The sequence below is a fragment of the Hyphomicrobiales bacterium genome (genome assembly GCA_039973685.1).
Classification (GTDB): Bacteria; Pseudomonadota; Alphaproteobacteria; order Rhizobiales; family JACESI01; genus JACESI01.
Genome location: JBDWKL010000005.1, coordinates 1 through 57671, shown reverse-complemented (window position 1 = coordinate 57671; position 57671 = coordinate 1). Strand labels below are relative to the sequence as shown.

Annotated in this window: 55 protein-coding genes, 2 rRNA genes and 1 riboswitch (1 of these 58 running past the window's edge); of the genes, 20 read left to right on the top strand and 37 right to left on the bottom strand. The window is 48.4% G+C overall.

Features of this window, described 5'->3' with window-relative positions:
* Positions 1-247 carry the 5' portion of a hypothetical protein gene (locus tag ABJO30_00935; protein MEP3231371.1) on the bottom strand. Its footprint begins 137 nt before the window's first position, so 247 of the gene's 384 nt are visible here — the first part of the coding sequence; its start codon is at positions 245-247; its stop codon lies beyond the left edge, outside the window.
* A 35-nt stretch (positions 248-282) separates the two neighbouring features.
* Here ABJO30_00935 and ABJO30_00930 point away from each other — a divergent pair, with 35 nt between their 5' ends.
* The gene (locus ABJO30_00930; protein MEP3231370.1) at positions 283-1383 is read left to right on the top strand and encodes an RluA family pseudouridine synthase; all 1101 of its coding nucleotides are present in this window, start codon (positions 283-285) and stop codon (positions 1381-1383) included.
* Positions 1384-1385: 2 nt separating this feature from the next.
* Here ABJO30_00930 and ABJO30_00925 read toward each other — a convergent pair whose 3' ends face one another.
* Positions 1386-2303 carry a DMT family transporter gene (locus ABJO30_00925; protein MEP3231369.1) on the bottom strand — a complete coding sequence of 306 codons (918 nt, stop codon included), beginning with the start codon at positions 2301-2303 and terminating at the stop codon, positions 1386-1388.
* 238 nt (positions 2304-2541) lie between these two features.
* On the opposite strand from ABJO30_00925, the gene ABJO30_00920 reads away from it, so the two are divergent.
* Positions 2542-3834 (top strand): adenylosuccinate synthase, encoded by a 1293-nt coding sequence (locus tag ABJO30_00920; GenBank protein MEP3231368.1) that lies wholly within the window; start codon positions 2542-2544, stop codon positions 3832-3834.
* Positions 3835-3877: 43 nt separating this feature from the next.
* Positions 3878-5857, top strand: coding sequence for a hypothetical protein (locus tag ABJO30_00915; protein MEP3231367.1), 1980 nt, complete (start codon positions 3878-3880; stop codon positions 5855-5857).
* A gap of 74 nt (positions 5858-5931) precedes the next feature.
* On the opposite strand, the gene rpoH is transcribed toward ABJO30_00915, so the two are convergent.
* The 15 genes from rpoH to ABJO30_00840 all read right to left on the bottom strand — a co-directional run bounded on the left by rpoH (position 5932) and on the right by ABJO30_00840 (position 23374).
* Positions 5932-6879, bottom strand: a complete 948-nt coding sequence (rpoH, locus tag ABJO30_00910; protein MEP3231366.1) for an RNA polymerase sigma factor RpoH — start codon at positions 6877-6879, stop codon at positions 5932-5934.
* Between the two features lie 180 nt (positions 6880-7059).
* Positions 7060-8646: a phosphoglycerate dehydrogenase gene (serA, locus tag ABJO30_00905; GenBank protein ID MEP3231365.1), complete on the bottom strand. Its 1587-nt coding sequence runs from the start codon at positions 8644-8646 to the stop codon at positions 7060-7062.
* An 85-nt stretch (positions 8647-8731) separates the two neighbouring features.
* Positions 8732-9895 (bottom strand): phosphoserine transaminase, encoded by a 1164-nt coding sequence (locus tag ABJO30_00900; GenBank protein MEP3231364.1) that lies wholly within the window; start codon positions 9893-9895, stop codon positions 8732-8734.
* A gap of 182 nt (positions 9896-10077) precedes the next feature.
* Complete coding sequence (locus tag ABJO30_00895; protein MEP3231363.1) at positions 10078-10941, bottom strand: outer membrane beta-barrel protein; 864 nt, start codon at positions 10939-10941, stop codon at positions 10078-10080.
* A 522-nt stretch (positions 10942-11463) separates the two neighbouring features.
* Positions 11464-12810 (bottom strand): phosphoglucosamine mutase, encoded by a 1347-nt coding sequence (gene glmM / locus ABJO30_00890; GenBank protein ID MEP3231362.1) that lies wholly within the window; start codon positions 12808-12810, stop codon positions 11464-11466.
* 196 nt (positions 12811-13006) lie between these two features.
* Positions 13007-14926, bottom strand: coding sequence for an ATP-dependent zinc metalloprotease FtsH (gene ftsH / locus ABJO30_00885; GenBank protein ID MEP3231361.1), 1920 nt, complete (start codon positions 14924-14926; stop codon positions 13007-13009).
* A 134-nt stretch (positions 14927-15060) separates the two neighbouring features.
* Complete coding sequence (tilS, locus tag ABJO30_00880; protein MEP3231360.1) at positions 15061-16356, bottom strand: tRNA lysidine(34) synthetase TilS; 1296 nt, start codon at positions 16354-16356, stop codon at positions 15061-15063.
* Positions 16357-16408: 52 nt separating this feature from the next.
* On the bottom strand, positions 16409-17533 hold the full coding sequence (gene ybgF, locus ABJO30_00875) for a tol-pal system protein YbgF (GenBank protein ID MEP3231359.1): 1125 nt from the start codon (positions 17531-17533) through the stop codon (positions 16409-16411).
* 219 nt (positions 17534-17752) lie between these two features.
* Positions 17753-18265, bottom strand: coding sequence for a peptidoglycan-associated lipoprotein Pal (gene pal / locus ABJO30_00870; protein ID MEP3231358.1), 513 nt, complete (start codon positions 18263-18265; stop codon positions 17753-17755).
* Between the two features lie 356 nt (positions 18266-18621).
* Positions 18622-19935, bottom strand: coding sequence for a Tol-Pal system beta propeller repeat protein TolB (gene tolB / locus ABJO30_00865; GenBank protein ID MEP3231357.1), 1314 nt, complete (start codon positions 19933-19935; stop codon positions 18622-18624).
* Positions 19936-20067: 132 nt separating this feature from the next.
* Entirely contained in the window at positions 20068-21153 is a 1086-nt protein-coding gene (locus ABJO30_00860) for a hypothetical protein (GenBank protein MEP3231356.1), read from the bottom strand.
* Between the two features lie 9 nt (positions 21154-21162).
* The gene (gene tolR / locus ABJO30_00855) at positions 21163-21624 is read right to left on the bottom strand and encodes a protein TolR (GenBank protein ID MEP3231355.1); all 462 of its coding nucleotides are present in this window, start codon (positions 21622-21624) and stop codon (positions 21163-21165) included.
* Positions 21625-21627: 3 nt separating this feature from the next.
* Positions 21628-22326 carry a protein TolQ gene (gene tolQ, locus ABJO30_00850; GenBank protein MEP3231354.1) on the bottom strand — a complete coding sequence of 233 codons (699 nt, stop codon included), beginning with the start codon at positions 22324-22326 and terminating at the stop codon, positions 21628-21630.
* Positions 22327-22619: 293 nt separating this feature from the next.
* Positions 22620-23063 (bottom strand): tol-pal system-associated acyl-CoA thioesterase, encoded by a 444-nt coding sequence (gene ybgC, locus ABJO30_00845; GenBank protein ID MEP3231353.1) that lies wholly within the window; start codon positions 23061-23063, stop codon positions 22620-22622.
* 14 nt (positions 23064-23077) lie between these two features.
* A complete protein-coding gene (locus ABJO30_00840) occupies positions 23078-23374 on the bottom strand; it encodes a hypothetical protein (protein MEP3231352.1) in 297 nt (98 codons plus the stop codon).
* A 335-nt stretch (positions 23375-23709) separates the two neighbouring features.
* Positions 23710-23824: riboswitch (TPP riboswitch) on the top strand.
* A gap of 68 nt (positions 23825-23892) precedes the next feature.
* Between ABJO30_00840 and thiO the strand changes: the two genes are divergently transcribed.
* The 5 genes from thiO (at position 23893) to ABJO30_00815 (ending at position 27126) form a co-directional block, all read left to right on the top strand.
* Positions 23893-24924 carry a glycine oxidase ThiO gene (thiO, locus tag ABJO30_00835; GenBank protein ID MEP3231351.1) on the top strand — a complete coding sequence of 344 codons (1032 nt, stop codon included), beginning with the start codon at positions 23893-23895 and terminating at the stop codon, positions 24922-24924.
* The gene (gene thiS / locus ABJO30_00830) at positions 24893-25090 is read left to right on the top strand and encodes a sulfur carrier protein ThiS (protein MEP3231350.1); all 198 of its coding nucleotides are present in this window, start codon (positions 24893-24895) and stop codon (positions 25088-25090) included. Before thiO ends, thiS begins: the two co-directional genes overlap by 32 nt.
* 5 nt (positions 25091-25095) lie before the next feature.
* Positions 25096-25878, top strand: a complete 783-nt coding sequence (locus ABJO30_00825; GenBank protein ID MEP3231349.1) for a thiazole synthase — start codon at positions 25096-25098, stop codon at positions 25876-25878.
* On the top strand, positions 25875-26498 hold the full coding sequence (locus ABJO30_00820; GenBank protein ID MEP3231348.1) for a thiamine phosphate synthase: 624 nt from the start codon (positions 25875-25877) through the stop codon (positions 26496-26498). Before ABJO30_00825 ends, ABJO30_00820 begins: the two co-directional genes overlap by 4 nt.
* A 91-nt stretch (positions 26499-26589) precedes the next feature.
* Entirely contained in the window at positions 26590-27126 is a 537-nt protein-coding gene (locus tag ABJO30_00815) for a TetR family transcriptional regulator (protein ID MEP3231347.1), read from the top strand.
* Between the two features lie 35 nt (positions 27127-27161).
* Here ABJO30_00815 and ABJO30_00810 read toward each other — a convergent pair whose 3' ends face one another.
* Positions 27162-27632, bottom strand: a complete 471-nt coding sequence (locus ABJO30_00810) for an Lrp/AsnC family transcriptional regulator (protein ID MEP3231346.1) — start codon at positions 27630-27632, stop codon at positions 27162-27164.
* A gap of 184 nt (positions 27633-27816) precedes the next feature.
* Here ABJO30_00810 and ABJO30_00805 point away from each other — a divergent pair, with 184 nt between their 5' ends.
* The 3 genes from ABJO30_00805 (at position 27817) to ABJO30_00795 (ending at position 30710) form a co-directional block, all read left to right on the top strand.
* Positions 27817-28251, top strand: a complete 435-nt coding sequence (locus tag ABJO30_00805; protein MEP3231345.1) for a universal stress protein — start codon at positions 27817-27819, stop codon at positions 28249-28251.
* Between the two features lie 10 nt (positions 28252-28261).
* Positions 28262-29815 carry an alanine/glycine:cation symporter family protein gene (locus tag ABJO30_00800; protein MEP3231344.1) on the top strand — a complete coding sequence of 518 codons (1554 nt, stop codon included), beginning with the start codon at positions 28262-28264 and terminating at the stop codon, positions 29813-29815.
* Between the two features lie 295 nt (positions 29816-30110).
* The gene (locus ABJO30_00795) at positions 30111-30710 is read left to right on the top strand and encodes a biotin transporter BioY (protein MEP3231343.1); all 600 of its coding nucleotides are present in this window, start codon (positions 30111-30113) and stop codon (positions 30708-30710) included.
* 82 nt (positions 30711-30792) lie between these two features.
* On the opposite strand, the gene bioB is transcribed toward ABJO30_00795, so the two are convergent.
* The 7 genes from bioB to ABJO30_00760 all read right to left on the bottom strand — a co-directional run bounded on the left by bioB (position 30793) and on the right by ABJO30_00760 (position 35880).
* On the bottom strand, positions 30793-31770 hold the full coding sequence (gene bioB, locus ABJO30_00790; GenBank protein ID MEP3231342.1) for a biotin synthase BioB: 978 nt from the start codon (positions 31768-31770) through the stop codon (positions 30793-30795).
* A gap of 98 nt (positions 31771-31868) precedes the next feature.
* Entirely contained in the window at positions 31869-32921 is a 1053-nt protein-coding gene (gene ruvB / locus ABJO30_00785; GenBank protein MEP3231341.1) for a Holliday junction branch migration DNA helicase RuvB, read from the bottom strand.
* A 1-nt stretch (position 32922) separates the two neighbouring features.
* Complete coding sequence (locus ABJO30_00780; GenBank protein MEP3231340.1) at positions 32923-33459, bottom strand: hypothetical protein; 537 nt, start codon at positions 33457-33459, stop codon at positions 32923-32925.
* A 21-nt stretch (positions 33460-33480) separates the two neighbouring features.
* On the bottom strand, positions 33481-34011 hold the full coding sequence (locus ABJO30_00775) for a hypothetical protein (GenBank protein ID MEP3231339.1): 531 nt from the start codon (positions 34009-34011) through the stop codon (positions 33481-33483).
* A 119-nt stretch (positions 34012-34130) separates the two neighbouring features.
* Positions 34131-34748, bottom strand: coding sequence for a Holliday junction branch migration protein RuvA (ruvA, locus tag ABJO30_00770; GenBank protein MEP3231338.1), 618 nt, complete (start codon positions 34746-34748; stop codon positions 34131-34133).
* On the bottom strand, positions 34745-35260 hold the full coding sequence (gene ruvC, locus ABJO30_00765; GenBank protein MEP3231337.1) for a crossover junction endodeoxyribonuclease RuvC: 516 nt from the start codon (positions 35258-35260) through the stop codon (positions 34745-34747). Before ruvC ends, ruvA begins: the two co-directional genes overlap by 4 nt.
* 26 nt (positions 35261-35286) lie before the next feature.
* Positions 35287-35880 carry a LysE family translocator gene (locus ABJO30_00760; protein MEP3231336.1) on the bottom strand — a complete coding sequence of 198 codons (594 nt, stop codon included), beginning with the start codon at positions 35878-35880 and terminating at the stop codon, positions 35287-35289.
* Positions 35881-35973: 93 nt separating this feature from the next.
* Here ABJO30_00760 and ABJO30_00755 point away from each other — a divergent pair, with 93 nt between their 5' ends.
* Positions 35974-36426: an Lrp/AsnC family transcriptional regulator gene (locus ABJO30_00755; GenBank protein ID MEP3231335.1), complete on the top strand. Its 453-nt coding sequence runs from the start codon at positions 35974-35976 to the stop codon at positions 36424-36426.
* Here the strand turns inward: ABJO30_00755 and ABJO30_00750 are convergent.
* The 5 genes from ABJO30_00750 to ABJO30_00730 all read right to left on the bottom strand — a co-directional run bounded on the left by ABJO30_00750 (position 36423) and on the right by ABJO30_00730 (position 42973).
* On the bottom strand, positions 36423-37169 hold the full coding sequence (locus tag ABJO30_00750) for a YebC/PmpR family DNA-binding transcriptional regulator (GenBank protein MEP3231334.1): 747 nt from the start codon (positions 37167-37169) through the stop codon (positions 36423-36425). The two genes, ABJO30_00755 and ABJO30_00750, sit on opposite strands and share 4 nt — an antisense overlap.
* 67 nt (positions 37170-37236) lie before the next feature.
* Positions 37237-38439 (bottom strand): aminotransferase class I/II-fold pyridoxal phosphate-dependent enzyme, encoded by a 1203-nt coding sequence (locus ABJO30_00745; protein ID MEP3231333.1) that lies wholly within the window; start codon positions 38437-38439, stop codon positions 37237-37239.
* Positions 38432-39739, bottom strand: a complete 1308-nt coding sequence (gene hisD, locus ABJO30_00740) for a histidinol dehydrogenase (protein ID MEP3231332.1) — start codon at positions 39737-39739, stop codon at positions 38432-38434. The genes ABJO30_00745 and hisD overlap by 8 nt, the downstream gene beginning before the upstream one ends.
* Positions 39740-39762: 23 nt before the next feature.
* A complete protein-coding gene (locus tag ABJO30_00735) occupies positions 39763-42432 on the bottom strand; it encodes a DUF2339 domain-containing protein (protein MEP3231331.1) in 2670 nt (889 codons plus the stop codon).
* A gap of 112 nt (positions 42433-42544) precedes the next feature.
* Complete coding sequence (locus ABJO30_00730; protein MEP3231330.1) at positions 42545-42973, bottom strand: RidA family protein; 429 nt, start codon at positions 42971-42973, stop codon at positions 42545-42547.
* Between the two features lie 146 nt (positions 42974-43119).
* Between ABJO30_00730 and speB the strand changes: the two genes are divergently transcribed.
* From speB to ABJO30_00715, 3 genes are all read left to right on the top strand, one after another.
* Positions 43120-44094, top strand: a complete 975-nt coding sequence (speB, locus tag ABJO30_00725) for an agmatinase (GenBank protein MEP3231329.1) — start codon at positions 43120-43122, stop codon at positions 44092-44094.
* On the top strand, positions 44061-44705 hold the full coding sequence (locus tag ABJO30_00720) for a DUF938 domain-containing protein (protein MEP3231328.1): 645 nt from the start codon (positions 44061-44063) through the stop codon (positions 44703-44705). The genes speB and ABJO30_00720 overlap by 34 nt, the downstream gene beginning before the upstream one ends.
* Positions 44706-44895: 190 nt before the next feature.
* Positions 44896-45147, top strand: a complete 252-nt coding sequence (locus ABJO30_00715) for a hypothetical protein (GenBank protein MEP3231327.1) — start codon at positions 44896-44898, stop codon at positions 45145-45147.
* A gap of 22 nt (positions 45148-45169) precedes the next feature.
* Here ABJO30_00715 and ABJO30_00710 read toward each other — a convergent pair whose 3' ends face one another.
* From ABJO30_00710 to nthA, 4 genes are read right to left on the bottom strand one after another with little or no spacing between them, the layout of a single operon-like run.
* A complete protein-coding gene (locus ABJO30_00710) occupies positions 45170-46483 on the bottom strand; it encodes a malonyl-CoA decarboxylase (protein ID MEP3231326.1) in 1314 nt (437 codons plus the stop codon).
* Between the two features lie 17 nt (positions 46484-46500).
* Positions 46501-46866 (bottom strand): nitrile hydratase accessory protein, encoded by a 366-nt coding sequence (locus ABJO30_00705; GenBank protein ID MEP3231325.1) that lies wholly within the window; start codon positions 46864-46866, stop codon positions 46501-46503.
* Positions 46853-47512, bottom strand: a complete 660-nt coding sequence (gene nthB / locus ABJO30_00700) for a nitrile hydratase subunit beta (GenBank protein ID MEP3231324.1) — start codon at positions 47510-47512, stop codon at positions 46853-46855. Before nthB ends, ABJO30_00705 begins: the two co-directional genes overlap by 14 nt.
* Positions 47509-48132 carry a nitrile hydratase subunit alpha gene (gene nthA / locus ABJO30_00695; GenBank protein ID MEP3231323.1) on the bottom strand — a complete coding sequence of 208 codons (624 nt, stop codon included), beginning with the start codon at positions 48130-48132 and terminating at the stop codon, positions 47509-47511. The genes nthB and nthA overlap by 4 nt, the downstream gene beginning before the upstream one ends.
* Before the next feature lie 195 nt (positions 48133-48327).
* Here nthA and ggt point away from each other — a divergent pair, with 195 nt between their 5' ends.
* The 5 genes from ggt (at position 48328) to ABJO30_00670 (ending at position 55341) form a co-directional block, all read left to right on the top strand.
* Positions 48328-50106 (top strand): gamma-glutamyltransferase, encoded by a 1779-nt coding sequence (gene ggt / locus ABJO30_00690; protein MEP3231322.1) that lies wholly within the window; start codon positions 48328-48330, stop codon positions 50104-50106.
* Positions 50107-50125: 19 nt separating this feature from the next.
* On the top strand, positions 50126-50617 hold the full coding sequence (locus tag ABJO30_00685) for an MOSC domain-containing protein (GenBank protein MEP3231321.1): 492 nt from the start codon (positions 50126-50128) through the stop codon (positions 50615-50617).
* A 53-nt stretch (positions 50618-50670) separates the two neighbouring features.
* On the top strand, positions 50671-52836 hold the full coding sequence (locus tag ABJO30_00680) for a methyl-accepting chemotaxis protein (protein ID MEP3231320.1): 2166 nt from the start codon (positions 50671-50673) through the stop codon (positions 52834-52836).
* Positions 52837-53162: 326 nt separating this feature from the next.
* The gene (locus ABJO30_00675) at positions 53163-54803 is read left to right on the top strand and encodes an AMP-binding protein (protein ID MEP3231319.1); all 1641 of its coding nucleotides are present in this window, start codon (positions 53163-53165) and stop codon (positions 54801-54803) included.
* A 142-nt stretch (positions 54804-54945) separates the two neighbouring features.
* Positions 54946-55341 carry a hypothetical protein gene (locus ABJO30_00670; GenBank protein MEP3231318.1) on the top strand — a complete coding sequence of 132 codons (396 nt, stop codon included), beginning with the start codon at positions 54946-54948 and terminating at the stop codon, positions 55339-55341.
* Positions 55342-55346: 5 nt separating this feature from the next.
* Here ABJO30_00670 and bchE read toward each other — a convergent pair whose 3' ends face one another.
* The 3 genes from bchE to ABJO30_00655 all read right to left on the bottom strand — a co-directional run.
* Complete coding sequence (gene bchE / locus ABJO30_00665; GenBank protein ID MEP3231317.1) at positions 55347-56870, bottom strand: magnesium-protoporphyrin IX monomethyl ester anaerobic oxidative cyclase; 1524 nt, start codon at positions 56868-56870, stop codon at positions 55347-55349.
* A gap of 143 nt (positions 56871-57013) precedes the next feature.
* Positions 57014-57128, bottom strand: a 5S ribosomal RNA gene (gene rrf, locus ABJO30_00660).
* Between the two features lie 91 nt (positions 57129-57219).
* A 23S ribosomal RNA gene (locus ABJO30_00655) occupies positions 57220-57671 on the bottom strand; the annotation flags it as partial.

Here is a 57671-nt window from a genome sequence, read left to right as displayed (position 1 = left end):
CATCAGGCAGCGGATAACGTGCACGGCGCACGTCAGCATCGGTCACAACCGCCGGCACTTGATAGACGGAGGCTTCTTGCTCAGCACTTTGGTTGATCTTATAGATGATCGCAGCAACAACAGCGCCAAGCCCCAAAACCATTACAAGCGTTGAGCGCAACATTAAGCGTTTCAGCTTTACTTGCACATTTTGAATGGCAGGATCGAGTTCTTCTTCTTGTTTTTCGTCATTGAATGGGTCAGACACGGTATACCTGTTTACTTACACTGAAAGAAACGCCAATGGCTGAAGAGCCAACACCGGAAGCAATGCCTCCAAGTTCCGACGAACTCATATCCGAATTTTCAACAAAGCGCACCCCTTTGGATGTGAAATCTCTGGAAAGCGGAGATCAGTTCTCTTTTGCTGTGGAAGATGAGGATGCTGGCACGCGTTTGGATGCCTTTTTAGCGATGGTCATTGAAGGTGTTTCGCGCAATCGCTTGAAGGACTTGGTGAAGAGCGGACAAACAACCATTGACGGCAAACAACAGGCAAAACCAAACACCCGCCTAAAAGCCGGTGAAATTGTTGGCCTGATTATGCCGCCCGCTGAAGACCCAACGCCACTGGGTGAAGATATTCCACTCACCATTGTCTATGAAGATGATGATTTAATCGTGGTGGATAAGCCCGCCAATATGGTCGTTCATCCTGCTGCTGGCAATTGGACTGGCACTTTGGTCAATGCGCTCATCTATCATTGTGGTGATACGCTATCAGGCATTGGCGGGATCAAACGGCCCGGCATTGTTCATCGTCTCGACAAAGAAACATCCGGGCTTTTGGTCGTTGCTAAAAATGACCAAACCCACCAAGGCCTTACCGCTCAATTTGCCGACCACGGCAGAACTGGCCCACTACGCCGTGCGTATAAAGCGATTGTGTGGAACGAACCAGCACGCGCCAAAGGAACGATCCACACGGAAATCGCGCGCTCCGTCAACAATCGCTTGAAGATGGCTGTGGTTGCAGCTGGTGGACGTGAGGCCATTACGCACTACGATATTTTAGAAGCCTTTGGGCGTGAAGCAAACCATGGAACCGCCATGGCGAGCCTTGTCGCCTGCCATCTAGAAACAGGCCGCACCCATCAAATCCGCGTCCACATGACCCATATCTCCTGCCCGCTTATTGGCGATCCAGTTTACGGCACTGGGTATCAAACAAAGTCAGACCGCTTACCAGATACGATTGGCGGCAAAATCAAGACACTAAAACGCCAAGCGCTGCACGCATTTTTATTGCAGTTTGAACACCCAATCACGGGCGAAACCATGCGCTTTGAAAGTGAATTACCAAGTGAGCTTACAGCTATACTTGAACCGCTTCGAAAACTCTAAATTTAGGCCTTCTTAGCAAAATGCTGAGCCACGAAAATACCGCCTAAAACCAAAACCATCGCCAATGCATGATACCACCGGAACGCTTCGCCTAGTATCAACACAGACAACAGCGCGCCGAATATGGGCACAGAGTTCAAAAACAGCGCAGCATTGTTTGCACCCAACAGTTCATTGCCCCTGATGAAGCAAGCCTGCGCAATGATAGATGGTCCAATCGCAGCATAAGCAACAACACCCCAACCAAGCGTTGAATGCGGCCAGATGAATTTTGTTGTTGTCCACTCATAAAGGGCAAACGGTATTGAGACGATGCCTGCAATGAAAATCAAGGTAGATAAGAAGCTCATCCAATGCATTTTGGGTTTTACCCGCAAACCAACGCTATACCCCGCGTAAGAAAAAGCAGCAAAAATCATGATGACGTCGCCTTGGTTGAATTCCAAACTAAGCAAGCGGTTGTAGTCACCACCGCTTACCGTCAACAAAACACCCACCAGCGTCACCGTATAACCAACCAATTGTATTGGCAGAGGTTTTGCACGAAAGACGATGAAATTGATCAAGAAAATGAACATCGGCATCGCGGCCTGTTCAATCGTCACATTAAGAGCTGTGGTGTAAGTAAGCGCTGAATAAAGCATCAAGTTAAACAGGGTAAAGCCAATAGGCGCCATCAACACAAAATACCAAATATTCGCGCGAATAACATTCCAATCTGCAACCAAATGCTTTCTGGCAATAAAAGCAACGATGATGGAGGCTAAAAACCAGCGAAAAAAGGTGAGTAACATTGGCGACACTTCGCCATTAGCAAGTTTACCCGCAACCGCATTGCCACCCCACAAAAAAGCAGCAAAGAGCAGCATGATCCCGCCATTGTTCACAATTGCAGACAAGCCTGATGCTTTTTGCGTCATAATTTATCGTACCTTTTAGTCGCAACCATCTATTCAGCGTCGATAAATCGCTGTTTGCAGGGGAAAAGCAAGTGATTTAAATGGAATTGAGTGCTAAATGAAACTCGGCACTCGCAAGTTCGCCGCAAAGCTTCTATAAACCGATGGCCCGACATAAGAGCGTGAACGCTGATTTATGGCGGGTTTTTATTGAAGACAGATCCTGTGTCAGGATGACAAAAACGTAGGAAACCGATCGTTGACAAATGTAGCAGTTGTTGGCTCCCAATGGGGCGATGAAGGTAAAGGTAAGATTGTAGATTGGCTCTCAGAGCGCGCAGACGTTGTCGTGCGTTTTCAAGGCGGCCACAATGCAGGTCATACTCTCGTAATTGATGGCACCTCCTACAAACTCAGTCTCCTGCCCTCTGGTGTTGTGCGCCAAGACAAACTCGGCGTTATCGGCAACGGCGTGGTTGTTGACCCTTATGCTCTCGATGCAGAAATTTCCCGCCTGCGCGAACAAGGTGTGAATGTCTCCCCTGACAATTTGAAACTAGCTGAAAACGCGACGCTCATTTTATCGCTTCACCGCGAACTTGATGCCATCCGCGAAGGCTCCAGCACAGGCACAAAAATTGGCACGACAAAGCGCGGCATTGGCCCTGCTTATGAAGACAAAGTTGGTCGCCGAGCGATCCGCGTTATGGACCTTGCCAACATGAAAACTCTCCGCGCCAAAGTTGAGCGCATGTTGGGCCACCACAACCCACTGCGCCGTGGTCTTGGTGAACCAGAAATTTCCGTTGATGCGATCTTCGCAGAACTCGAAGACATCGCGCCGAAAATTTTACCTTACATGGATGCTGTTTGGCGCTTGCTTGACCAAAAACGCAAAGACGGTTCACGTCTTTTGTTTGAAGGTGCACAAGGCGCTCTTCTCGATATCGACCACGGCACCTACCCGTTCGTAACATCATCAAACACCATTGCAGGACAAGCTGCTTGTGGTTCTGGCATTGGCCCTGATTCGATTGGTTATGTTCTCGGCATCACTAAAGCCTACACAACAAGAGTGGGTGAAGGTCCGTTCCCAACAGAACAAGATAATGAAGTTGGTCAATTCCTTGGGGAAAAAGGCCACGAGTTTGGAACAGTGACAGGGCGCAAGCGTCGCTGTGGCTGGTTTGATGCTGTTTTGGTGCGTCAAACATCCAAAATTTCAGGCATCACAGGCATCGCGCTCACAAAGCTTGATGTTCTGGACGGCATGGAAGAACTTAAGATATGCGTAGCTTATGAGCTTGACGGGGAGCGGATTGATTATCTGCCTGCCTCTGAGGGAGCACAAGCGCGGGCCATCCCAATTTATGAAACATTGGAAGGCTGGAGTGAAACGACTGTGGGTGCAAGAAGTTGGAACGATTTACCAGCACAAGCTGTTAAATATGTGAAACACATTGAAGAATTAATCGAAACGCCAGTGGCTTTATTGTCAACATCTCCAGAGCGTGACGATACTATTCTTGTTCAAGACCCATTTCAGGACTAAAGTTAAACAAATAACGAGTTATTGAAAAAGATCTGGAAACAATATGGCTGACTACCGTTCCATTCTAGACCGTGCAATTGACGGGCTTCAGAACAATACAGAAGAAGCGCGCCGCGCTATTTATGAAAAAGCGCGGGCTGCTTTGATGCGACAACTGTCGTCGCTTCAACCAGCCCTCTCTCCTGCGGAAATTTCCAAACAACGTCTTCAACTTGAAGAAGCTGTTCGCGAGACAGAAGGTAAGTTCACAGGTGTGGGCGCTTTGGAAGATGCAGTCTCCGATGCGCTTAGTGATTTGGATTTGAGCGCAGACGCCAACGTTGTTGAGGCAGAACCTGCAGCTCTTCCAGAGCCAACTAATCCAGAACCGGTGGCTCCTGCTGAACCTGTTGTTGAAGAACCCAAAGTTGCAGAAGAAGTTTCAACTCCTGAGCCTGTTATCGAAGAGCCAGTTGCAGTAGAGCCATCAACACCTAAAATCCCAGAGCCTGAGCCAGCCGTTGTAGAAACACCGAAGGTTGAACCTGAAGTTCCAGCTGCAGCACCAGAGCTACCAACAGTTGATGTTGCTGAGCCTGTGCTTGAAGTCCCAACAATGGATACACCAAGTGTTGAGACACCAAGCGTCAAGGTGGAAAGCCCTGAGATAGATGTTGAACCCGCACCGATTGATGTTCCATCTGTCGACGTGGAGCCTACACTTCCTCCAGTGACGAAACCAGATGTTGATATAGCGGCACCGAAAGTGGACGCTGATGACGTCAACATTAAAACGGCTGAGTTGGCACTGCCTTCTGTCGATACGCCAGAAATTGCCCCGCTTGATGAACTTCGCGAGACAATGGCTGCTGATGGGATAGATATTCCACCCGTTAGTGATGAATTCCCGACGCCCCCTCAAGAAGATTTCTCAAGTTTCGAAGCGCCAGACCCAACCTCTTTCAGTCCAGAAGAGACTATTGCTGCGGTCGAAACCAAAAAATCTAGTGGCAAAGGCCTATTTTGGGTTCTTGCTCTGCTTATCCTTATTGGCGGCGGTGTTTTTGGTTGGGCACAACGTGAAGTCGTGGGCCCGGTCCTGACACAGTTCACCGGCCAAGTATCTGGTTTCATTTCTTCGCTTGGAAGTTCTGAAACAAACGCGCCAGCTGCGACACCAACAACTCAACCGCCAGTCGACACAGATGATGACAACGCTAAGAGCGAAGATCGCATTCCAACAGCAGGCGGAACAGACGACAACATCCAGCCGGGTACGCGCATCACGCTACCTGATTCAACACCATCGACTGATCCAGTCGTGATTACCCCTCAAGCGCCAGCGTCTGAACCAACACAGGATCAATCACGTACCGAGAGTCCTGGGGCAGAAACAACGCAAGCGGGCGGATCTGTCATTGCGCAGCCATCAACCAGTGAAACAGTTCCTGCGGCTGACGCTGCGCCGCAAACAACGACGCCAGCTTCAAATCTATTCTCATCAAGCGCCATCCTTTACGAAGAACGGCCTGAGAGTAATCAACCAGGTGTTTCTGCCGGCAATGTCATTTGGGAAATAGTACCAACAGGCAGTGAGGCGATTGGCTCTACAGGACTTCCATCAGTTAAAGGCAGCGCTCGCATTGAATCACGCGATATCGCGGTACGCTTTGAACTCATGCGCAACCTTGATCCTAACCTACCAGCAAGTCACCTTATTGAATTTGAGTTCACACCTGGCCCATTGTTTAATGGTGATGAGATCAACAATATTGCTGGCGTGATTGCCAAACCAGAAGAACAAAAGAATGGCAATCAGCTGAAAGGCGCAATCGTCAAAGTTTCTGAACGGGTTTTCTGGGTGGCAATGTCTGCACAAGCAGCCGATCTTGCATCCAATACTGATGCATTGCAGCAGCAAAACTGGTTTGATATTCCACTGGTCTTCAAAAGCGGAAAACGCGCAATCCTAACATTGGAAAAAGGCGCAGCCGGCAAAAAGGCAATTGAAGAAGCGTTCAAATCTTGGCAGGCAACAAACTAAAAAGCCAGCAGGTTAAACACCAACTGGCCTTTTAGGATCCCTAAGGTCGCGCCGCTCTTTAGCCGTGCGCGGTCTTAACCTTCTATCATCGCAGCGCTTGCAGCTTGTGCTTGCTCACGGGACATACGCTTTACTGAACGTTGAATTTTTTCAAATGCCCGCACTTCAATTTGACGAACACGTTCACGGCTAACACCAAATTCTTCTGACAAGGCTTCGAGTGTCTTAGCTGGGTCGTCCATACGGCGCGCTTGGAAAATGCGGATTTCACGCTCATCCAAAGTCGTCATCGCATCACGTAGCATAGTACGGCGGTGTTCTAATTCTTCTTGTTCTTCAAATAGAACATCGGGCGTATCTGTTTCATCAACAAGCCAATCTTGAAATTCGCCTGCACCATCTTCAGAACGGATCGGCGCATTCAAAGATTTGTCGCCAGACATGCGCTGGTTCATCGACACAACGTCTTTCTCAGGCACACCAAGGCGGGTAGCGATTGTTGTCACCTGATCAGGTTTCAAATCACCATCTTCAACCGCTTGAATCTGACCTTTGACTTTGCGCAAGTTAAAGAACAAACGCTTTTGGCTGGCCGTCGTACCAATTTTCACCAAAGACCATGAGCGCAGAATATACTCTTGGATGGATGCTTTAATCCACCACATCGCATAGGTCGCAAGGCGGAAACCTTTGTCAGGGTCGAATTTTTTCACAGCCTGCATAAGGCCAACATTACCCTCTGAAACCACTTCACCGATAGGCAAACCATAGCCGCGATAACCCATCGCTACTTTCGCAACGAGGCGCAAATGGCTGGTAACCAAACGTTCAGCTGCTGGCCCATCATCATGCTCTTGATAGGCCTTTGCGAGCATGAACTCTTCTTGTGGTTCAAGCATTGGAAAGCGGCGCACCTCTGCCAGATAGCGTGAAAGACCACCCTCCGGCGTAGGGATGGATGGCAAGCTACCTTTTTGCGCTGGTAGATTGCTTTTGGCGACAGGTAAATTTGCTTTAGACATGAAAATCCCTTTGCGTCATTAAAAGGAGCACCAAAAACTCAACTTAGCAAGCGCTCACCTTTATTCCCTTTGTATATATATGGGGAATAAGTCGGAAATTTGAAGCAAAATTTGATAAAAAATGTATTTGCGATTGGGCGAAACACGCCCAATCGCTCGTTATTGTTGGCTAAAATCAGCCTAAAATTGCAGTGACTTAACGACAAGAACGCCTTCAAGTGCGTGGATTGCCGATAACAATTCCTCATTCACTTCGCCATCAACAGACAAAAGCGCGATTGCATCACTACCTTGTTCTTTACGGCCCAAGGCAAATGTCGCGACGTTAACGTCATAGCTACCAAGCAGCGTACCAAGACGACCAATAAAGCCCGGCTTATCCTTATTGGTGATGTACAACATGTTCTCGCCGAACTCGCCGTCCATATTGATGCCCTTAATCTGGATGAAACGCGGCTTGCCGTCTGAGAATACTGTACCAGCAACTGATCGTTCTTGTTGTTCCGTTACAATCGTCAAACGAATATAGCTGTCATAGGCACCTTCTTGCTGACGACGCACTTCTTCAATTTTAATACCACGGTCACGCGCCATCACAGGGGCTGACACCATGTTGACAGACTGCAAGAGCGGTTGCATCAACCCAGAAAGGGCTGCAGCAGTAAGCGCCTTCACATTCATTTCGGCAACATCACCTTCATATTCAATACGAATAGCTTTGATGCCGCTTTCTGTTTGCTGGCCAGCAAATAGACCAAGCTTTTCAGCCAAGGTTACGAACGGTGTAAGTTTCGGCGCTTCTTCCGCCGTGATAGACGGCATGTTGAGGGCATTTGAAACAGCACCCTTCATCAAATATTCCGACATTTGTTCAGCAACTTGTATCGCAACATTTTCTTGCGCTTCCGTCGTCGCAGCACCCAAGTGCGGGGTACAAACAACGTTTGGAAGGCCAAACAATTCGTTTTCTGTTGCAGGCTCCGTTTCAAAAACATCAATGGCTGCACCAGCAACTTTGCCAGATTTCAATGCTTCAACGAGAGCTGCTTCATCAATCAAACCACCACGGGCACAATTGATAATCCGCACGCCATCTTTCATCTTTGGAAATGCGCTAGCACCCACGATGTTTTTTGTCTTCTCAGTAAGCGGTGTGTGCAGGGTGATGAAATCAGCACGGGCGAAAAGGTCATCTAATTCAACTTTTTCAATGCCAAGATCAGCCGCTCGCTCAACCGTGAGGAATGGATCAAAAGCCACAACGCGCATTTTCAAACCAAGAGCACGTTCGGCAACGATGGAACCAATGTTACCTGCGCCGATAATGCCGAGTGTTTTAGAGGTTAGCTCAACACCCATAAATTTAGATTTTTCCCATTTGCCTTGCTGTGTAGAAATATCCGCAGCAGGGATTTGGCGCGCCACAGCAAACATCATCGCAACCGCATGTTCTGCCGTTGTGATTGAGTTACCAAAAGGCGTATTCATCACGATGATACCTTTGGCTGATGCCTTCGGAATATCAACATTGTCGACACCAATACCGGCGCGACCAATAACTTTTAAGTTTGCGGCTTCAGCAATAATTTTCTCAGTCACTTTGGTGGCAGAGCGAATTGCAAGCCCGTCATATTGACCGATCACTTCAAGAAGCTTGTCTTTGTCTTTGCCAAGATCTGGCTGAAAATCGACATCTAGGCCGTAGTCTTTAAAGATTTGAACGGCGGTTGGTGAAAGTTTGTCAGAGATTAGAACGCGAGGAGCCATGTTGGTTTCCTTTGATTGTTTTGGTCTGGCAACCAGTCAACTTGGGAGGGACTGGTTGCTATAGAAAAGTGAAAATTTGAGTGAGTTAGCTTGCAGACTTGACGTTTTCAAACGCCCAATCGAGCCATGAAGTGAGCGCTTCAAGGTCGGATGCTTCAACAGTTGCACCAGCCCAGATACGAAGACCAGCAGGCGCATCACGGTAAGCACCAATGTCAAAAGCAACACCTTCTTGATCGAGCAGCGTGGCAATTTTCTTTGCAAAGGCTGCTTGCGCCTCATCATCCATTGCCAAAACGTCTGGGTCAGAAATGACCAAGCAAACCGATGTATTGGAACGCGTTGCTTCGTCTTTCGCAAGGAAATCAACCCAAGCCGTTTTTGAGACCCAATCGGTGATGACACCTGCATTGGTATCAGCACGGCCCATCAAACCTTGCAAACCACCAAGGCCTTTGCCCCAGTTAAGCGCATCAATATAGTCTTCAACGCAAAGCAGCGACGGCGTGTTGATGGTCGCACCTTCAAAGATACCTTTGATGAGCTTGCCACCTTTTGTAAGGCGGAAAATTTTCGGCAACGGCCATGCAGGCGTATAGCTTTCGAGACGCTCTACAGCACGTGGTGATAAAATCAGCATGCCGTGGGCAGCTTCACCGCCAAGCACTTTTTGCCAAGAGTATGTCACAACGTCGAGCTTGTCCCAGCTCAAGTCTTGAGCGAAGGCTGCAGAAGTCGCATCACAAAGTGTGAGACCTTGGCGGTCACTTGGGATCCAGTCGCCGTTTGGCACTTTCACGCCAGATGTCGTGCCGTTCCATGTAAAGCAAACGTCCGTATTAAAGTCGACTTTTGCAAGATCAGGAAGCTCACCATAAGGCGCGTCCATTGTTGTTACATTGTCGAGTTTGAGCTGTTTTACAACGTCACTCACCCAACCAGCACCGAAGCTTTCCCATGACATCATGGTCACACCACGTGCGCCGAGCATGGTCCACATGGCCATCTCATAAGCACCCGTGTCTGAAGCTGGCACGATACCGATGAGATAGTCATCAGGCACGTTTAGCACTTCACGTGTTAGGTCGATTGCTTGTTTTAATTGATTTTTACCTGGTTTAGCGCGATGCGAACGTCCAAGGGGAGCATTCTTAAGAGCATCGAGGGACCAGTTTGGTCGTTTGGCGCAAGGGCCAGAAGAAAAACGCGGGTTAGCCGGCCGCGCAGCCGGTTTCGTCATATCAGTCATGTATTCTATCCTCACAGATAGTTGCCCTTCGTTGGGGAAGGGTGTCCCACTGCGGGAACTAATGACTGGGCGACACAATGTCAACGCATCATGTCGCAAATAGGCAATTATTTTTGCTTTGACCCAAAAATAAAAAAGGCGGGCACTAGGCCCGCCTTAGAATATTGATTGGTCAAACAGTCTTATTTAAAGACTTGATTGCCACCGTAGCTTTTCTTACCGCCACCAAATGTGTAGCGAAGACCTAAGCGGAATTCATGACCAACAAGGTCTCTTGTCTCTTCAACAAAACCAACGTTTGCGATGTTTGAAACATCACCATTAGCAACGCGTGTGTAACGGTAACTACCATCAAGCGCTAGGTTGTTAGCGATCTCATAAGACGCACCAGCTTGAAGGTTCCAAGCAAAGCGGATGTCATTTTCGCCACTAAAGAGCTGGTTCTCAACATTTGATGGATTTGTCGGGCTAACCTGAGCCGATGTCAAACCAGTGTTGTTTGTTGTTGGGTTATTAGCACTCGTATATGAACCGTAGTTCACATAAGCGAAACCAACGCCGCCACCGATGTATGGCGTAAAGCCAGCATATGTGCCACCATCCAAATACGCATTCGCGAAGAATGTATAAAGATCAAGCGTCGTGCTTTGTGGCTGAAATTCAAAGTTGTTCGGAATAATTCCAGGAACACAGCCACAACGAGCATCACCTGTGATGTCTTTGTTTGAGCGTATATCGAACGTCAAATCTGTTCGTAGATACTTGTTGAATTTATAACCAACACCACCGCCGATCACGAGTGCATCGTCACCGTCTGTGTTTTCGAAAACGTTCGTGATACCACTTACGTCGTTACGGAAAGCCAAATCTGGATCTTTCCAACGCGAATAACCAATATCACCGCGTAGGTAGAAACCACCACCAGCTGAAATTGGTTTATGTTCGATGATTGGGGCTGGCGGATCTAAATCCGCAGCTGCTGATAGATGGGCAGACATTGCGACTGCGGCCAACGCGCCCATGCCGACTTTTAGTAAACGGCTCATGGAATATTCCTCTTTGCTACATACACCTCGCCATAATTGGCGCTCGTAACTACTATGCCCCCAAATACTTAAGAGTGGATTAACTAAGAAAATTAAGCGTATTCATTAACTATAGTTAATAATTAAGACGAAAGACATCTCAATTACTTGAAATTCCGCCTAATAGATTAAATTTAATTTAACCTAGATTACTAAGTTGTTAATTTCGCATACCACGGCGCTTTTTAAATCAACGACGAAGCCGACTAGTCTTGATGATCAAAAAGCTAAAAACCCAGCAGCCTTCGCCGCCCACGCTAAAGAATGGCGACCCACGTTTTTTGAGAAAGAACCGCCAGCCATGATGCTATTATTTAGCAATCCTACCCGCGAACCTTCGCAACGATAATTTATGTATTTTGCAGATCAACATTACATCGCAATGCAACGTGCAGGGCGCATATTCAACGCCCTGCCCTCGCATCCGCTCGCATTAAGCGGACGCAATATTTTTTTCTTGGAAAAATGAAATCGAAAGCGCTTCTAAGCAGCGACTTTCTTTACAGCATCAATAATCTCATCAACGACGCTTTCAACAACACCGTCATCATCACCTTCCGCCATAACGCGGATAAGCGGTTCTGTACCAGATTTACGAATGACCAAACGCCCAGCATTACCAAGCTTTGAGCGACCATCATCGATTGCTTGCTTAACGTGATCGTCTTCCAACGGCTCACCACCTGCATAACGGGCATTTTTCAAAATTTGCGGTACTGGCTCAAAGCGGTGACATACCTCACTCACCGGCTTACCTTCACGCACAACCACAGCCATAATTTGCAAAGCAGCAACAAGGCCATCACCTGTTGTTGAATAATCAGACAGCACAATATGGCCAGACTGCTCACCACCAACATTAAAGCCGTGTTCACGCATATGCTCAACCACATAGCGATCGCCTACTTTGGTGCGAGCAAGTTCAATTTTTTGATCGACCAAGAAACGCTCAAGACCTAGGTTGGACATAACCGTTGCCACAATACCGTTGTTTGAAAGACGTTCACTCTTCTTCCAGCTTTCCGCAATAACAGCCATTAACTGGTCGCCATCAACCACATTGCCTTTTTCATCAACGATGATCACACGATCCGCATCGCCATCAAGCGCAATACCAATATCGGCACGCACTTCATTCACCTTGCGGCGAAGAATATCCGGATTGGTTGAGCCGCATTCTTTGTTGATGTTCTTACCATTTGGCTCGACACCAATTTGGATAACATCAGCACCAAGTTCCCACAAAGCCGCAGGAGCAGCCTTGTAAGCGGCACCATTAGAACAATCTATCGCAACACGAAGACCTTCAAAACTAATGTGGCGCGGTAGCGTGCGTTTTGCGAACTCAACGTAACGCTCAAGCGTGCCATCAACACGTTTGGCACGGCCAAGGTTTGCGCTATTGGCGAACTGGCTGGTAAGATCTTCGTCAATCATCCGTTCGATACGCTGCTCAATCTCATCAGAGAGCTTGTATCCGTCAGGACCAAATAACTTAATGCCATTGTCTTCAAAAGCATTGTGCGAGGCTGAAATCATCACGCCAATATCACCACGCATAGAGCGAGTTAGCATCGCAACGCCAGGTGTTGGAATTGGTCCTAACAAGAAGACATCAACACCCACAGCTGTAAAACCTGCCACGAGAGCATTCTCGATCATGTAACCGGAAAGACGGGTATCTTTACCAATGATCACCCGGTGACGGTGGTCGCCGTTCTTGAAGATAAGGCCAGCAGCCATACCAACTTTCATGGCAATTTCAGCAGTCATCGGCCATGTGTTAGCCGTACCGCGAATGCCGTCCGTCCCAAAATACTTCCGCACCATTATGTAGTCTCCGCAAAACCTGCAAAATCCCTCAACGGGCATTTCGCTAATTTGATTTATAGAATGTTACCGCAATTGGTGCAAAAACAATTAAAGCAACGGCCCTGTTAGGTTTCGTGAGCGATAAAATATCCAAAAACGCATAAAAAAAGCCCCGACTAGAAATCGGGGCCTTAAAATTTGTCAATTATACGACTTAACCTTGCGGTTGCGGCTCCAAACCATCGACGTCAGATGCGTCGTCTTTTGGCTTTTTACCACCCGTTTTTGGAATAGCCGAACCACGTGTTGGCGGCGTTTCATCACCATCATCATCACGCGTTGGCTTCTTACCGTCCAACAGATTTTGGATTTCTATGCCAGACAATGTTTCATATTCCAGCAGGCCATTTGCGATTGCATGCAATTGATCATTGTAATCAGTCAAAATACGTTTGGCTTCAGTGTAGCCTTCGTCAACGTAATTTTTGATCTCTTCTTCAATCGTTACAAGTGTCGCAGGCGATATATTGCCGGTACGACCAGCAAACTGAGCTGACTGCTCATCTGGGCCGTAATCGATCATGCCAAGTTTGTCAGACATACCCCATTGGGTCACCATGGCAGTTGCTAGTCTGGTTGCCATTTGAATATCACCAGATGCGCCAGACGTTACTTTCTCGTGGCCAAAGATGATTTCTTCAGCAACACGGCCACCCATCGCAACCGCGAGGTCGGCATAGCATTTTGCCCGTGTCAGTGAGACCTGATCCTTCTCAGGAAGGCGCATCACCATACCAAGCGCACGACCACGTGGAATAATTGTTGCCTTATGGATTGGGTCCGATGCTTCCATATGAATGGTCACAAGAGCGTGGCCTGCTTCATGGTAAGCTGTGAGTTTTTTCTCTTCTTCGCCCATAACAAGCGTACGGCGTTCTGCGCCCATCATCACTTTGTCTTTGGCATCTTCAAATTCATTCATTGTCACAAGACGCTTAGAGCGGCGTGCGGCAAGAAGGGCTGCTTCGTTCACAAGGTTCATCAAATCAGCACCAGAAAAACCAGGTGTTCCGCGTGCGAGAACTTTCAAATCTACATCGGGTGCAAGTGGCACTTTACGCACATGCACTTTCAAGATTTTCTCACGGCCTGAAACATCAGGGTTTGGCACTTGCACCTGACGGTCAAAACGACCAGGACGCAGGAGCGCTTTATCAAGAACGTCAGGACGGTTTGTCGCTGCGATAATGATGACGTTTTCGTTGTCTTCAAAACCGTCCATCTCAACCAAAAGCTGGTTCAAGGTCTGCTCGCGCTCATCATTGCCGCCGCCCATGCCGGCACCACGATGGCGACCAACAGCATCAATCTCATCAATGAAAATGATACAAGGAGCATTCTTCTTTGCTTGCTCAAACATGTCACGCACACGCGATGCACCGACACCCACAAACATTTCAACAAAATCAGAACCTGAAATTGTGAAGAAAGGAACATTCGCTTCACCTGCAACAGCACGCGCAATAAGTGTTTTACCCGTACCTGGAGGGCCAACAAGCAGAAGACCTCTTGGAATTTTACCGCCAAGACGTTGGTATTTTTGCGGTTCACGCAGGAAATCAACAACTTCTTCAAGGTCTTCTTTGGCTTCTTCAACACCGGCAACATCATCAAAAACAACGCGACCATTGGCTTCTGTCAAAAGCTTCGCTTTCGACTTACCAAAGCCCATCGCCTTGCCGCCGCCACCTTGCATTTGACGCATGAAGAAAATCCACACACCAATCAAAAGCAGCATTGGGAACCATGAGATCAAAGCGCTCAACACTGGCGACCCTTTTGTCTCAGGTTCAACAACAATCGTCACACCTTTAGCTTCAAGACGTGCAATCAAATTGGGATCATCGGGTGCATAGGTCGTAAACTGGGTGCCATTTGAATAGTTACCCGTGATCACATTTTCCTGGATCGTAACTTTATCAATTCGTCCCGTATCAACTTCCGATGTAAACACCGAATAAGCGATTTCACGCGCACCCGCAGTTTGGTTGGGGTTTTGGAAGAGTTGGAACAACGCTACAACCAGCAGCAAGATCACAACCCAAAGCGCAAAATTTTTCAAATTGGAATTCATTAAAAACCCTTTTCATCCCAGCGCCGCATCAAGGCACTTCTTTCCTTATGAACATAGGCAAGGAACACCCATATTTAAAGTGTTATCACCCTAAAGTAGAGGCCTGTCACGATGATTATCTCGTCAAAGTGAACTCACATGGTTAACAAACGTTCCACAGCGCGCTTAATAGGCAGATCAAACGCCCCACAAAAGCGCTGAAAGCCTCCAAAAAGAGGCCGAACACTTACCAAGTTAGAATTATCCTCTTCCAAGCACGATGCTGCATTAATTTTGCCATGCTGCTGAAAAGTTACAAAGGGAGAAGATTGGAGCGCAATTTTCTCAAACTTAGATAGGGGCGATTGTGCGGTCTCGACAAAGTCTTTGACGATGTCTGCATCAAGGTCAGAACCAGACACGAGTTCCGCGTTGAAATGCGATGTTTGAATGACAAACCGTCTATCCCAAGAATGAGCCAAGTCGCCGAGCTTTTGAACGCACGGTAAATTGCGGACTTCACGGGTTAAGTAGAGGCTAGAACCCTCACCATGAAGACGCACCCGAGCAAGGGTTTGGCCGCCGATACCCTCCAACACTCTTTGAACGTCGGCAACTGATGGCAGATAATCCCGCCCACCGATCACCGAAAGCAAAGTCTGTAAAACAAGAACGGCAACTGGCTCTGGCTGAGCTTTCAATGCGGCTTTATCCACGACAAGCCCGCCAAAGCGGATCCTATCGACATGTTTTGAGATAAACCGCGCCACCTCCAACGACATCGCGCTTCGGTAACGCGCGGATACTTTGGCATAGGCCAACAATTGTTCGCTCAGTATCTGGTTATTTCCCAATACCGTCCGCGTTCTAACGCGCTCATAGGCGTCGTTGTCATTCGTCGGGTCGGATACCCAGTTAACCGCACGGGCTGATAAAAAACCCTGCAAATCAGCGCGCGCCAAACCAAGAAGAGGACGATGCAATGTGATTGGGCCATTCAAATCCGTGCGATATTCCGTTTTCAAAGGCATACCAGCAAGCCCGCGCCCCCCTTGATCGCTTCTTGAAAGGCGCATCAATAATGTTTCAGCTTGATCATCACGCTGATGCCCAAGCACTAAATCAAAAACACCAAGAGCAAGGCACCGCTCAGCCATCAATTCATAGCGCGCATCACGTGCCGCGTTTGAAAGACCGGTCGAAGGTTTTTCATCATCCCACGTTAAAATGTCATGAGGAATACCAAGCTTGGTGCAAAGCTTGCCAACCATCAATGCTTCATCGCGAGACGCTGCCCGCAAAGCATGGTCGACAGTTAAACAGTGGAGATATTTTCCCTGCTCATTGGCCCATTCTGCCAACATCAACAACATAGCTAAAGAATCGCTACCACCGGATACAGCGACGGCGATTTTTTCTTGATCACGAATGGAATAAAATAGTGCGTGCACATCAAAGAGACCGCACGATAAATTCGCCTTATGTAAAGGCGCACTCACCACCTTAAATGCAGTTCGAACGAGCCTGTTCGTCGCGGGCAGCTATGTGGATAGAGCGTGATGCTTCGGGAAAACGGCTAAACACTTCTGCAAGAGTTGCACAGGCTGCATCATGCTCTTCCAATCGCGCGAGCGAGAGGCCAAGCTTCAACAAGCTATCAGGTGCTTTGGTGCTTGCTGGGAATGCTTTGTAAGTTCCAGAAAACTCCTCAACCGCATCAGCAAATTGCCCGCGCGCATAAAAAGTTTCCGCCAGCCAATAGCGGCCATTTGGAGCCAATTGGTGGTTTGGATAAGATTGAACGAACTTTCTCAAATTCTCCTCTGCCCCTACATAATCACCATTCAACAACTTGCTATAACCGAAATTGTAAAGTGTTTCTGGGTCAGTATCAGGCAGGGTCAATGTGCCAAGGCTTGGCGTTCCATTGGGTTGCAACAAAGGGTCGCGGCTTTGTGTTTCCGCCAAATTTGCTTGCGCGCCAATATTCGGTTTCAAATCAAGCGGCGCGTCGACAGAGGGTGCGGGTGCTGCAGCTATCTGCGATCCGCCAACACTGCCTGGCGGTGGAATAAGATTGGCATCGCCACCACCATTGCTATCAGGGTTGTCATTTTCACTGCTATTGTCAGCGCGTTGTTGCAAAGATGGTTCCGGCGTAACACCTGCATCTTCTTGCATGATGCGAAGCTGCTCTTGAATGCGTTGCAAATCAAAAACCAATTGTTCAACACGACCCGTGATCTGGCGCATTTGTTCTTGAAGCTCTTGAACCCGAATTGTGTTTTCACCAATTGCTCGTGAATTGATGTTAATTGCGGTTCCAAGCTCACGTTTTGATTGCACTTTGATAATGCTAGCACCCTGTTCACCGTCTTTGAGAAGGTCGGCTTGAGGCACAGGCGCGGGAACAAGCAGCGCGGTTTCACGCGGGCTTGGAGCAGGCGCAACAGCGACAGGCGCCTTGCTTTCTTCTTCCCCTTTAAAGAAGCCACCAAAGGTTGAGGCGATCTTAGAGCCAAACCCATCAGCAGCGGCAGCCGGTGCGACTGTAACTGAAACGGTCAAACTAGCAGCAATGCCTGCGACCATAACGGAATTCAAAAATGCAGTTTTAAAGCGTGTCATCGATGTATCTCTTCGGCATATAATAAGGGCGTATCATTAGAACGCAATTACAACAGTCAATCGCCATCACGGCGCGATCTCATGAATTGTTTATCACAATGAGCGAGGAGTTGGACCAAAATTTGTCCATGATCACGCAAAATTTGCCAAAAAACGAAACAAGGCGCTGCAAATGCAGCGCCTTGTCAAAAAAATCGTATTGAAAACAATGAGCAGATATTAGCTGCCAGCACCGTTCAAAACAGTTACAGCACGACGGTTTTGTGACCAGCACGAAATGTCATTACAAACTGAAACTGGACGTTCTTTACCGAAAGACAAAGACTTCATACGGCCAGAACTAACACCTTTAGAAACGAGATAACGCTTAACAGCTGTTGCACGACGTGCACCAAGTGCCAAGTTGTATTCTCGTGTGCCGCGCTCATCTGCGTGGCCTTCAATCGTGAATGTATATTGACCATACTGGTTCAACCATTGCGCCTGACGATCAAGGATCACACGACCATCAGCATTCACTGAACTTGAATCCGTTGTAAACAAGACACGATCGCCGACGTTCACAACAAAATCTTGAGCTGAGCCAGGTTTAGCAGTTGAACTGCTCGCACCAGCACCAGACAGGCTTCCGTTTACAGCATCTTTTGGCTTTTTGGCGCACGCACCGAGAGCAACAGCTGCTGTCATAAAGAGCGCAACTGATAGGCCGCGCTTAGAATTAATAGTCATCATCATAATGGGAACTCCACTTTATCCCAGGAAACTCAACGTCCCCAACCTTATGGTTAAAAGGAATACGTCATTGCTAGTTAAGGCGGGGTTCAAAGAACTGGTAAACAAAATGTAAAGCCATGACGACCCTGCTCGAAACGCTATAAGAGCCTCAATTGTGACGGAAAATTGGTGGAATTCGACCGATTTGCACGAAATCAGTGCTGTTTTTGCAACAAATAGGACAATCAGCCCATTTTTAGGTTCTGTTATGGTAAACAGAGTCTTTCAAAATACATGAATTATCGAGGGCACAATTAATAAAACCGGCCATTTGCATGACCGGTTTCAAGATTTTGGCAAAAAATTTGCGAAAATTAATTACTACGCGGCGACCAAGCAGGGTCAGAACCGAAGTTCGGCGTTGGAATTCGCTGCTCATTATAGCCAGTTACATCAACAGACCACAGTTTTGATCCACCACTTGCACCAGGGCTCTCACGGAAGAACATCAAAACACGGCCATTAGGTGCCCATGTTGGTCCTTCGTTATGAAAGCCTTCTGTCAAAATGCGCTCGCCTGAGCCATCAGGCTTCATCACACCAATCAAGAATTTGCCGCCAGTTTGTTTTGTGAAGGCAATCCATTCTCCATTAGGAGACCATACAGGCGTTGAATAAGACCCTGCCCCAAATGAGATACGCTGCGCACCGCCACCTGAGCCTGCCATCTTATAAAGCTGCTGACGTCCACCACGATCTGATTCAAAAACAATGGCGCTGCCATCTGGTGAATAAGACGGTGATGTGTCGATGGACGCTGAATTGGTCAACCTAGATGTCGCGCCAGAGCGAATATCCATTGCATATATGTTTGCATTACCATCTTGTTGAAGGCTCATAACAATACGGTTGCCATCTGGAGAAAAGCGTGGGCTGAACGTCATGCCTGGGAAATTACCAACAATCTCGCGCTGGCCTGTCTCAATATTCAACAAATACACCTTTGGCTGGCGACCAGGGATGAACGACATATAAGTGATTTCTTGACTGGTTGGGCTAAAGCGCGGGGTCAACACAAGATCAGTACCGTTGGTGAGGTAACGAACATTCGCACCGTCTTGGTCCATAATGGCCAAACGCTTCTTGCGTCGTTGTTTTGACCCTGTCTCATCAACGAACACAACGCGGGTATCAAAGTACCCTTTCTCACCTGTCAGCTTTTCATAAATTGCATCAGCAATAATATGCGCGACACGGCGCCAGTTTTTCTCCGTTGAAGAAAATTGCTGTCCATCAATCTGTTCAGAACCAAATGTGTCCCACAATCTGAACTGAGCCGTAATCTGCCCACCTGAAAGTGTCACGGCACCTGTCATCAATGCTTTGGCGTTGATTACTTTCCAATCATCGAATTTTGGCGCGACGTTTGGGTCCGTGATGTTCTCAAGGAATGTATTGCGATCAACAGATTTGAAAAATCCAGATCGTTCAAGGTCTGCTGCGATAACATCAGTAATGCGCTGAGAATAATCAGCATTGCCCGTTAAGATCGGCAAAGCGATTGGCAGCGGCTCAACATTGGCACCGCGCACATCGATTTCGACCTTTGACCAAGCGGGCCCAGAAGCAATAAAGACCGCTGTCAGGATGCTCAAAACTAGTAGGTAAAATTTCTTCGCGAATGTCATAATATAGTCCGTACCGTTTCTTTCAGCTTTCACAACCCATATGCTTATACAGTTTTATGGGCGAAATGTGTCTTCAATTTTTTTCCAATGTTCAACTTTTTTCAGCCGCAATAAACAATCCATAATTTTTCCCTACGGATGGAAGTTAACGACGAGGTCTTTCCATTCATCATATTTAGCTGCTGGCAATTTGTAAGGCGCGCATTTTTTAATGGCTACATTCACCGCATTCTTGATGAGGAATGAATTGCCACCAGAAAATCCGGTAACGCTTAGAACTTTAACTTTACCAACGACACTTCCGTCTTTTGCAAGCTTAGCTTGAACCTTCGCTTGGAAATCTTTGCCAGCCGTATAGCCTTGCGGCAGGTTCCAGCATCGCTTGATGGAATCGCTCAAACCATCCAACTCAGATTGGGTAAGAGGTGCGCCTTTGCGGCCTGTTTTCGTGCCGACTGAGGCCTTTTTCTTTGGCTTACCGGAGGCTGACGATTTTGGCTTTTTCTTATCCAAGAGTTCAGTCGGCTTTGCAGACGCCGTTTTGATTTTTGGACGTGGGTTTAGGCGCGGTGCTGGAGCAGACGGCGCTTTTGGCGCTTCTGCCACAGGCTTTGCCGCTTCAACCTTTGCAGGCTCTTTCAATTCTTCCGCAATCAAATCCTCAAGCGCGCTCGCATCAGGTGCTTTAGCAACTTCCACCAACTTTGGCGGTTCAGGTGCTGGCTTGACCTCTTTTACAGGCTCAGGTTTTGGTGGCTCAGGCCGTGGTGGTGGCGGTGCTGGTACCGGCGCTGGCTTTGGCGGCTCAGGTTTCGGTGGCTCTGGTTTTGGGGGCTCAGGCGTTGGAGGCTCTGGTTTTGGAGGCTCTGGCACTGGCTCAGCTTTTGGCTCAGGCGGTGTTGCTTCTACAGGCTTTTTAGCGGCTTCTTTTACAGGCTCCGGCTTTGGCTCTTCCGCAGGCTTTTCAGCCGGGCCCGGATCCTCAGCAACTTCAGGCGTTTCAACGTCAGGTGTTTCCGTCGTTTCTTCGCTGTCGATCACCTCTTTGGCGGTTTTGACACCTTTGGTAACATCCGTCACCTCAGAAATCGTCACAAACTCAATCGGGATCGTTTCCACAAGTGGCTCATCAAAGGGGTCAGGCGCGAACGACACGAGGCCCCATGTCAGCAAAGCTGCATGGCCAACAAATGATATTGCGTGTCCGGTTCCGCGCATTAAATCTCTTTAACCGCCATTCTCATTAATCGAAAGCAGACCAATTTTTGTATAACCGGCCGCACTAATCGTACCCATTATCTTCAAAATCAGACCATAATTAGATTGACGATCACCGCGCACTAAAACCCGCTCTTCCAAACCCGCACCCGCTTCTGTGAGCGCTGTCAGTTTGGTAACGAGATCGGCTTCGGTAATTTCATCTTCTTGCAAGAATAATTGTCCTTCAGCATTGATTGTCACCGTGATTGGCTTGGCATCAATGTTAAGTGCTTTGGCTTCCGACTTCGGCAAATCAACCGGAACGCCTGATGTAAGCAGCGGGGCTGCTACCATAAAGACAATCAAAAGCACCAGCATCACATCCACAAAGGGTGTGACGTTGATTTCACTCATTACGGCAGAGCCACCACGTCCGCGTCTGCGTCCGCGTCTACCGCCACCACCAGATGATCCAACAGACATGCCCATGAGCTAGCTCTTTCTCTCGTCAATTTGACGAGAAAGGATGGCAGAAAATTCGTCAGCAAAGCCTTCCATGCGGCCCGTCAATTTACCGGCGGAACTACTCAATTTATTGTAGGCAATCACCGCAGGGATCGCAGCAGCAAGACCCATTGCCGTTGCAAGCAAGGCTTCGGCAATGCCGGGTGCCACAACGGCAAGGCTTGTATTTTTAGAAGCAGCAATCGCTTGGAAACTTTGCATAATGCCCCAAACCGTTCCGAACAGGCCAACAAACGGACCAGCAGAACCAACCGTTGCCAAGAACAAGAGGCGGTTTTCTAAACGCTCTGCTTCGCGGGAAATGGTAACGTCTAATACTTTATCAAGGCGGGTCTGCAGACCAATGAAGGAACTTGCTCCCGATTCGTGACTGCGCTTCCACTCTTTCATCGCCGCCACAAAAAGGGCTGCCATACCATGCGTGGTGCGCGAGGATAGCGAGCGATAAAGCTCTTCAAGCGATTGGCCTGACCAAAACACCGATTCAAACCTGTCTAATTGTCGTTTAGTGCGACCATATAGCAGCGCCTTGTCGACAATGATCGCCCATGACCAAACAGAAGCAAAAACCAGACCGACCATGACGGCCTTCACAACAATATGTGCCTCCAAGAACAAACCGAGCAGAGAAATCTCGCTCGGGGCGGAGAGCGCAACGCTCGTGATATCAATTGGATTAGCCATGTATGTCTTTCCTCAAGACTGAATAAATTTCATTTGCTCGCTGCATTTTGGGCGATGAGCGGGTCATTTGCGCGTTGCTTCAGCCATGAGCTTCGTTCTTCGCATTAGCCCCGTCTCTGTTACGCCCAAATTTGGCAGAACAACGGCGAGCAGCTCCAAATCCTCGCCAAAGACGAAAATATCGAGCCACACAAGATGAGAAAGCCATTTTTATGGTTAATAAACAGTAAGCATTTGGGCAAACACGGCCAAACGATCCATTTTCACGTTGAAATTTATGTGAGGGCTTGGGTTAAACCTTCAGGAAGTCGCTTTGGACGCCCCTTTTCGTTGATTAAAACGACGCTCACATCGGCGGTTGCAATCAACTGATTCTCTTTCTCGATGATCTGCTTCATTAAAACCCGCACACCCTTGATGCTTTCAATTTTCGTGGTGACATGAACCACATCATCAATTTTGGCTGGCTGCACAAAATCGAGTGTCATACCTTTCACCACAAAGAACAAAGGTTCGCCGTAAAGCCCTTCTTGTAATTCGTTGTGGTGCACCCCTTTGAGCCTCAAGAAATCAGATCGCCCCCGCTCAAAAAAATGCAAATAGCGGGCGTGATAAACAACGCCAGAAAAATCGGTATCTTCAAAATAGATGCGGACAGGAAGCTTATGGCCGTCAGGTATCAACTCGCCTGACAGCGCATCCAATTGTGGGTTTTGCATTTTCGACCCTAATTTTAGCCGAAGGCCAGATGTTCACGCTGAATAAATTCAGGCGCGGCCCCAAGCATGGAGCCAAGTGTATCAATATCACCACGCTCAGCACGCCAGCCTAGATAAGCCTGCTGATGCTCGAGGCTTTCCCAAACTTCATGAACAATAAAGCTCATCGTCTCTTCATTCGCAGAACAAGAAATCAGATGCGCCCCATCATAAGCGGCTGTATCGGGTAAGATGGCTTGAAGTGTTTTAAAAAGCGCGTCGTAATTCTCTCGATCTTTCGCTTTCAAATGCAGGTCAATCACGATCGCCATAGCAGTCTCCCGTTGTTTCGCCTTTTACTATGTCAAAACGTTTTCGCTCCCGCAAGAACACGAGAGCGAAAACTGGCTCAGAAGATTTGTTGGGAGACTGAGCCAAACTGATTGCAACGCCGCTACGTCTGAGGCCAAGAAGTGGCGGCGGTTGTGATTGACAGTATCGTCATTATTGTTCGTCTTTATGCTTCCAGTATTCTTGGGTCTTTTTAATTTTTTCGTTTGGTATGATCTTAATATAACCAGCCATGGTGCATGATGGTGTGCACCAATGCACATTCAAGGACATTCGTCTTCTTTGCTTGACAACAGGGTGGTTTCTACTAATTTCAAATGTAATCGAGGAGAGTCCCCGGCAAGGGTTCTGAGAGGCGGTTTAGTAGTCCACCGCGATCCTTAAAACCTGATCCAGATGATGCTGGCGAAGGGACGATTGACGAGCGCTGCTTTTCAAAAGCGCTTTGCGATACGCCTTTTAATCCACATCATCAAACCTTGGTCTTTGAGCAATTTTTATGCGCGATGAGAGTGTGAACATTATTGGAGCAGGCGTTGCGGGTTTAACCGTTGCGGCCGAACTAATTGAGCACGGCTATAACGTCTCTCTTTATGACAAGGGCACACATATTGGTGCGGCTTCCTGTTCTTGGTTCGCAGGCGGCATGTTGGCCCCTTGGTGCGAACGCGAAAGCGCAGATGAAGCCGTTGCCCGCCTTGGCAGCGAAGCGGCTCAGTGGTGGCAACAGCGCACAAACCTCGTCGAAAACAACGGTAGCCTCGTTTTAGCCCAACCACGCGACGCAAACGATCTTATGCGCTTTGCTAGGAGAACAGACAAATTTGAATGGTTGGACGGTGAAGGTATAAAAAATCTTGAACCGGATTTAGAAGGCCGCTTTCGAAAAGCCCTCTCTTTTCCAAGTGAGGCCCATTTAAACCCGCGTGACGCCTTGGCAAAGCTTGCTAACTATCTTGAAGATAAAGGGGCTAACTTCCATTTTGAACAAGACGGTTTTGACGCGCCACGCGCTGACATCACCATTGACGCACGCGGCCTTTCTGCCAGCAAAGAGCTGGCCGACCTTCGCGGCGTAAAAGGTGAAATGTTGATCATCAAAACCGATGAAGTACGCCTATCAAGACCTGTGCGAATGCTTCACCCTCGTATTCCCCTTTATATTGTGCCTCGTGCAGACGGCCATTTTATGGTTGGCGCAACGATGATTGAGAGTAATGAACGAGGGCGCATTACGGCCCGCTCGATGATTGAACTTTTGTCAGCTGCCTACGCGCTACACCCCGCTTTTGGCGAAGCGGAGATTGTTGAGATTGGCACCGATGTGCGCCCTGCTTTCTCCGACAACCTTCCCCGCGTCATCAAACAAGATGGCATCTATTATCTAAACGGCCTTTACCGACACGGCTTTCTGCTTGCCCCTGCTTTAGCGCGCATGGCCCGCGAAGCGATTGTTGAAAATGCCGAACCAGAACTTTTCATTCACAAGGACAATGACGATGAACCTTACCGTCAACGGACAAGCGCATAAGAGCGATGCCGTTACACTAACGGCATTGCTTGAAGAGCTTGGATACAGCGATGCAACAGTCGCAACCGCTCGCAATGGCGAATTTGTCAGCGCTCATAGTCGTGATGCAGAACACGTAGAAGACGGTGACAAAATCGAAATTCTCGCACCGATGAAAGGTGGGTAACGCATATGAATGACACTCTCACCCTTTATGATACCGAAGTCACATCCCGCTTCATGCTGGGCACATCTCTTTATCCATCGCCCGCCATTATGGTCGATGCGATCAAGCGCTCTGCCTGCGAGATTGTCACCGTATCGCTTCGGCGCGAATCTGGTTCTGGTCGTGAGGGACAAGAATTTTGGGAAATCATCAAAAATCTCAATCTAAAAGTTCTACCAAACACAGCCGGTTGCCACACCGCAAAAGAAGCCATCACAACCGCCATGATGGCACGCGAGGTCTTCGGCACGCCATGGATCAAACTTGAAGTAATTGGGGAAGCCGACACATTGCAGCCCGATGTTTTTGGATTGGTGGAAGCAGCCAATGAGCTGACAAACCAAGGCTTTCAAGTTTTCCCTTACACCACAGATGACCTTGTCGTTGCCGAACGCTTACTTGAAGCTGGCTGCGAAGTGCTGATGCCTTGGGGTGCACCGATTGGATCAGGTCGCGGGATCAACAACCCGTTTGCCCTTCGTGCCATGCGCGCACATTTTCCAGATGTGCCATTGGTGGTTGATGCGGGCCTTGGCAAACCATCCCATGCAGCCCACGCAATGGAACTGGGTTATGACGCAATCTTGCTCAACACCGCCGTTGCAAAAGCAGGCGACCCTGCCCTTATGGCCGAAGCCTTTGCTGAGGCAATCATTTCTGGACGCAAAGCTAATCTCGCCGACCCGATGGAAGAACGCGACATGGCCGAACCCTCAACGCCTGTTCTTGGAAAAGCATTTTTATCATGACAAAACTCGATCCCTTCTACCCAATCGTCGACAATGCAAATTGGTTAGAAAAGCTATTACCAACAGGCATCAAACTCGTGCAGTTGCGCATGAAAGACCGCCACGGCAATATTCCCGATGAAGCAAGGCGCAAGAGCGAAATCATTCGTGCCCGTGATTTGTGCAAAGAGGCGAATTGCCAATTGGTGGTGAATGATTTTTGGCAAATCGCGATTGATGAAGGTTGCGACTATGTGCACTTGGGCCAAGAAGATTTAGACGATGCTGACTTAAAAGCGATCAGCAAAACAGGCATTAAACTTGGCGTCAGCACCCATGATGAAGCCGAACTAGAACGCGCGCTCGCCTGCAATCCCGATTACATCGCGCTTGGCCCGATCTATCCGACCATTCTAAAAGAGATGAAATGGGAAGCCCAAGGCTTAGACAAAATCACCCGCTGGAAAAAGCAAGTGGGCGATATTCCCCTTTGTGCCATCGGCGGCATCAACCAAGACCGCGCGGCGGGCTGCTTTGATGCCGGCGCAGACATTGTCTCCGTTGTGACCGATATTTTATTGAGTGACACGCCAGAGGAGCGCTGCACGCAGTGGCTGCAACTCACACGACAAAAGGGCTAAGAACTCCGTCCGCCAATTGACGCGTAGAATGGACTAAGCTTTTAATTCAACAAGCGTTGACAAAATTACGCAAAAACATCAAGTTGAGATCATGTCGAGATCTCAAAAAACCAAAGAAGCTTTGCTCCAAGAAGCACGCAATTTGTTCTGGTCGTATGGTTATTCCAATGTATCAGTCAGGGATATATCAAAAGCGGCGGGAGTAGATGTGGCGTTAATCTCGCGCTATTTCGGATCGAAACTGGGGCTTTTTGAAACCACATTACAAGGTTTTCCATTACTCAATACCGACGCAGTCAAAAACGCCGACCAACTCATTGAACAAGTGGTCAATCTATTCACCACAGCACCGCGCGACAGCAACAACGCCACGGCGACATCGCTCATCTTGCGAAATACATCAGACCCGGAAGTCGGCGAGATGGTGCGAGAGCTCTACAAGCGCACGTGGTATCAATCGCTCGAAAAAATCTTAGGCTCAAAAGCAAAAGCAACCCGTTTCAGTGCCGCTGTGTTAGGGCTGCACATCGCAGAAACATCTCTCAAATTAGACGGAATGCCGCCCCATCAAAGCGGCGAATACAGACGAGAGCTAGCTGGTTTTCTTCGTGCTTCAATTGATGGGTAAAAGAAGATGCGGCGCACCAAATCTAGGGTCACGACCTAAATTGTCACATCAATAAAATCGCTATCTTTCACCGTTTCTAGAACAGTAAAAGAATGCGTCTTTTCGATATTTGGTAACTTGCTAATTTTGCGGCCCAACAATGAACGAAACTCAGTGATGTCACGAGTGCGAACTTTCAGCATGTAATCAAATGAACCCGCTATCATCATGCAACTTTGAATTTCCGGAATACTCCTCACCGCCTCGCAAAAACTTTCATAAGCACTACCATTCGATTGCGCCATAATCACATGAACAATCGTAACGTGGTTTTGGTGGACTTTGGCGGCATCTACATGCGCACAATAACCGGAAATTACTCCGGAAACTTCCAGCTTTTTTACGCGCTCTGAACAAGGTGTTTTAGTCAAATTAACTCTGCTAGCGAGATCAACAACAGAAATTCTTCCGTTACGCTGCAACTCGGAAAGAAGTTTTTTATCAATTGCATCAAGATTTCGCTGCATTCAGTCTTATTTCCTAAATTTTTTAATAAAATAGACTTTAGTTCTATGAAATATCAAATTACAGGCCCTAAGTCTAGGAATTTCTACCATAATAGAAGGTTGGAAGGGGTGCGTGGTTACACCCACAAAAGCCAATCCAACGTAAAAACAAGAGGTGGAACAAGGGTCCACGAGGAGAAAAACAATGACAACTTTAATGATCGGCCTTGATGGTCATGACTCTGGGGAAAGAGCCCTAGATCATGCACAGCAATTGGCTAAATTGATCGGGAATTGCAGTCTCGTGGTTGCCTATATCATCGAATGGTCGCCCTATTCATTTCAAACCCCAGAAGAAAATGAACAGCGTCACAAGCGTCGCGAAGAAGAAATAACTACCGCTATGGAACGCATTATCAATCCAGCGATAGAAAAACTCACATCAGCTGAGATGAAAGTTGAAGGGGTCGTTCGCCACGGCGATGTGGCAGATGCATTGAACGCAATCGCTAAGGAACAAGGGGCGGCTCAAATTATCGTAGGCCGCGCTTCTGAAGGCGGTTTTGTTAAACGCATGTTTGGCAGTTCAACATCAAATTTGGTTATGAGTGCTGATGTGCCTGTAACAGTTGTTAGTTAAGGTAGAAATCATGAAAAACATCTCAAAAACAATTTTGGCACTACTGGCCTCAGCAAGTCTTGCAAGCCCCGCCATTGCGCAGGAAACTGCAACACTTGATCAAAAGGTGAATGAAGTCTTCGCCGCTGCAACAGGCCCATTTGTTAGCCTCATCTTCGCACCGTTCCCCGGAACGAGTTTTCCTTGGATTGTGATGTGGCTAGTTGTAGCCGCAACTGTTTTCACACTCTATTTCGGCTTTGTACAATTTCGCTTCTTTAATCATGCAGTCAGCTTGGTAAAAGGCGATTATTCTGATCCTAATCATGCTGGTGAAGTGAGCCATTTTCAAGCGTTAGCGACCGCCCTTTCAGGCACCGTTGGCCTAGGTAACATTGCAGGCGTCGCCGTTGCTGTTGGCATTGGTGGCCCTGGCGCAACATTCTGGATGATCCTCGCGGGCCTTATGGGCATGGCGTCGAAATTCACAGAATGTACACTCGGCGTGAAATACCGCAACGAATACCCAGACGGAACGGTTTCTGGTGGCCCGATGTACTACATCTCCAAAGGCTTTAAAGAACTTGGCCTACCTGGTGGTAAATTCCTTGCTGTGCTGTTTTCTGTATTCTGTATTCTTGGTGCACTTGGCGGCGGCAACATGTTCCAAGCCAATCAAGCACACGCACAAATCAGCGGCATCGTTGGTGACTATCCAGGTTGGATCACTGGTGTGGTATTTGCGGCCATCGTTTTTGCCGTCATCGTCGGTGGGATCAAATCTATCGCGCGCGTAACAGAAAAGGTCGTCCCGTTCATGGGTATCCTTTACGTTGGTGCTGCTTTGGTTATCCTTCTTTTCAACTTCGATAAAATTGGTTGGGCTTTCGGCCAGATTTTTGAAGGCGCCTTTACTGGTCTTGGTGTTGCAGGTGGTTTTGTTGGAGCCCTTATTCAAGGCTTCAAACGCGCTGCCTTTTCAAATGAAGCTGGTGTTGGTTCAGCAGCGATCGCGCACTCAGCGGTAAAAACAAAAGAACCGATCACTGAAGGTTTCGTTTCACTTCTCGAACCGTTGATCGATACAGTTGTTATTTGCACAATGACGGCGCTCGTCATCACAATTTCTGGGCAGCTGGTCATCGACCAAGCTTCTGGTCAATTCGCACTAAATGAAGCAGGAACTGCTATCAAAACTGTTGGTGATGTTTCTGGCGTCAACCTAACATCAGCAGCATTTGGAGCATCCATCTCTTGGTTCCCATTCGTGCTAGCGATTGCAGTCGTACTGTTCGCATTTTCGACCATGATTTCTTGGTCGTATTACGGATTGAAGAGCTGGACGTATCTATTCGGTGAAGGAAAAACCTCTGAGCTAACTTTCAAGATTATCTTTTGCATCTTCATCGTTATCGGTGCAGCAGCAAGCCTCGGCCCTGTGATCGACTTCTCAGATGCCGCGATCTTCGCCATGGCTGTGGTGAACATTTTCGCACTCTACTTCTTGATGAAAGTCGTGCGCGTTGAACTGAAATCATACAGCTCTCGCCTTGCATCCGGTGAGATCAAAAAGTTCAAAAATTAAAACAAAAATGACGGCGCCAACTCTGGCGCCGTCTGCTTTTTCTTCAACATCATCGAACCTTCGATGCAATTGATTGTTCGTCGCGAGCAGGGCATTTTTCATGCCGCTCTAACTCGAAGAAAAACATCGAAAGTTCAGCAATGTGGACCAAAACATCCCATGCGGCCACAAAATCCTAAATACCAAACATTCCACACAAATCCACTCTGCATAATTACTCACATCTCGCACTTGCGTCATGGCCCCATGAAGCGCTAAAAGGAAACCAACGATATAGCCAACCAATGAGGCCATTATGACCACAGCTAATCCGGTGCTTGCGCAACAGTTCGCCAGCCCTTCCCTCCTTAAGAATATCACGCTTGCAATTCTTGGCTCTCTTGCCATTTGGGTTTCAGCAAAAATTCAAATTCCATTCTACCCAGTACCAATGACAATGCAGGTCTTCGTGATCCTCGCAATTGGTGCCGCATTCGGTTCGCGCCTTGGTGTTGCAACTGTTCTTTTGTATCTTGCAGAAGGCGCTGCTGGCCTTCCAGTTTTTGCTGGCACTCCTGAAAAAGGCATCGGCCTTCTTTACATGGCTGGCCCAACAGGCGGCTTCCTTATTGGCTTCGTTGTTGCAGCCTTCATTACAGGTACACTTGCAGAACGTGGTTGGGACCGCAATTTTGTAACCACAGCACTTGCGATGCTCTTCGGCCTTGCCGCAATCTACGCTCTAGGCGTTTTGTGGCTTGCAGCACCGTTCTTGCCAATCACAGAATTTGGCGGCATCGGCTTTGCAAAAGCAATTGAGTTTGGCTTTCAGCCTTTCATCATTGCTGACCTTGTAAAAGTGGCACTTGCAGCGGCACTCTTCCCAATGATTTGGAAGATGATCGGCAACAAGTAAGCCAACAATTATTGAACAAGAAAAAGCCCCGCTCATTGAGCGGGGCTTTTTTGTTTGATCTGTTCACTTAAAGCGCGCTCTGTTATTCAGCAGCGATAGATACCCCTTCAGGAACAAGCGGCTTAATGCCTAGCTTTTCCATGAGGAGCTGATCTTTCTCAGCTTTAGGGTTTGGCGTTGTAAGCAATTGCTCACCGTAGAAGATTGAGTTTGCACCAGCCAAGAAACAAAGCGCCTGCATCTCATCATTCATTTCTTCACGTCCTGCCGACAACCGCACAACAGCCTGTGGCATCATGATGCGTGCAACCGCAATCACGCGCACGAAATCAACGCCTTCAACATCTTGGTTCACCTCAAACGGTGTACCAGGCACTTTTACCAGCATGTTGATTGGCACTGAATCGGGATGTTCTTCAAGGTTTGCCAAAGTCGTGAGCATTGAGGCGCGGTTGGTTTCTTTTTCGCCCATACCGATAATACCGCCACAGCACACATTAATGCCCGCATCGCGCACATTAGAAAGTGTATTCATACGGTCTTCAAAGGTGCGCGTAGTGATCACCTCTTCATAGTATTCTTCGCCCGTATCAATATTGTGGTTATAATAATCAAGACCTGCGTCCCGCAGCTCAGAGGCCTGATCAATCGTCACCATACCAAGGGTCGCACAGGTTTCCATACCAAGTGCTTTAACGCCTGACACCATCGCTTTGACTTTATCAAGGTCGCGATCTTTCGGAGAGCGCCAAGCAGCACCCATACAAAACCGCGACGCGCCAGCAGACTTTGCCCGCTGTGCTGCCTCTAGCACTTTCTCAACTTCCATCAACTTATCAGCAGAAAGCCCCGTATTATAACGCGACGATTGCGGACAATATTTGCAATCTTCAGGACAACCGCCTGTCTTAATGGAGATGAGCGTGGAAATTTGAACCGCATTAGGATCGTGATAACGGCGATGCATCACCTGTGCATCAAACAAGAGGTCATTGAATGGCTTGTTAAAAAGCGCCTCAGCCTCAGCCAAAGTCCAATCGTGGCGAATGTCGTCTGTCATCGTTTATTGTTCCAAAATTCGGAGGATTTTCTCGCGCTTTATTACAAGATTAAATCAGCCTTGGAAAGTAACAGATCTGACAAAACTAATTTGCCGAATTATTCGTCACTTTCAGCAAACAAACCAAACTGAGCCGTCCCGCCGCCTTCTGGCACAGCAAGGCCAAGATGAGAGAATGCTGCCGGTGTCAATAAACGACCACGCGGGGTGCGCTGCACGAAACCTTGCTGGATAAGATAAGGCTCCACAATCTCTTCAATCGCATCACGCGGTTCTGATAAGGAAGCGGCAATTGTCTCAATGCCAACAGGTCCACCACCAAAATTCAGCGCGATCTGGTTGAGATAGCGCTTATCCAAAGCATCAAGCCCACGCTGATCGACATCGAGGCGTTGCAGTGCTTTATCTGCAATTTCTGCAGTGATTTCTGTTGCCCCGTCATAAATTGCAAAATCACGCACACGACGAAGCAAGCGGCCCGCAATCCGCGGTGTACCACGAGAGCGCCGCGCTACTTCTTTGGCGCCATCCGGCGTCATGCCAATGCCCACAATCCGCGCGCCACGGGTGACGATGCCTTCAAGCTCCTCAACCGTGTAAAAATTAAGCCTGATTGGAATGCCAAAACGATCGCGCAATGGCGTTGTTAGAAGACCCAAGCGAGTGGTCGCGGCAACAAGGGTGAATTTTGCAAGATCAATCTTCACAGAGCGCGCCGCTGGCCCCTCACCGATAATTAGATCAAGCTGAAAATCTTCCATCGCGGGATATAAAATTTCTTCAACCGCAGGGCTTAACCGATGGATTTCATCAATGAAGAGAACATCGTTTTCTTCGAGGTTGGTTAGCAGCGCTGCAAGATCGCCAGATTTTGCAATCACTGGCCCTGAGGTAGAACGGAAATTAACGCCCAACTCACGAGCAACAATTTGCGCAAGCGTCGTCTTGCCAAGACCGGGCGGGCCAACGAAAAGAACATGATCCAACGCATCGCCGCGCGCTTTCGCCGCTCCGATGAAAACCTTCAAATTTTCCCGCGCTTCTTTTTGGCCCGTGAACTCGTCAATCGCTAACGGGCGGATCGACGTATCATCGTCCTCACGGACTTCAGGCGTAATAATGCGGTCTGCGTCTTCGTATGAATCACTCATGTCATTGGTTTACCGCGTCTTGTTCGCCACGCCAAACGGCAAGTTCTTCTTTTGTCAGCGGCCCAATCCATTCTTTAGGTCGAGAAAGCCACAATATCGCGGAGACAATCGGCCCAAGCACCAAGGGCAGCGCGATGAGGAACACCAAAACGGGTAGGGAGACCACATCCGAGCGCTCGCCCTGCCAAAGCTGCAACGCTAAAACCATGGCTGCTGAATTGCCCAGAACCGCGCCGATTGCTGACGAAACCAAAACATCACCAATCTCAATGCCCTGCTTCTTAATAAACCGCGCCATCGCAACAAGCCCTGTTAACAACGCAGGGCCCGTACCAATTGGAAAGAACCATTGAACAGCAAGCTTCACGGGTAAAAAGGCAATGGCGCGGTGTTGCTCAAGACCAAAAAACTTCTCAAACAAGCCAAACGGAATAAGAAGGCATAAGCACAAGCCCAGCCCCATAAGCGGGCCAGCAACCACGGCATAAATGACAAACCGTGTGCGCGTGCGCTTTTTATAATCAGTGCCTGAGATCAATGTACCAAAACCTTTGTCATCTTATAAAGTTTCTTTTTCCTCAAAAGTCAGCGGACCAATAAAACGCCTTGGCCGCTTTATCCAGACGATATAAGCAGCCAACGGGCCAATCACGGGTATTGCTGCCACCGGTAGGTTGAGTAAAAAATTGAAAGCCCCTTTTCCAGAAAGACTGCGTTCAATTATTGCCTGCCAAGCAGGGATGGAAACGAATGAGCAGGCGAGGAACGCGGAACCGATAACGATCCACGTATCAAGGAACCCACGCAAAGAATAGTAAACCGCGCACAAGCCAATGCTCAAGCCAAGCGCAAAACTGCCAAACCCGAAGCCTGCGAAAAATAATCCGAGCGCAAAATAAAGGCTCGCGGCTTTGATTATGTTCCAAATGAGCTGCCAAAAAGAAACATCACTGACGACAGCCGTCTTAATTTTTATTGGCAGCAGATAATCAAAATTCGTGACGAGAGAAAGAAGAACCGCGCTCAATGCCGTTGCAACAATCAAGCAGACAACGAAATGAAATATAGACCATCGTAAAAATGGCATCATGGCCACACCCATTTTTTAGGTCGCAAATAGCGCCAAACAATAAGGAGAGCCGTCAACAAGACTTGTGGTCTCCTAAAAAATAACCCGTCGAATTTTGCTCCATACCACCATTGTGGACACTAACTCGCCAGTTCTTTCAGCCCCAACCTAATCAGTGTTTGAGCATCCGCGTCTTCACCCTCACGTTGAACAACGGCAGCTATCGCACCGCTTGCTTGCTGAGCGCTGTAACCCAAATTCGTGAGTGCTGATACGGCATCGGATACGGCAGAAGAGGCAACACCCTCGCCGAGTTCTTGTTGCAGGCCAATTGTACCTGTCGCGTCTCCTGACATGGCAGGCACTTTGTTTTTAAGTTCCAGCACAATGCGCTGCGCGACCTTCGGCCCAACACCGGGGGCACGAGAGACCATCGCTTTATCTTGCAGCGCAATGGCGGATGCAAGTTCGCTGGCGGTCAACGTGCCTAAAATCGCAAGTGCCACTTTCGCGCCAACACCTTGCACGTTTTGCAACAGACGGAACCATTCGCGTTCTAGGTCAGAGGCGAAACCAAACAGTTTGATTTCTGTCTCGCGTACATGGGTTTCAATGGCGAGCGTCGCAGCTTCACCCGCTTGGGGTAATGCGCCCAGTGTTTTCACCGAGCAATGCACTTGATACCCGACGCCTTGCACATCGAGGATCAGATAATCATCACCATAACTATCCACCACACCTTTGAGCTTCCCAATCATTGTGCTGCTGCCATTCTCATTTGTTGGGCCAGTGTTTGCCTGTTATGGGCGTGACAAATGGCAATCGCCAAAGCATCAGCCGCATCATCGCTGTCAAATTTTGCTTTCGGCAACAAAATACCGACCATCATTTTGATTTGTTTCTTGTCACCGTGACCAACGCCGATCACACTCTTCTTCACTTGATTGGGCGCATATTCGCCAACGCGCAAGCCCGCTTTCGCAGGCGCTAAAAGCGCTGTGCCGCGCGCTTGGCCAAGTTTCAATGTGGAGCGCGGGTTGTTGTTGACGAAGGTTTCTTCAACCGCTGCTTCCTGCGGTTGCCACTCACCAATCACGGCGGTGAGGCTGTTGAATATTTCAAGCAGACGGTTAGCAAGGTCAGCATCAGTCGCCGCCTTAATCGTGCCTGCCGCCACGAAGGAAAGCCCGTTCCCCTTCACATCAATCACGCCCCAGCCGGTGTTGCGCAGGCCCGGATCAATGCCCAAAATTCGAATCGTTTCACTCATGGGGCAGACGATAGCGCCCTTTGCCCTCAGCGCACCACCATAATAACGGTAAGCGCCAGCAAAATACCCATTGTGATGTTGAAAACCCGCAGGCGCGTCGGGTTTGACAAGAAGCGCTGCATCACTGTGCCAAACCCTGTCCACACCATGACAGACGGAAAGTTGCAGCATACAAACACCAAGGACAAAAGCATTGTCGACCAAATGGTTCCTTCAGGATCACTAAAAAGCGCAATGGCAGAAAGTGCCATCGACCATGCTTTCGGGTTCACCCATTGAAAAGCGGCAGCTTCAAGAAAGTTCATCGGTCGCGATTTAGCGCTGCCCTGTCCAAGGCTGGTTGATGTAGCGATACGCCATGCAAGATAGAGCAGATAGGTCGCACCTATGATTTTCAAGATCAGATGAAAGTTCGGGCTAAACGCAATCAACGCCCCAATGCCTGACCCCATAGAAAAAACCAAAAAGCCAAAACCAATGGAAATGCCCAGCATATGTGGCACGGTGCGCCAAAAGCCGAAATTCACGCCAGATGCCAAGAGCATCAAGTTATTCGGACCCGGCGTGACAGAGGTCGCAACGGCGAATGTGGCAAGGGCGATGAGGGTTTCTAGCGTCATAATTGCGTCAAATCTCCAATTTCCGCAACAATAGCCTATGTCACACCAAATTTAATTGCAATTATTGCTCTATATAAATATAATACGCAATTAATGACCGACATTGACGATATAGACCGTAGAATATTGCGCATTTTGGAAAAAGAGGGCCGTATCAGCAATGCGGAACTCGCCGACCGCATAAACCTGTCCGCCTCCGCCTGCTTGCGCCGCGTGCAGGAGCTTGAGCGCTCAGGCATAATTGAGGGGTATCGCGCAACGCTCAACCGCAAGGCGTTGGGCAAAGGTTTAACTGTTTATGTAACGGTGGGTTTGTCGCGGCATTTAAAGCAAGATCAACAAGCGTTCGAACGCGCCATGTCCATCGCGCCTGAGGTCAGCGAATGTCACAATATTTCGGGCACGTTTGAATATTTACTGCGGGTCGAAACGGCAGACCTTGAAAGCTACAAAACTTTTCATACCGATACATTAGGCACGGTGGAACAAGTTGCCACCATCACCTCACACTTCGTTATGGGATCATCCAAGGATGAAAGAGGCTAGCCTTCGAGAGCCGCCAGCACTTCGTCATCAACTTCCATGTTTGAATAGACGTTTTGCACGTCGTCATCATCTTCCAAAGTGTTGATGAGCTTCATCAAGGTGCCCGCTTTATCCGCATCAAGTGGTGTCAGCGTTTGCGGCTTCCAGTTTGGCTTCACGCTTTCTGCTTCACCCAAGGCTTCGCCGAGTGCTTTTGACACATCGCCGAGATCTTCAAAGGCGCAAGTAATAAAGTGGCCATCTTCATCGCTTTCGCAATCTTCTGCACCCGCTTCAATGGCTGCTTCCATAATGCTATCAGCATCACCCGCATCTGCGGGATAAACGACTTCGCCAACGCGGTTGAACATGAAACCGACAGAACCAGTTTCACCCATCGCGCCGCCATTCTTCGTGAAGGTTGAGCGAACAGAAGAGGCAGAACGGTTGCGGTTATCCGTCAAGCATTCAACGATAACAGCAACACCGCCGGGGCCGTAGCCTTCATAGCGAATTTCTTCGTATGTATCCGCGTCGCCGCCCTCAGCTTTTTTGATGGCGCGTTCGATATTGTCTTTCGGCATCGACTGGCCGCGCGCGTTTTGAACAGCAAGGCGAAGGCGCGGATTGCCGTCCACATCGCCGCCGCCCATTTTGGCTGCAACCGTGATCTCTTTTGATAGCTTTGAGAACATCTTAGAGCGTTTCGCGTCCTGCGCACCTTTGCGGTACTGGATGTTCTTAAATTTACTGTGGCCTGCCATGATGCGTTCTCGCGCTTTGTCTCGTTTCTTCGTTCAAAACCTTATAAACAAACGGCACGGTGAACGTCTAGGCCCTAGCGGTAGATACTTGGCCCAATTCGTCAGCAATAATGCTTGCAATAAGCGAACAGTCCTCAACACTGAAGGTGAGCGGTACACGCATGTCCAATGTCGTGGCGAGTGCCTGCTTGGTCTGCACGAGGTCTGGCAGGTCATCAAAATACTGCCAGCTATCATAGCGGCTGGTGAAGGCCACGGGCTCATCCGCGCCAAACCACTTAAGCTCCACACCGCGTTTTGCAAGGCGAGCAACAAAGGTCGGAATATCATCAACGCCCAAAGCGTGAAATTGAAACGACGATCCAACGAATGCTTCATGCTGCGCCCGCTCCACGATTTGCGCACCAGCAACGGATTTCAATCCCACCTCAAGGGCACGGTAACGCTCGTTCCATCGCGCAATATTGTCATCCAACAAAGACAGTTGAGCGCGAAGGAGTGCGCCACGTAAATTATCTAGCCGTGCGGAACAATTAGGTGTTTCTAATCGCACCTGATGAAACGCTGCTTCAGATGGCGCCGCACCATGACGGCCATAAAGCATATACGAACCCGACATGATGACTGCGCGAGCAGCTAGTTCTTCATCATTGGTAGTGAGAAAACCGCCTTCGCCAGAATTGATATGCTTATAAGTCTGCGTTGAAAAACACGCGACACGCCCAAAGTTTCCAGAGCGAACACCCTTCCATCGCGCACCCATTGTATGGGCACAATCTTCAATCAGCGTGATGTCGTACTTTTCACAAATTTCAACGATGGCATCCATATCTGCAATGTGGCCGCGCATATGGGACAGCATAAAAAACTTCGCGCCGCTCTCCTCTGCTTTGGCCGCAAGGTCTGCAATATCAACGCGCCAATCTTGCCCCGTTTCAACAAACACAGGCACACCGCCTGCAACGTGAATAGCACCAGGCACAGGGGCGAGCGTATAGGCGTTGGCGAGAATTTTGTCCCCTGCCTTCAAACCCGCCGCTCGCAACGCAATCTGCATCGCCTGTCCGCCAGAGGTGACCGCCAGACAATATTTGGCTTCTTGATAGGCGGCATATTCTTCTTCTAGCAGCGAGACTTCAGCCGTCTCATCGGCCAGCGTGTTATAACGATGCAAACGCCCACCGCGCAGAATGTCGACAGCGCGTTCAATCGCCACTTCTGGGATTGCTTCTTGTTGCGTAAAGGGCTTGTTGAACACCGTGTCAGTCATATCGCTTTTGGTCCGTCACTTCGAAGTCCCAATTGGTGCCTTCATGGTATTTGCGCAAGCGCCAATCGCAAGCGCGCGCATGACCGTCCATGCCTTCAATGCGGCTTATGCGAGAACCGGCAGCGCTAAAAGCAAGGTTCGCTTCTTCGCTGATTTCTTGCCATGTCAGGATTTTCAAAAACTTCATGACGTTCAAGCCGCCTGTATAACGAGCCGCCTTTTTGGTCGGCAGAATGTGGTTGGTGCCAGAGCACTTATCACCGTGCGTCACGGTCGCACCTTCGCCGACGAATAGGGAGCCGTAGTTTTTAAGCCGCGCCTTCCACCAATCATTATTCTTGGTAATCACCTGCAAATGCTCGCTGGCATAGTGATCAGAAATAGCGGCTACTTCTTCATCGCTCTCGCCAACAATAATCTCACCATGATTTGCCCAAGCAGCCTTCACCACCTCGCCGCTTGGCATGTCGTCTGCTATCTTTGGCAAGATACGATTTACAGTGTCTGCCAATTCTTGCGACGTTGTAAAAAGCCAAACGGGAGAATTGGTGCCGTGCTCTGCTTGACTGGCAAGGTCGATTGCAACCGTCATCGGGTCCGCCGTTTCATCGGCGATGATCGCGCTTTCTGTTGGGCCGGCAAAAACGTCGATACCGACTTCACCAAACAACAAGCGCTTGGCCTCTGCCACATAGGCATTGCCCGGTCCAACTAAAATATCCGCTGGCTCAGCGCCAAATAGTCCGAAGGCCATGGTTGCAATGGCATGAACACCGCCCATTTCCAAAATCACGTCAGCACCAGCAATATCCATCGCATAAGCGACAGCGGGCGCAATGCTATCACCACGCGGCGGGCTAGCGGCGACCACAAAAGGAACGCCCGCAACCTTCGCCGTTGCAACGCTCATAATGGCAGATGCCGCGTGAGAATATCGGCCACCTGGCACATAGCAACCAGCGCAATTTACGGGCACAACTTTTTGTCCCAGTACAACGCCCGGTTCAGTCTCAATGGAGAATTCGCTTAAGCTTGCCCGCTGCGCTTCGGCAAAACGGGTCACTTGGCGAAAAGCAAATTGGATGTCTTCTTTTTCTTGGTCAGACACCTGAGCAATCAAGGCCGCCTTCTTTTCAGCAGACAGAACAAAATCGCCAACCCAACCATCGAACTTTTCAGCATAAGAGCGAACAGCCGTTTCACCATTCGCGCGGATGTCCGCGATCATGTTTTCAACACTCTCGCGAATACGTTGATCTTCTTGTTCAGCTTCTGCTTCTGCTCGTTTCACATAGTTCATTTATGCATCCCCTGTGGGGAACACTATTCATCGTTTGCGCTTGGCTTGGCAACCAGCTCCTCGTCTGTCCCGTCAGAGGTCACCATCTGGCCCGACAAAATGCGTTGATAAAAATAGCCAATCGCCATCAATACGGCACCGAGCGAAATAAACGAAAGCGCACGCAGGAAGCCCGTTAGTTCTGACATGTCCACCAAGAACACCTTCACCACCACAACCGCGATCAACAAACCTGAAACGGCACGCCATGTTTTAGAGCGGGTGTAGAGACCGACAGCGAGGACAGCAATACCGATCAAAAGCCATACAGCAGAGTAAGTGTATTGCTGGGCATCTTGAATGATTCTTGATGAGAAATTCCCCGGATGGAAAATATGATGGATTAAGAAATTTACCCAAGCAGCACCCAAGAGTGCCGAATAGACACTGATGATAACAACATACCAGCGCGGGCGTTTGTCATTCGATTGCCAAGCAATCAGTCCATAAAGCAAGAACGGCAAGAGGTAAGAAAAATTCAACTCGTTGAGGATCAAGCCCTGCGAGATTGCAACATTATTCCAAACTGGATTTTGCCAGACAAACAGACCCAATGCACCCATCGCAACACCAGCAAGGCTGATGCCGATACTTCCCCACGTGAGAAAATGATCAGATGTTTTAGAAGCAAGCCGCGTCAGGCCAAGTGAGATACCACCGCCAACCAAAACAAGCACAGCGCATAAAAGCAGTTGTTTATCATTCTGCACAAAGCGGAAGTCTGGCTCCACCAAATGCAGCGCTATCATAGCAGTCGTGACGGACACAGAGGCAATCGCAATCGCCTGCATCAACCGTGCGAAAAAATCTCGTCCCTGTGACGTTAGAACAAGGGCTGCATAGATGAATCCAATCATCGGCACGCCGTACCCATAGGTCAGCACATTGAAGAATGGCGTTTCGCTCAAATCACTTTGCGAAATGAGGGGATCAGCAAAGAGACGCAATCCATAAGGAATAACAAAAAACGGTGTGAGCGCCCGCAAGACATAAAGTCTGTGCTGCCAATAGGTGAATGCCATCGCAGGAACCAGCAGCCCCATTGCGACGGTGAGTGATGCTTTTTCAAAAAAGATCGCGGCGGCAAGAGCCAAGAACACAAGCGATCCGACAAGGAAAGCCGCAAGCGAACCGCTTCTACTTTTAGACTGTTCATCATCTACGTCACCAAAGGCCTTCGACAAATATTCACCCCCTGCACGACAAGCAACAAAGCCTGCAAGGGCAATAAGGGCGAACAAGGTGGAAGTTTCAAAGCCGTCCACGCGTCCATAGGTGATGACAAAAATGCCGACCAAGAACACCATCGCGCCAGAGGCTACCACGGCGCGTGAGACAGAATTCAAACTTGCCCATATAGCACCAGTAAAAGTGGCAAGCGACAAGAAGAGCGAGACCCAACCAAGCACAGACAGATCAATGCGCGACAAGAAGTCCGCTGGCGCTCTGTGTTGTAAGGCTGCGTCGATATCGACCAAGGCAATCGTTGACGCATCAAATTGAGCAAAGCGAATGAGAGCCACCAAAATCGGCAAGAACACCACATAGCGTACAGCCGAATAATAACAGGCAAGCGCCATTGGCACCGCGACCAGTAGAATAATTTCAGCCGTTGCAATGAAGGAATGATGCGCAAATTGTACTTGTGCAATCCAAGGTACAGCAAACAGCGAGAGCAGCACGGTTGCCATTTTATCAATCGGTTGCACCATCGCCAGTGAGCGCGGATAGAGTGACATCACAAAGGTGAAAATTACGCCTGCTGATACAGCCATCAAAAACCCTAAGACGATGAATTGATCGCTACTCTGCGCGACGCTCTGAAAGAGCCACGCATAAAACAGCCAGCCAATTGCCGCAGCGAACGCCAACCACCGCCACAACCGAAGCCGCGCAACCGTGATCGCCGCAGCGCCCGCGATGAGGATATAGATCGCGATGGGCATTATTTTCGGGTCACTTGATGTTATCAAGAACGGCACGCAAAACGCCCCAATGAGACCCAAAGACGCGAGCGCTGGACCATGCAACATGGCGCTTGCCATGGAGGCCAATGCAATCACGCCTAAGGCGATGAAGGCCGTGGTCGGTCCAATCAGCTCATACAAAGTATGGGCCGCAAAGATAGCAGCGAACAGGGCGAACGTGCCAATAGCGGTCAAGATTTCAGGCACACCAGCCCATTCATATCCTGCGATCTTCTGCTCAGGATTTCGGCGTCGCATGAATTCGCCAACACCGCACAGTAGCGCACCAAATAAGATACCCATCATAATGCGCGCCGCTGGCCCCAAGAAACCAGCTTCAATCGCATAGCGCACGAGGAAGATTGACCCCAACGCCATCGTGACACCGCCAACCCAAACGCTGAGTTTACCGCCGATAGTGCTTTCAGCATTGTTAGAAGCAGCAACGGCAATAGGCGGCACATTTTCAGGCTCATTGATTGCGGCCGCGCTTAACTCATCCGTTTCGCTCTCATCAAAAGTGGGTTCGGCATCAACGCTTTCCACCTCTTCTTGAACAATCTGATCAGCAGCACCTTCTTCGGCAATGTTTTGAGAAGATGTTTCTTCACCTGAAAGCGAAGATAAGCCTTCGTCTTGTTCAAGTTTCGCAACGAGATTTTTTAACTTGAAAAGTTCACCCGACAATTCGTCGAGTTTTCTAGCTTGTGTATTAATTTTAAAAAATGAAACCCAGCCTAATGGAGCACCAATTAGAAATATGAGGCCAATAATAATCGCCAAACCAAATTCCAAATTCTCATCCTATCATTAGTAGTAACGGATCTGAATTATCAGATTTATCGGGCCTCCTTGCAACCATGTCAATCTCAACCAACGCCTTAACTGCAAGTCCAGTAACGCCAATGCAGGTTCGCGCAGGCAAACGATCCGCGGGAAAGTAAGAGGCATAGACCTTGTTCATCGCCTCATAATCACGCTCAAATTCGGTTATGTAAACGCGGCACTGTGCCACGTCATCAAGGCCCAACCCCATGCCCTCCAAGACGATGATGAGATTATCCATCACGCGCCGGGTTTGAGCTTCAATACCTTCGGGCAAAGCCCGATCCGGCTCACCCGGCCAAGTTGGCATTTGCCCTGTTACAAAGATAAACCCGTCCACCTCAGTGGCGTGAGAAAATGGCGCAACGCCCTTAGGTGCCTTTGCGATTTGGTGAAATTCAATTTTGCCCATATTTGCCCTCATTCTTATTTTCGCATTCCAGCCTAATAGGGAACACCTTAGCCTATGATTTTTTAATTGGCTGCACAATTTACGTGGACGACGACTAATTCACGGGTAAGATGACGACGAATTGCAAAGGCTATCTGATGACCAAAAAAAGTGACCCACGTTTTCAACCAATTTCAGGTTTCGACCTTCCAAGATTTGCTGGCGTACCAACATTCATGCGCCTGCCTTATATAAGTGCGGACGATCCTGATTATGGGAAAGTGGATATTGGCATTATTGGCGTTCCTTGGGATGGTGGAACCACCAATAGGCCCGGCGCGCGCCATGGTCCGCGTCAGTTGAGAGATCTTTCCACGATGATCCGCGCAGCCCATCCTGTCTCTGGCCTGCGCCCTTTTGAGATGTTCAATTGTGCTGACCTTGGTGATGTTGGCCCAAACCCTGCTGACCTTGATGATTCCATGCAACGGGTGAGTACTGCCTATACTGATCTCAAGCGCGACGGCATTATACCGCTCACAGCAGGCGGCGATCATTTGATCTCCCTTCCTATTTTACGTGGGCTTGCGAGTGATGGTCCTGTTGGAATGGTTCATTTCGATTCGCACACTGACCTATTCAAAGACTACTTTGATGGCACCCAATATACCCACGGCACCCCGTTCCGCCGTGCGATTGAAGAAGGGTTGCTTGATCCTAAGCGCGTTATACAAATTGGTATTCGCGGCACCATGTATGATGATGAAGATATTCGGTGGGGTCGCGAACAAGGGGTGACGATCATCACCATTGATGACTTCATGACACGCGGCATCGATGATGTCATGAGCGAAGCACGGCAAGTTGTTGGCACCCAGCCAACCTATGTCAGCTACGATATTGATTTTATCGATCCCGCCTTTTGCCCCGGTACCGGCACACCAGAAATTGGCGGGCCAAACACATGGCAGGCACAGCAAGTGGTGCGACATTTGGACGGGTTGAATTTGATCGGTGCCGACTTGGTAGAAGTTTCCCCACCCTTTGATCAATCAGGCGGCACAGCTTGGGTCGGCGCTTCCATCATGTTCGAGCTTTTATGCCAACTCGTTTCAAGCAAGGCTTCACGATGACCCAGCAAGATCAACGTCGTTCAGCCCCCTCAGCCCTTAGAAACCGTGAAACCATCGCGAACATTTTGCAGTCAGTCTTACCAGACAGCGGCGTGGTATTGGAAATTGGGTCAGGCACGGGTGAACATGTCATTCATTTTGCTGAAAAATTTGGCAACCTTACCTTTCAGCCGACCGAACGCGACCCTGTAAAACTGGAAAGCATAATAGCATGGACTGAGGAAACTAAACTTCCCAACATTCGTCACCCCTTTGCTTTTGACCTGCTAGAAGATGACGCCCCGATTGAAAAGGCAGATGCTGTGATCTCTGCCAATGTGATCCACATAGCACCATGGGCTGCAACGGTCGCGCTGTTTAAACTGGCGGGCCAATTACTCCCGAGTGATGCGCCTTTGTTTTTCTATGGTCCGTTCCATCGCAGTGACATTGAGACCGCCCCAAGCAACGTGGCTTTTGATGCAAAGTTACATGCAGAAAATCCGGGCGGCGGGCTGCGTCATATTGATGACATGACAGCACTCGGCATTGAAAAAGGTTTTACCCCGCCAACGATCATCGAGATGCCAGCCAACAATCTTTCAGTCATTTTCAAAAAAACAACTTGCTGAAACCGTGCTTTATATTGCCTTTAATCACAGACTTTAATCAACATCAAAACCTACTGTTAATTATATCAGCAATAATTCCAATTATAAATCAAAACAAATTAAATATTAGACCTTATTTTTATCACCCTAAATCCCTAATAAAGGAATTTATGACAATATTTAATTTGAAATTCAATTTTCAAATTCAAAAATGAAAGATAAAAATATGGATGGCCTTCTTCTTATTGGAATTGTCGCTTTCGTACTAATAATCAATCTGAAACTTCTTGGGATTAATTTATCCATATTTGATGATCTCGCCAACAAAGAATTCTTATACTACAAGCGCGCGCCCAAGCGTTCAGGCAGACGTTGGGGAAATGATGGTGATGGCGGTATTGGCGGATACTATGGCGGATATTACGGTGGTGACGGAGGCGGCGACGCAGGCGGCGGCGATTGATTTCAGGTCAAAGCCCTAAGGCTTAAGATCGCAGCGCCTTGTCAGCCAATGTTTTTACAGATTTATGAGCCACCACAACGCGGTCTTGCGCATAGGTTTCGTGGTTAGCTTCCACATCTTGAAGGTTATAGAGATAGTTCACCATCAAACCTGCCGACTGTTTCAGCCCCTTCATTGAAACATCACCCGCCCAATTAATCTGCAATAAGCTTGCACCATTACCAAGATGGAATCGCGCCACCGGATCAATCGGCATGCCGTCAGGCCGTTTTTCATTGATGAAATAGTGTGCCGCTAATTCCGTCAGATTATCTTTCAAACCAACAATGCGTTCTAGCCCTTGCCCGTCTTCAATTGATTGAACAGCTCCCAACGCTTCATGTGCTTTGCCATCGGGTTCCTCTTGCGAGGATTTTGAAAGCCATCGCGAAAAAGTCGGCACTGGGGAGAGTGTCACGAAAGTTTTCAAATTCGGCAGATCATGCGCCAAATCACTGGCAACTTGTTTAATCAAGAAGTTGCCGAAGGACACACCTTGCAGGCCTTTTTGGCAATTAGAAATTGAATAAAAAACAGCAGCACTCGCCTCTTCCGCCGCTATTTCATCACGGCCTTCCGCCAAAACAGTTTGGATAGACGTTGCAATCTCATTGGTGAGTGCAATCTCGACAAAGATCAAAGGCTCATCGGGCATCGCCGGATGAAAAAACGCATAGCAGCGTCGATCTTCAGGTAAGAGCCTGCGGCGCAAATCATCCCAGCTGGAAATTTCGTGGACTGCCTCATAAGAGATTACTTTTTCAAGAATATGAGCTGGTGTCGTCCAATCAATGGGGCGCAACACGAGGAAGCCGCGATTGAACCAAGAGGAAAACAAATATTCAAAATCAGCATCGGTACGCTTGAGGCGCGAGGCATCGTTCAACATGCCCAACAAATCTTCCCGCATACGAACCAACCGCTCAGTCCCACCTGGTGCACTGTTTAATTGGCGCAACAAATCAAGCCGTTTTGGTTCACACAATTTGCGAAGGTTTTTCAGCGCATCCGCTGATCTGTTCGCTGCATATTCCGTTGCTGCCGCAGTCGCGTCATCTGTCGCAACATCAAGGTTTTCATTGAGATAAAAAAAGAACTCCTGCTTCTCCTCAACGCTCAACGTCTCATATTTAGTGAATAAGGCGTGTGCAATCTTGGTGCCCGACGCTTCACCGCGCCCAGACAACAATGCGTCACAAAGCTCCGAGGTGGAGCGTTTATCAGTCGATTTTGAAAAGACGATTGCCCGTTCAAAAACACTTGAAAGCATACCGTAAATACTAGAGTTGCCGCTCATATTAATCCCTGATTTTTCTAACTTACATCCCGCCCAAGAACGATTGGCTCACCATGCGGCGTTGCCCTCGCGGCGCGATCCCATGCGTCTTTTCGTTCACTCAATGGGTCTGTTTCAACAAGCCCTTTTTGCAAAGATATTCGTTCCAAAGCCGTCAACCAGCACTGGTAGTAGCCCTCATTATCTGGTTTTTCCTTGATAACGCCCCCAAGCATTTCCGCCCATTCGTTCACGGTAAATTGCCCGCGATCAACAAGCAGATGAACGATTGAAAACACTTCCGCGTGCCAAGGTTCTTCAAAAACTGCACCCACTTCATCCACGGGTAGATTATCAAGTTTTAACAATGCAGAATGAGCCGCATTCTTATCAAGCGCGCTCAAGGTAAGGCTCCCATAGGTCCGCCATCACATGGTCACCACGTCGTGCTTCATCACCCCAAAGTTCATCCGCCGCAAATTGAACAGTGTAGAGCCATTGCGGGTCTTCACCATCCCCGCGCGCATTGCTGTCTGGATAAACATAACCGCCATGGGCTGATATGATGGTGCCAACGTGCCCGCGAACATAACGCGGTGCGCGTGTATGGCCCATCGGGTGAAAGTTTTTAACCCGCACCTCATCACCAATCTCAAATTCTGCAGCGTTGGAAATTGGCCGATCGCAATGACCGCCAGCTTTTAAAACACCTTCTACCGCGTCAGCCTTCAAAACACCTTTTACAGGAATGGCTGGCGTCGACATTTCACCTGTTTCAAGCTCTTCGCTCGTCACCAAACCAACCTCAACCATTAAGCGCTCTAGGCCCGCAATCCAAATTTGATAATAGCTTGAATTAAGATATTGCGGCGGCGGCAGGCTCTCGCGCGCATGGCGTGATTTATCAAGGTTCCACTTGCCCGATGCGGCCATCGCAATAACAATTGCAAGAGCGCGTTCTTCCCATTCGCCGTGGAAAACAGGTTTCACTGGTTCGCCGATGACGGGGCCAAAGCCTTGCATACCACCTAGATCATGCCCTGAATTCATGACGCCACCTCACCAACGTTGAGCGCCACGCCAGTCCCAATCATGGAATCGCGTGTGACGAGATCAGCAAGATCAGCCTCGCTCATACCATCGGTCCCCTCAGGCCTTTTGGGGATGACGAGATAACGAAGCTCAGCTGTTGAATCCCAAACTTGAACGGAAACATCATCATCCAGCGTAACACCAAAATCTGCGAGCACACCGCGCGGGTCCATGACGGCACGAGAGCGATAAGGGGCCGATTTATACCAAATCGGTGGCAAGCCCAAAACATGCCAAGGATAACAAGAACAAAGCGTACAAACGACCATGTGGTGAACATTGTCAGTGTTTTCGACCACCTTCATATGTTCTGTTTGTCGCCCTTCAAAGCCGAGAGAATTAACCGCCGCCGTTGCATCTGTTCGTAGCCAAGCTAAAAATTCTGGATCAGACCACGCTTTCGCAACAACCTCAGCGCCATTGCGCGGGCCGACCTGATTTTCATAAGTGTCGACAATTACATCAAGAGCTGCAGGGTCAATATAGCCCTTTTCAGTCAACAAAGACTCTAAAGCTCGCACTCTTAACGCGGTCTCAGATAATTCGGATCCTTCACCGTGGTCATGATCATGGCCCATTGTCATCTCCTTGTTTGATTACCATTTGGACCTGATTGTCCACAGTTTGGCAAGTTGCAAATTTCCAATCCCGCAAAGTTGAACTTCAATTTTTCCTAAAGCATTTGTGCCAGTGATTTATGATGATAGGGTCGCAGGGACTTCTCTCAAAATGGTTCATTCATGCAATTACCCAGCCTATTTTCATCAATCCGAATGAAAACCCGTCTTTTCATTGCTTTGACACTCACCGTCACAGCAGGTGCTGCATTTATTTTTCCGCCACACCTTGCAACTGCCCAACAAGCAGCTGATCAAGTTCAGCCTGAAGAACAAACCTCAGTTGCCTCAAGCCCCAACAAAAAATCAGCGACCGGTGAAAAATGGATCGTCTCCGTGGCAAATCCTCATGCAGCAGAAGCAGGCGCTGCCGTGTTGCGCGCTGGTGGCAATGCTGTTGATGCAATGGTTGCGGTGCAGCTGACCCTTGGCCTTGTTGAGCCACAATCTTCTGGTCTCGGCGGTGGTGGGTTTTTACTCTATTGGGACAACAAAGCTCAAAAATTGCATTCCGTTGACGGTCGCGAAACCGCACCTCAAAACATAAATCCAAAACACTTTCTGGATGCGAGTGGTAAAACACTGAAATTTTTTGACGCAGTGGTAAGCGGTCGCTCCGTTGGTGTTCCAGGCTTGCCAAAACTACTCCATCAAACGCATCAAAAATTTGGCAACAAAGCTTGGGAAGATCTGTTTAGCAATCCGCTTAAACTGGCAGAAGATGGTTTTAAAGTGTCACCAAGAATGGCGGGACTTATTGAGCGGCGTGCAACTGGATTAAGCCGGTTTGACACCACGCGTGCCTATTTCATGGATGACAATGGCAAGCCCCTTCGCAGAGGCACATTGCTTAAAAACCCAGCTTACGCTCAAAGCCTTTTGGATTTCCAAAAAGAAGGCGCTGATGTCTTTTACAAAGGACGGATTGCCCGCCAGATTGTCGATGCTGTTCAAAACGCAAAAGACAGCGGCGGAACCTTGACCCTTGGTGACATGCAAAACTACAAAGCCAAAGAGCGCCAGCCAGTTTGCGCCCCTTACCGTGGCTACTCAATTTGTGGCATGGGGCCACCTTCTTCTGGCGCTATCGCGATTGGGCAAATTCTGGGCACGCTCGAACCTTTCGATCTAAAAGCACTCGGCCCTAACAATCCAACAGCTTGGCAACTAATTGGTGACGCAACAAGGCTCGCCTTCGCAGACCGTGGCCGCTATGTGGCTGATGAAGATTTCATCGTCGTCCCAAAGAAAGGGTTGCTTGAAACCTCCTACTTGCAAAAACGGGCTCAAAATCTGAAGGCTGGAGATCGCCTCAAGCAAGCAAACCCCGGCACACCAGCATTCGACCATGCGTTCAACTATGCTGATGATGAAGCAATCGAATTACCCTCAACAACCCACTTCACCATTCGCGACAGTGACGGCAACATCGTCTCCATGACAACATCGATAGAAAGTGCCTTTGGCTCCAATCTGATGGCTGGCGGGTTTTTGCTCAATAATCAACTAACGGATTTTTCCTTTAGAACCCATGTTGACCATCGCTTAATCGCCAATAGCATTGCGCCGGGAAAGCGACCACGCTCATCAATGTCGCCAACCATTATCTTTAAAGATGGCAAGCCGGTCATGGCCCTAGGTAGCCCTGGTGGTAGTCGGATAATTTCTTATGTTGCGCAGGCAATCATTGCCGTGATTGATTGGGATATGTCGATACAAGAAGCCTTTGACAACCCACACATAACCAATCGCTTTGGCACCTTCGCGCTTGAGGCCAGCACGAAAGCCATAGAGCTACAAGCACCGCTTGAGGCCATGGGATATAGGACCGTATCAATATCACTGAATTCAGGTCTCCACGGCATCACGATCAAAGACAACACCCTTATAGGCGCCGCAGACCGACGGCGTGAAGGCGTGGTAATAGCCGAATAGGCATAAGGAACCAACGACTGTGCAAACCATCGCAACCCTCGTCGCTCAATTTGCAAAAGCTGGAAAAGTAGAATGGATCGGCGTTCGCCCTGCCCGCAAGGAACCGCTAATTTCATTATCAAGTGCCAAGATCAACGTCACTGGCATTGAAGGCGACCACCGCACAAAACCCGGCAAAAGAACCGTGACGCTTATCCAAGCAGAACACTTAAGCGTAATCGCAAGTCTATGTGCTGATGAGACATCCCCAATAGATCCTGCGCGCCTCCGCCGCAACATTGTCGTTAGCGGCATCTCCCTTATGGGCCTACGCAATCGAGAGTTTCGGATCGGAAATGTCCTTCTAAGAGGTTCAGGTTTATGCGCGCCCTGCTCGCGAATGGAAACAGAACTGGGACATGGCGGATATAATGCAATGCGGGGGCACGGCGGAATTTGTGCAGAAGTACTAGAAGACGGGTTAATTGCAATAAACGAGCCGGTTATCTCTTACGACAACAGCGAGAATTAATTCATAATTAAACATAGCTGCCTTATCTTTAACCCAGCATAGAGGGTCTTTTGATGAGCAAAAATATTGTACCAAGAATCGTCGTTTGTTTTTTTGCGGGCGCCGTAACGTTAACATTGCTTTTGTTAGCTGTCGCAGGCTTCACCGCTTTCAACATTTCCAAACAACAAGGCACACAAGCCTTCGTCAACAGTGTTGAAAATAAACGTGACGCACTCAACAGAACGATGGTGAACATGGCAGGAAGCCTTCAAGCTTTCGCGGCATCGTCAGAAGCTGCGCGGAGTTTTGTAAGGTTTAGCGCTGGTTGGGCTCAGCTCAAAGATACAGCAACAGATGTGTTGCGCGACACTTACATCACTAAAAATCCAAACGAGCTCGGTAAGCGACACCTTATGGTCGAAGCTGAAGGTGCGAAGCATTATTACGCGTCAAACCACGCAGAATATCACACCATGATCGACCGCATGATGAAGTCATACGGATTTGCAGATATTGCCTTTGTCGATCCTAAGGGTAACTTCATTTACACCTACTCCAAAGGCCAGGATTTTGCCCGCCCTTCGGATAGTCCTGAATTAAAGGGCATAGCTAGCGTTGGTGCATACGAACAAACAATCGCATCAAAGGATGCTTGGTTCGACAAAGAAAAAGAACTAATGCGTCAAGATTATACTGGCCAAGTTTATTCATCCGGTATTGTGACGCAAAAGAACCAAACCCTCGGTCTCTCACTAGCAAGCCCAGTTTCTTATAGTGGTCGTTATATCGGCGTTATGATCATCAGCATTGATCAAACGCTCTTGTCTTCCGTACTGAATGCATCAACAGGTCTCGGCAGCACAGAGAAAACCTTTATTGTGAACAAAGACGGCTCTGCATTTTCTTTTGATGATATGGGCAAGGTTACCAGCACGATCAAGCTATCCGACGCTATTGTAGCAGGCATAAGTGGAGGTCGGTCGATCACGGCATCAACAAAGATTGAGGATGTCACAACAACAGTCGTTGGCAGCAAAATGTCAATCAATGGCCAAGAGGTTAGTCTCCTAGAAACGATAGCCAATGATGATCTGGAAGCATCCAGCATCAAAATTGTAACCCAACAGTCTATCTACGGCTTACTTTGCCTTATCGTCATCATCGGTCTTATTTTCTGGCAAACAAATAGACTTCTTGCTCCATTAGCCTCGCAGGTTAAAGTTGCCCGTCGACTTGCAGATGGCGACCTTGATATCGACATTGCAGAAACAACGAGAGAAGATGAGATCGGCCAAATGACCCAAGCTCTCACCGTGTTTCGCGATAATGCTATTGAGCAGAAAAAATCGTCCGAAGAACGCAGGAAAAATCACATCGCTCGTGATAATCGCCAGACTAAAATTGATCAAATGATCAACGATTTCCGCGACGAAATGACCGAGACATTTAGTGTCGTGCATGAGATCACAGAAATGATTGGTGAAAAGGCGAACACTCTAAATGCTGGCATCAGCACGACATCTTCAGAAGCTGAAAATGCAGACGCATCATCAACGCAAGCATCTGGCAATGTGGATTCTGTAGCGGCGGCTGCGTCGCAGATGAACGATTCAGTTAAACAAACAACCAGTGAACTCGTCTCAGCAAGCGAAATGATCCAACAATGTAATGAGAAAGCACGCACCACAAACGACAACATCAGTGGCCTTGCGCTAAACGCTCAAAAAATTGGTGATGTTGTTGGTTTGATTTCTGACATCGCAGAACAAACTAACTTGCTTGCCTTAAACGCAACTATTGAAGCAGCCCGTGCAGGTGAAGCTGGACGTGGTTTTGCAGTCGTTGCATCTGAAGTAAAATCACTTGCTTCACAAACATCAACGGCCACGGAAGAAATCTCCAGTCAGATTTCAGAAATTCAGGGCCTAACAGATAGCGCTGTTTTTGCCATCAATGACATCGCGGAAATGGTCGGCACGATTCACGGCCAAGCCGATGAAATTCTCTCCAAGATGCGCGAGCAAAGCACTGCGATCAACGACATTTCTGATCATGCTTCTAGTGCCGCAGACAGCACATCGTCAGCAGCAACTTATGTGACAAACATCAAACAACGGGTAGGTGAAAACCACAGCCACTCAGATGAAATGTCAACAGCTTCGGTTCAACTGAGCGAAAAAACGGCGGGGCTTAAGAGCAATGTCGAGAGCTTCCTTAAGAACGTCGTGAACGTGTAGCAAGGCGCTCAATATATATGCAGACAAAACCGGCGCTTTCGAGCGTCGGTTTTTTTTTTGCCGACAACGAAAAGAAGCCCCATTTCAAATGTTCATGCGCGCATAAGCAACGAATGGGTTTCCATTGTTTCAATCCGCAATAAGAGCATCATCATCATAAATTTCGAGGCGCATGCGATGATGAACCTGAACTATCAGCCAATCACTTAAAAATACCAATTCGTTTTGATAATTGTCCCCTGTTCCTCACCGCTTAGGTTCGCTACCTTCTAAAGACATTTCAACATGGGTAGGTGTTGGATGAATTATGGGAGAGGGACAACATTATGATGGATTTCAGCACATTTGATCGTTCGTATGAGAATGCACGCGAGAATTACTCGCTAGACATTCCTGAGCACTTTAATTTCGCCTTTGATGTGCTCGATAAGCGCGCAAAGGAAGCCGACAAAGCAGCCTTGATTGCGATCAATGTTAAGGCTGATACGCAAACGACTGTGTCCTACTCTGATCTTTCCAATAGCTCAGCCCGCTTCGGCAAAGCCTTAATGGCGCTAGGCCTAGAGCGCGGCGATGCAGCCTGTATTGTGATTGGCCGCCAAGCTGAATGGCATTCAGTTTTGTTTGGTTGCATGAAGGCCGGCGTTATTTCCATGCCGGGTACTAATCTTCTTACCGCAAAAGACATCGCCTACCGTGTCAATCAAGCAGGCGCGAAAGCTGTAATCGTCTCAGAACAGCATGTTACGAAGGTCGACGAAATTTTCGACGATTGCCCAACATTGCAACATCGTATTGTCGTTGGCAGCGCCTCCGGCGATTGGCATTCTTATGAAGACCTATGCGCTGGCCAAGACGCCGACTTAAACGCTGATGATCTACCGCCCTTCAAGGCGACCGACACCATGATGATCTATTTCACATCTGGCACCACGGCCTTGCCCAAAATGGTCGGGCGCGATTTTGGCTATGCATTAGCCCACGCGGCTACCGGCCTGTTTTGGATGGACCTACAAGAAAGTGACATTCACTGGACGCTGACTGATACAGGCTGGGCGAAAGCAGCATGGGGAATGTTATTTCCACAAATGTTGATCGGTGTCACAACCATTCTCTACGATGCACCTGGCATGGATGCGGAAGCTCATTTACACACAATCAAAGAGCTTGGCGTGACAACCTTTTGCGCACCGCCAACCGTCTACCGTCTTTTTGCGCAACTTGACCTCGGCCAATATGATTTGACCTCATTAAGACGCTGCCTTGGTGCAGGTGAACCGCTTAATCCAGAAGTTATTCGCTATTGGCAAAAACACACTGGCACGTTGATTGCGGATGGGTATGGCCAAACCGAGACCATCAACATTGTCGGCAATTTCCCCGATGTGGAAACTCGCTTCGGCTCAATGGGTAAACCTGTCCCAGGCTTTGACGTTGATATAGTTGATGATGCGGGCGCGATCCTTCCTTCAGGCGAAGTTGGGCATATCGCCGTAAACACATCAGGAGAATGGCCAGCTGGGCTCTTCACGGGTTATATTAAGGATGGGGACCTTGATACGTCATCGTTCCGCAATGGTTGGTATTATACTGGTGACACGGCAAAACGAGATGAAGATGGGTATTTGTGGTTTGTTGGCCGTTCCGATGACCTGATCTCATCAGCTGGATATCGCATAAGCCCGTTTGAAGTTGAAAGCGCACTCATCGAGCATGAAAAAGTGGTCGAAAGCGCCGTAATTGGTGTTGCGGATGAAACCCGTGGCCAACTTGTCAAAGCCTACATCGTCTTAACAAATGCGGACGATGCCTCCCCTGCTCTTGCAAAAGAAATTCAAGAGTTTTGCAAAAACCTAACAGCGCCCTACAAATATCCGCGTGAGATTGAATTTGTAACGACATTGCCCAAGACAATTTCGGGTAAAATTAGACGGGTGGAACTTCGCGAGAATGAGGCGGAGGGGTGAAGCAAGAAAAGCGGCTGATTGGATAATTGAATTCCAATCCTAACCTTGATTTTCTACAAGCGAAACGCAAAAATTTGATCAAAACATGGGGGACAAAAGCCTCTCATGTGTCTTCGAAAATGTGTGACTAAGGATTTTTAAAATGAGCGATCCGTTGCTAGTTCAATACCAAGTTCTTGCCAATCAACGCATACATTTTGGGAAGCTGTATTGGCAATCTATCGCATTTCTCTTCGCGCTTCTTTTGTCTGTGGCTGCAATCATCGATAACCATGAGATGCTCACGGCACCTCCCAGCTTAGTTGCTGGCGGGGCAGTAATTATTTTGATGGCATTCGTAGCAGAACGATTGAGACGGTTAGAAGTTCGCTATGAAACTTTACTTACAGCCATTGAAGATGCTTTACGCGATAACGGCAGCCAACACATACAACAATCACCAAAATCCGGGAAGTTTGGCGCGCGCATGGTGATAACAATCGCATTGTTTATGTTGGGTATCTTGGTTGTTGCAGTCGCTATATCAATGATGGTCTAGTTATTTTATATAAGCCGTTGGATTTTGCCTCTTCTCGGTTTCAACGCGAGTGCATTTTCTTCATGTTCCAGGGTTTCTCCCCAAAACTGCTTGACGGTTGGGCCATTTTTCCAATGCGTATCTCGGAAAATGAAACCGATCATTTCATGAACCCAAACACGCCTGCCCATTTGATAATACCACCGTTGAGCATGACGGATTTTTGGATCTTTGAAAAAGAATAATCGGGCAAGCGCCTTAGGCCGCATCTGAACGATCAATTCAATTAATTTAACCCATAAGAATACTCGCCATGGGGGCACATAACGGGTTGAAAGAACCTGATGTTTATAATCCCATTTTGATTGATCCCCTTGGATAACCGCACGATGTTCAGCTTCTTTGAAAAATGGGGTCCATCGATGGGGCGTCACATAGACGGATTGGATTTGATCTGGGTCGTAAGAAAGGAGCTGTTTTAAAACACGCCAATAATCCCGATCTCGTTCTTCTTCAAATCCGACAACCCAAGTTGCCATCGACAACATGCCATGTTGACGCATTAATCTGATGGCTTCGCGGTCCGTTGTCGTTGAACCGCCTTTTCTTATTTTTTGTAAGACATCTTCGTCTGTGTTTTCCATTCCCATCAGGAACCGTTCTACTCCAGCTTGTTTATAGAGATGCAAATGCTCTTTATCTCTCACAATATCGTCTGCTCGTGTTGAGCCCACCAAGGTAACATCTACGTCTTCAGCAATCAGAGCTATAAGAAAACGTTTCCATAATTTTTTAGAAGACGTTGGGTTTTCATCAGCAAAATTGAACACCTCTACACCGTGTTCTCGATGTAGATATGCGATTTCCTTGGCAAATGTTTCGGGATTGCGGTTACGCCACTTTGTCCAAAACCCCCGTTGGCCACAATAATTGCAAGGGTGGGGGCACCCTCGGGAAAATTGAACCACCACTGCCCGCTTCTTTCCCCAATAAGAGTATTTCTTAAAATCAATCAGTTCCCAGCCGATCCGAAATTGATCGAGGTCTTGGGTTATTGGCCTTGGAGAGGTTGATACAACTTTACCTTGATGGCGAAACGCTATGCCTTGGACCAAATAGAGGGAGGTTGTTTTGGCTATCGCGTCAATTAATGCGCGGCAAGTTTCTTCACCTTCACCGCGAACGATGTAATCAAAATAGAGTTCATCAGACAGAATATCACGCCAATGGTATGTTGGAAAAACACCACCGTAGACCACGATGAGGTGCGGGTTATCAATTTTGGCGGCGTTAGCGATTTTTGCGGCAATTGGATGAGCAGAAGTGGATCCAGAATGGCCCAGAAGCAGTATATCCGGCGATATTGATTTTATATGGGCTTGGATTTCTTTGTCAGATGCGGGACCAAATTCACCATCAAAGAGGGAAACTTGATGTCCGTCGTCTATTAGGGGACCCCCAATACTGAGGAGCCCTAGAGGAGGAAGGTGATCGTCAGGAATACGACTTCCAATTGAAGGATGCGGTGGATTTACTATTAAAATATGCAAAATCACTCCCTAATTGGCGCTAATTTAAATAATGTAGCTGAAATTTTCAAAATTAGAACGCAAAAAAGCCCCCGATGTTTCCATCGGAGGCTTTTTTAATTTTGTATAGAGAAATTTTCAAAGATTTCTTTTGCATTTTACAGGCCCGGCAGCGACTTACTCTCCCACGCCTTAAGACGAAGTACCATCAGCGCTGAGAAGTTTCACTTCCGAGTTCGGGATGGGATCGGGTGGGGGCTTCTCGCTATTACCACCGGGCCGGTGAAATGCAAAAGATTAGGTCTATTATCTCATATTTTTTTTGGATTATTCACACTAGTGAGGTGCAAATAAATATCGACTAATGAGAGCAATCAAGCCATTCGAGTTATTAGTACTGGTAAGCTTCAGACCTTACGGCCCTTCCACACCCAGCCTATCGACGTCGTAGTCTTCGACGACTCTCAAGGGAAAACTTATCTCTAGGTGGGTTTCCCGCTTAGATGCTTTCAGCGGTTATCCCGTCCACACGTAGCTACCCTGCAATGCTGCTGGCGCAACAACAGGTCCACCAGTGGTGTGTCCATCCCGGTCCTCTCGTACTAGGGACAGATCCTATCAATTTTCCTACGCCCACGGCAGATAGGGACCGAACTGTCTCACGACGTTCTGAACCCAGCTCACGTACCACTTTAATTGGCGAACAGCCAAACCCTTGGGACCTGCTCCAGCCCCAGGATGTGATGAGCCGACATCGAGGTGCCAAACAATGCCGTCGATATGGACTCTTGGGCATCATCAGCCTGTTATCCCCGGCGTACC

Coding starts and splice junctions, on each gene's coding strand:
- ABJO30_00930 (MEP3231370.1), top strand. CDS start 283: ATGGCTGAAGAGCCAACACCGGAAGCAATGCCTCCAAGTTCCGACGAA.
- ABJO30_00925 (MEP3231369.1), bottom strand. CDS start 2,303: ATGACGCAAAAAGCATCAGGCTTGTCTGCAATTGTGAACAATGGCGGG.
- ABJO30_00915 (MEP3231367.1), top strand. CDS start 3,878: ATGGCTGACTACCGTTCCATTCTAGACCGTGCAATTGACGGGCTTCAG.
- rpoH (MEP3231366.1), bottom strand. CDS start 6,879: ATGTCTAAAGCAAATTTACCTGTCGCCAAAAGCAATCTACCAGCGCAA.
- serA (MEP3231365.1), bottom strand. CDS start 8,646: ATGGCTCCTCGCGTTCTAATCTCTGACAAACTTTCACCAACCGCCGTT.
- ABJO30_00900 (MEP3231364.1), bottom strand. CDS start 9,895: ATGACTGATATGACGAAACCGGCTGCGCGGCCGGCTAACCCGCGTTTT.
- ABJO30_00895 (MEP3231363.1), bottom strand. CDS start 10,941: ATGAGCCGTTTACTAAAAGTCGGCATGGGCGCGTTGGCCGCAGTCGCA.
- glmM (MEP3231362.1), bottom strand. CDS start 12,810: ATGGTGCGGAAGTATTTTGGGACGGACGGCATTCGCGGTACGGCTAAC.
- ftsH (MEP3231361.1), bottom strand. CDS start 14,926: ATGAATTCCAATTTGAAAAATTTTGCGCTTTGGGTTGTGATCTTGCTG.
- ybgF (MEP3231359.1), bottom strand. CDS start 17,533: ATGACACGCTTTAAAACTGCATTTTTGAATTCCGTTATGGTCGCAGGC.
- pal (MEP3231358.1), bottom strand. CDS start 18,265: ATGATGACTATTAATTCTAAGCGCGGCCTATCAGTTGCGCTCTTTATG.
- tolB (MEP3231357.1), bottom strand. CDS start 19,935: ATGACATTCGCGAAGAAATTTTACCTACTAGTTTTGAGCATCCTGACA.
- ABJO30_00860 (MEP3231356.1), bottom strand. CDS start 21,153: ATGCGCGGAACCGGACACGCAATATCATTTGTTGGCCATGCAGCTTTG.
- tolR (MEP3231355.1), bottom strand. CDS start 21,624: ATGGGCATGTCTGTTGGATCATCTGGTGGTGGCGGTAGACGCGGACGC.
- ybgC (MEP3231353.1), bottom strand. CDS start 23,063: ATGCAAAACCCACAATTGGATGCGCTGTCAGGCGAGTTGATACCTGAC.
- ABJO30_00840 (MEP3231352.1), bottom strand. CDS start 23,374: ATGGCGATCGTGATTGACCTGCATTTGAAAGCGAAAGATCGAGAGAAT.
- thiO (MEP3231351.1), top strand. CDS start 23,893: ATGCGCGATGAGAGTGTGAACATTATTGGAGCAGGCGTTGCGGGTTTA.
- thiS (MEP3231350.1), top strand. CDS start 24,893: ATGAACCTTACCGTCAACGGACAAGCGCATAAGAGCGATGCCGTTACA.
- ABJO30_00825 (MEP3231349.1), top strand. CDS start 25,096: ATGAATGACACTCTCACCCTTTATGATACCGAAGTCACATCCCGCTTC.
- ABJO30_00820 (MEP3231348.1), top strand. CDS start 25,875: ATGACAAAACTCGATCCCTTCTACCCAATCGTCGACAATGCAAATTGG.
- ABJO30_00815 (MEP3231347.1), top strand. CDS start 26,590: ATGTCGAGATCTCAAAAAACCAAAGAAGCTTTGCTCCAAGAAGCACGC.
- ABJO30_00810 (MEP3231346.1), bottom strand. CDS start 27,632: ATGCAGCGAAATCTTGATGCAATTGATAAAAAACTTCTTTCCGAGTTG.
- ABJO30_00805 (MEP3231345.1), top strand. CDS start 27,817: ATGACAACTTTAATGATCGGCCTTGATGGTCATGACTCTGGGGAAAGA.
- ABJO30_00800 (MEP3231344.1), top strand. CDS start 28,262: ATGAAAAACATCTCAAAAACAATTTTGGCACTACTGGCCTCAGCAAGT.
- ABJO30_00795 (MEP3231343.1), top strand. CDS start 30,111: ATGACCACAGCTAATCCGGTGCTTGCGCAACAGTTCGCCAGCCCTTCC.
- bioB (MEP3231342.1), bottom strand. CDS start 31,770: ATGACAGACGACATTCGCCACGATTGGACTTTGGCTGAGGCTGAGGCG.
- ruvB (MEP3231341.1), bottom strand. CDS start 32,921: ATGAGTGATTCATACGAAGACGCAGACCGCATTATTACGCCTGAAGTC.
- ABJO30_00775 (MEP3231339.1), bottom strand. CDS start 34,011: ATGATGCCATTTTTACGATGGTCTATATTTCATTTCGTTGTCTGCTTG.
- ruvA (MEP3231338.1), bottom strand. CDS start 34,748: ATGATTGGGAAGCTCAAAGGTGTGGTGGATAGTTATGGTGATGATTAT.
- ruvC (MEP3231337.1), bottom strand. CDS start 35,260: ATGAGTGAAACGATTCGAATTTTGGGCATTGATCCGGGCCTGCGCAAC.
- ABJO30_00760 (MEP3231336.1), bottom strand. CDS start 35,880: ATGACGCTAGAAACCCTCATCGCCCTTGCCACATTCGCCGTTGCGACC.
- ABJO30_00755 (MEP3231335.1), top strand. CDS start 35,974: ATGACCGACATTGACGATATAGACCGTAGAATATTGCGCATTTTGGAA.
- ABJO30_00750 (MEP3231334.1), bottom strand. CDS start 37,169: ATGGCAGGCCACAGTAAATTTAAGAACATCCAGTACCGCAAAGGTGCG.
- ABJO30_00745 (MEP3231333.1), bottom strand. CDS start 38,439: ATGACTGACACGGTGTTCAACAAGCCCTTTACGCAACAAGAAGCAATC.
- hisD (MEP3231332.1), bottom strand. CDS start 39,739: ATGAACTATGTGAAACGAGCAGAAGCAGAAGCTGAACAAGAAGATCAA.
- speB (MEP3231329.1), top strand. CDS start 43,120: ATGACCAAAAAAAGTGACCCACGTTTTCAACCAATTTCAGGTTTCGAC.
- ABJO30_00720 (MEP3231328.1), top strand. CDS start 44,061: ATGCCAACTCGTTTCAAGCAAGGCTTCACGATGACCCAGCAAGATCAA.
- ABJO30_00715 (MEP3231327.1), top strand. CDS start 44,896: ATGAAAGATAAAAATATGGATGGCCTTCTTCTTATTGGAATTGTCGCT.
- ABJO30_00710 (MEP3231326.1), bottom strand. CDS start 46,483: ATGAGCGGCAACTCTAGTATTTACGGTATGCTTTCAAGTGTTTTTGAA.
- nthB (MEP3231324.1), bottom strand. CDS start 47,512: ATGAATTCAGGGCATGATCTAGGTGGTATGCAAGGCTTTGGCCCCGTC.
- nthA (MEP3231323.1), bottom strand. CDS start 48,132: ATGGGCCATGATCATGACCACGGTGAAGGATCCGAATTATCTGAGACC.
- ggt (MEP3231322.1), top strand. CDS start 48,328: ATGAAAACCCGTCTTTTCATTGCTTTGACACTCACCGTCACAGCAGGT.
- ABJO30_00680 (MEP3231320.1), top strand. CDS start 50,671: ATGAGCAAAAATATTGTACCAAGAATCGTCGTTTGTTTTTTTGCGGGC.
- ABJO30_00675 (MEP3231319.1), top strand. CDS start 53,163: ATGATGGATTTCAGCACATTTGATCGTTCGTATGAGAATGCACGCGAG.
- ABJO30_00670 (MEP3231318.1), top strand. CDS start 54,946: ATGAGCGATCCGTTGCTAGTTCAATACCAAGTTCTTGCCAATCAACGC.